40 protein-coding genes and 3 tRNA genes (2 of these 43 cut by a window edge) are annotated in these 57,671 nt (G+C 73.2%); 30 read left to right on the top strand and 13 right to left on the bottom strand.

Annotated features, from left to right (window positions below; genetic code table 11):
* Window positions 1-3,024: the 3' portion of a serine hydrolase gene (locus tag C2L59_RS38150; protein ID WP_103354457.1), read on the top strand. Its footprint begins 294 nt before the window's first position; only the last 3,024 of its 3,318 coding nucleotides appear in the window; its start codon lies beyond the left edge, outside the window; its stop codon occupies window positions 3,022-3,024.
* Window positions 3,025-3,625: 601 nt separating this feature from the next.
* Here the strand turns inward: C2L59_RS38150 and C2L59_RS38145 are convergent.
* Complete coding sequence (locus C2L59_RS38145; protein WP_103354567.1) at window positions 3,626-5,065, bottom strand: DHA2 family efflux MFS transporter permease subunit; 1,440 nt, start codon at window positions 5,063-5,065, stop codon at window positions 3,626-3,628.
* Between the two features lie 168 nt (window positions 5,066-5,233).
* On the opposite strand from C2L59_RS38145, the gene C2L59_RS38140 reads away from it, so the two are divergent.
* Together C2L59_RS38140 and C2L59_RS38135 are read left to right on the top strand one after the other, a co-directional pair.
* A tRNA-Val gene (locus tag C2L59_RS38140) sits at window positions 5,234-5,308 on the top strand.
* A gap of 36 nt (window positions 5,309-5,344) precedes the next feature.
* Window positions 5,345-5,416 (top strand) — tRNA-Val (locus tag C2L59_RS38135).
* A 68-nt stretch (window positions 5,417-5,484) separates the two neighbouring features.
* On the opposite strand, the gene C2L59_RS38130 is transcribed toward C2L59_RS38135, so the two are convergent.
* A complete protein-coding gene (locus tag C2L59_RS38130) occupies window positions 5,485-6,084 on the bottom strand; it encodes a TetR/AcrR family transcriptional regulator (RefSeq protein ID WP_103354456.1) in 600 nt (199 codons plus the stop codon).
* A gap of 93 nt (window positions 6,085-6,177) precedes the next feature.
* Here C2L59_RS38130 and C2L59_RS38125 point away from each other — a divergent pair, with 93 nt between their 5' ends.
* Both C2L59_RS38125 and C2L59_RS38120 read left to right on the top strand, forming a co-directional pair.
* Window positions 6,178-6,930 carry a bifunctional 2-polyprenyl-6-hydroxyphenol methylase/3-demethylubiquinol 3-O-methyltransferase UbiG gene (locus C2L59_RS38125; RefSeq protein ID WP_103354455.1) on the top strand — a complete coding sequence of 251 codons (753 nt, stop codon included), beginning with the start codon at window positions 6,178-6,180 and terminating at the stop codon, window positions 6,928-6,930.
* Between the two features lie 77 nt (window positions 6,931-7,007).
* Complete coding sequence (locus C2L59_RS38120; RefSeq protein WP_103354454.1) at window positions 7,008-7,259, top strand: DUF4287 domain-containing protein; 252 nt, start codon at window positions 7,008-7,010, stop codon at window positions 7,257-7,259.
* Between the two features lie 100 nt (window positions 7,260-7,359).
* Here the strand turns inward: C2L59_RS38120 and C2L59_RS38115 are convergent, their stop codons facing one another.
* Window positions 7,360-8,118, bottom strand: coding sequence for an SDR family NAD(P)-dependent oxidoreductase (locus C2L59_RS38115; protein ID WP_103354453.1), 759 nt, complete (start codon window positions 8,116-8,118; stop codon window positions 7,360-7,362).
* A gap of 122 nt (window positions 8,119-8,240) precedes the next feature.
* Window positions 8,241-9,692, bottom strand: a complete 1,452-nt coding sequence (locus tag C2L59_RS38110) for an MFS transporter (RefSeq protein ID WP_103354452.1) — start codon at window positions 9,690-9,692, stop codon at window positions 8,241-8,243.
* A 109-nt stretch (window positions 9,693-9,801) separates the two neighbouring features.
* On the opposite strand from C2L59_RS38110, the gene C2L59_RS38105 reads away from it, so the two are divergent.
* Window positions 9,802-11,007: a cytochrome P450 gene (locus C2L59_RS38105; RefSeq protein ID WP_103354451.1), complete on the top strand. Its 1,206-nt coding sequence runs from the start codon at window positions 9,802-9,804 to the stop codon at window positions 11,005-11,007.
* Between the two features lies 1 nt (window position 11,008).
* On the opposite strand, the gene lexA is transcribed toward C2L59_RS38105, so the two are convergent.
* The gene (lexA, locus tag C2L59_RS38100) at window positions 11,009-11,662 is read right to left on the bottom strand and encodes a transcriptional repressor LexA (RefSeq protein ID WP_103354450.1); all 654 of its coding nucleotides are present in this window, start codon (window positions 11,660-11,662) and stop codon (window positions 11,009-11,011) included.
* 264 nt (window positions 11,663-11,926) lie between these two features.
* Here lexA and C2L59_RS38095 point away from each other — a divergent pair, with 264 nt between their 5' ends.
* Window positions 11,927-12,439, top strand: a complete 513-nt coding sequence (locus C2L59_RS38095; protein WP_103354449.1) for a lytic polysaccharide monooxygenase auxiliary activity family 9 protein — start codon at window positions 11,927-11,929, stop codon at window positions 12,437-12,439.
* Between the two features lie 58 nt (window positions 12,440-12,497).
* Here the strand turns inward: C2L59_RS38095 and C2L59_RS38090 are convergent, their stop codons facing one another.
* Window positions 12,498-15,134 (bottom strand): hypothetical protein, encoded by a 2,637-nt coding sequence (locus tag C2L59_RS38090; RefSeq protein ID WP_103354448.1) that lies wholly within the window; start codon window positions 15,132-15,134, stop codon window positions 12,498-12,500.
* 279 nt (window positions 15,135-15,413) lie between these two features.
* Here C2L59_RS38090 and C2L59_RS38085 point away from each other — a divergent pair, with 279 nt between their 5' ends.
* Together C2L59_RS38085 and C2L59_RS47225 are read left to right on the top strand one after the other, a co-directional pair.
* Window positions 15,414-17,594, top strand: coding sequence for a tetratricopeptide repeat protein (locus tag C2L59_RS38085; RefSeq protein ID WP_233223913.1), 2,181 nt, complete (start codon window positions 15,414-15,416; stop codon window positions 17,592-17,594).
* Between the two features lie 205 nt (window positions 17,595-17,799).
* On the top strand, window positions 17,800-18,768 hold the full coding sequence (locus C2L59_RS47225) for a hypothetical protein (protein ID WP_146060484.1): 969 nt from the start codon (window positions 17,800-17,802) through the stop codon (window positions 18,766-18,768).
* Between the two features lie 84 nt (window positions 18,769-18,852).
* Here the strand turns inward: C2L59_RS47225 and C2L59_RS50500 are convergent, their stop codons facing one another.
* The gene (locus tag C2L59_RS50500; RefSeq protein WP_370444814.1) at window positions 18,853-19,158 is read right to left on the bottom strand and encodes a hypothetical protein; all 306 of its coding nucleotides are present in this window, start codon (window positions 19,156-19,158) and stop codon (window positions 18,853-18,855) included.
* Window positions 19,159-19,192: 34 nt separating this feature from the next.
* Window positions 19,193-19,555, bottom strand: a complete 363-nt coding sequence (locus C2L59_RS38070) for a nuclear transport factor 2 family protein (RefSeq protein ID WP_233223912.1) — start codon at window positions 19,553-19,555, stop codon at window positions 19,193-19,195.
* Window positions 19,556-19,580: 25 nt separating this feature from the next.
* Between C2L59_RS38070 and C2L59_RS38065 the strand changes: the two genes are divergently transcribed.
* On the top strand, window positions 19,581-20,222 hold the full coding sequence (locus tag C2L59_RS38065) for a TetR/AcrR family transcriptional regulator (protein ID WP_233223911.1): 642 nt from the start codon (window positions 19,581-19,583) through the stop codon (window positions 20,220-20,222).
* Between the two features lie 75 nt (window positions 20,223-20,297).
* The gene (locus C2L59_RS38060; RefSeq protein WP_103354445.1) at window positions 20,298-20,816 is read left to right on the top strand and encodes a VOC family protein; all 519 of its coding nucleotides are present in this window, start codon (window positions 20,298-20,300) and stop codon (window positions 20,814-20,816) included.
* Here C2L59_RS38060 and C2L59_RS38055 read toward each other — a convergent pair.
* Entirely contained in the window at window positions 20,813-21,238 is a 426-nt protein-coding gene (locus C2L59_RS38055) for a DoxX family protein (RefSeq protein WP_103354444.1), read from the bottom strand. The two genes, C2L59_RS38060 and C2L59_RS38055, sit on opposite strands and share 4 nt — an antisense overlap.
* A 426-nt stretch (window positions 21,239-21,664) precedes the next feature.
* On the opposite strand from C2L59_RS38055, the gene C2L59_RS38050 reads away from it, so the two are divergent.
* The 14 genes from C2L59_RS38050 (at window position 21,665) to C2L59_RS37985 (ending at window position 50,850) form a co-directional block, all read left to right on the top strand.
* A complete protein-coding gene (locus C2L59_RS38050) occupies window positions 21,665-22,354 on the top strand; it encodes a TetR/AcrR family transcriptional regulator C-terminal domain-containing protein (protein ID WP_103354443.1) in 690 nt (229 codons plus the stop codon).
* On the top strand, window positions 22,351-23,448 hold the full coding sequence (locus tag C2L59_RS38045; RefSeq protein ID WP_103354442.1) for an NAD(P)/FAD-dependent oxidoreductase: 1,098 nt from the start codon (window positions 22,351-22,353) through the stop codon (window positions 23,446-23,448). Before C2L59_RS38050 ends, C2L59_RS38045 begins: the two co-directional genes overlap by 4 nt.
* Window positions 23,449-23,462: 14 nt before the next feature.
* Window positions 23,463-24,125, top strand: a complete 663-nt coding sequence (locus C2L59_RS38040) for an alpha/beta fold hydrolase (protein ID WP_103354441.1) — start codon at window positions 23,463-23,465, stop codon at window positions 24,123-24,125.
* A gap of 29 nt (window positions 24,126-24,154) precedes the next feature.
* Window positions 24,155-25,420: a CdaR family transcriptional regulator gene (locus tag C2L59_RS38035; RefSeq protein WP_103354440.1), complete on the top strand. Its 1,266-nt coding sequence runs from the start codon at window positions 24,155-24,157 to the stop codon at window positions 25,418-25,420.
* A gap of 103 nt (window positions 25,421-25,523) precedes the next feature.
* Window positions 25,524-25,754, top strand: coding sequence for a hypothetical protein (locus tag C2L59_RS38030; protein WP_199199492.1), 231 nt, complete (start codon window positions 25,524-25,526; stop codon window positions 25,752-25,754).
* 414 nt (window positions 25,755-26,168) lie between these two features.
* On the top strand, window positions 26,169-29,606 hold the full coding sequence (locus tag C2L59_RS38025) for a beta-ketoacyl synthase N-terminal-like domain-containing protein (protein ID WP_103354439.1): 3,438 nt from the start codon (window positions 26,169-26,171) through the stop codon (window positions 29,604-29,606).
* A 57-nt stretch (window positions 29,607-29,663) separates the two neighbouring features.
* Window positions 29,664-33,101, top strand: coding sequence for a non-ribosomal peptide synthetase (locus C2L59_RS38020; protein WP_103354438.1), 3,438 nt, complete (start codon window positions 29,664-29,666; stop codon window positions 33,099-33,101).
* Complete coding sequence (locus tag C2L59_RS38015) at window positions 33,098-38,395, top strand: type I polyketide synthase (protein ID WP_103354437.1); 5,298 nt, start codon at window positions 33,098-33,100, stop codon at window positions 38,393-38,395. Before C2L59_RS38020 ends, C2L59_RS38015 begins: the two co-directional genes overlap by 4 nt.
* Before the next feature lie 10 nt (window positions 38,396-38,405).
* A complete protein-coding gene (locus C2L59_RS38010) occupies window positions 38,406-41,390 on the top strand; it encodes a non-ribosomal peptide synthetase (RefSeq protein ID WP_103354436.1) in 2,985 nt (994 codons plus the stop codon).
* On the top strand, window positions 41,387-46,792 hold the full coding sequence (locus C2L59_RS38005) for a non-ribosomal peptide synthetase/MFS transporter (RefSeq protein WP_103354435.1): 5,406 nt from the start codon (window positions 41,387-41,389) through the stop codon (window positions 46,790-46,792). The genes C2L59_RS38010 and C2L59_RS38005 overlap by 4 nt, the downstream gene beginning before the upstream one ends.
* Window positions 46,789-48,036, top strand: a complete 1,248-nt coding sequence (locus C2L59_RS38000) for an ATP-grasp domain-containing protein (RefSeq protein WP_103354434.1) — start codon at window positions 46,789-46,791, stop codon at window positions 48,034-48,036. The genes C2L59_RS38005 and C2L59_RS38000 overlap by 4 nt, the downstream gene beginning before the upstream one ends.
* Window positions 48,033-49,295 carry an ATP-grasp domain-containing protein gene (locus C2L59_RS37995; RefSeq protein ID WP_103354433.1) on the top strand — a complete coding sequence of 421 codons (1,263 nt, stop codon included), beginning with the start codon at window positions 48,033-48,035 and terminating at the stop codon, window positions 49,293-49,295. The genes C2L59_RS38000 and C2L59_RS37995 overlap by 4 nt, the downstream gene beginning before the upstream one ends.
* Window positions 49,292-50,230 (top strand): TauD/TfdA family dioxygenase, encoded by a 939-nt coding sequence (locus C2L59_RS37990; RefSeq protein ID WP_103354432.1) that lies wholly within the window; start codon window positions 49,292-49,294, stop codon window positions 50,228-50,230. The genes C2L59_RS37995 and C2L59_RS37990 overlap by 4 nt, the downstream gene beginning before the upstream one ends.
* Window positions 50,227-50,850: an NAD(P)H-dependent oxidoreductase gene (locus C2L59_RS37985; RefSeq protein ID WP_103354431.1), complete on the top strand. Its 624-nt coding sequence runs from the start codon at window positions 50,227-50,229 to the stop codon at window positions 50,848-50,850. Before C2L59_RS37990 ends, C2L59_RS37985 begins: the two co-directional genes overlap by 4 nt.
* Here the strand turns inward: C2L59_RS37985 and bla are convergent.
* The gene (gene bla, locus C2L59_RS37980; RefSeq protein WP_370444818.1) at window positions 50,838-51,692 is read right to left on the bottom strand and encodes a class A beta-lactamase; all 855 of its coding nucleotides are present in this window, start codon (window positions 51,690-51,692) and stop codon (window positions 50,838-50,840) included. The genes C2L59_RS37985 and bla overlap by 13 nt on opposite strands.
* A gap of 152 nt (window positions 51,693-51,844) precedes the next feature.
* Between bla and C2L59_RS37975 the strand changes: the two genes are divergently transcribed.
* Together C2L59_RS37975 and C2L59_RS37970 are read left to right on the top strand one after the other, a co-directional pair.
* Entirely contained in the window at window positions 51,845-52,714 is an 870-nt protein-coding gene (locus C2L59_RS37975; RefSeq protein WP_103354563.1) for a LysR family transcriptional regulator, read from the top strand.
* 100 nt (window positions 52,715-52,814) lie between these two features.
* Window positions 52,815-53,717, top strand: a complete 903-nt coding sequence (locus C2L59_RS37970) for a serine hydrolase (protein ID WP_103354429.1) — start codon at window positions 52,815-52,817, stop codon at window positions 53,715-53,717.
* 27 nt (window positions 53,718-53,744) lie between these two features.
* Here C2L59_RS37970 and C2L59_RS37965 read toward each other — a convergent pair whose 3' ends face one another.
* From C2L59_RS37965 to selD, 3 genes are read right to left on the bottom strand one after another with little or no spacing between them, the layout of a single operon-like run.
* Complete coding sequence (locus C2L59_RS37965) at window positions 53,745-54,311, bottom strand: cysteine hydrolase family protein (protein ID WP_103354428.1); 567 nt, start codon at window positions 54,309-54,311, stop codon at window positions 53,745-53,747.
* Between the two features lie 44 nt (window positions 54,312-54,355).
* The gene (locus tag C2L59_RS37960; RefSeq protein WP_103354427.1) at window positions 54,356-54,568 is read right to left on the bottom strand and encodes a DUF2795 domain-containing protein; all 213 of its coding nucleotides are present in this window, start codon (window positions 54,566-54,568) and stop codon (window positions 54,356-54,358) included.
* Window positions 54,569-54,627: 59 nt separating this feature from the next.
* Entirely contained in the window at window positions 54,628-55,620 is a 993-nt protein-coding gene (gene selD / locus C2L59_RS37955) for a selenide, water dikinase SelD (protein ID WP_103354426.1), read from the bottom strand.
* 54 nt (window positions 55,621-55,674) lie between these two features.
* Between selD and C2L59_RS37950 the strand changes: the two genes are divergently transcribed.
* From C2L59_RS37950 to C2L59_RS37940, 3 genes are all read left to right on the top strand, one after another.
* Window positions 55,675-55,769 (top strand) — tRNA-Sec (locus C2L59_RS37950).
* Entirely contained in the window at window positions 55,769-57,052 is a 1,284-nt protein-coding gene (gene selA / locus C2L59_RS37945; protein ID WP_103354425.1) for an L-seryl-tRNA(Sec) selenium transferase, read from the top strand. Before C2L59_RS37950 ends, selA begins: the two co-directional genes overlap by 1 nt.
* Window positions 57,043-57,671, top strand: partial view of a SelB C-terminal domain-containing protein gene (locus tag C2L59_RS37940; protein ID WP_103354424.1) — the 5' portion only. The gene runs 1,096 nt beyond the window's last position; 629 of the gene's 1,725 nt are visible here — the first part of the coding sequence; it begins with the start codon at window positions 57,043-57,045; its stop codon lies off the right edge, out of view. The genes selA and C2L59_RS37940 overlap by 10 nt, the downstream gene beginning before the upstream one ends.

Below are 57,671 nucleotides of genomic sequence, written 5' to 3'. Positions count from 1 at the left end.
CCCGAGCAGGTCACCACGCTCCCGCTCGGCGCGGGCACCCCGGTGTGGCGCCCCGACGGCGCCGAGATCGCCTTCGCCGCGCCGATCGACCTCGACGCCGGCGAAGGCGACGACGACGCGGCCCGGGCCCGTCGCGCGAGCGCGCCCGTGGTCGCCGACCGCCTCGACTTCAAGGCCGACGGCGCCGGGCTGCTGCGGACGCTGCGCAAGCACGTCCACGTCCTCGACGTCGCCACCGGCGAGGTCCGCCGGGTGACGTCGGGGAACTGGCACGCCGGCGATCCCGCCTGGTCGCCGGACGGCCGGCTGCTGGCCTTCCCGGCCGGCCCGGACGCCGACGCCGACCTGACCTTCCGGTCCGCCGCGTACGTCGTCGAGCCCGGCGACCGCGCGGCCGAGCCGCGGCGGATCGGTGCCGGCGACGGCATGTGCGGCGCGGTCGCCTGGACCGCCGACGGCACCGCCCTGCTGGCGGTCGGCCGCCGCGACACCGCGCCCGGGCACCTCGGGCTGCTGCGGATTCCGCTGGACGGCGGGGAAACCACCGACCTGGCCGCCTCGCTGGACCGGAACGTCATGCCGGGCGGCCCGGGTTACCCCGGCGCGCTCCCGCAGCTCTCGGGCAGCACCGTGCTGTTCTGCGTCCGCGACCGCGGATACACCCACCTGTACGCGATCGGCGAGGGCGGCGAGCCGCGGCTCGTCACCGGGGCCGCCGGAACCGCCGTGGCCGGCGTGTCCGTCGCCGGGACGACGGCGGCGATCGTGCTCGCGACGACGTCGTCGTACGGCGAAATCGCGACGGTCGACCTCACCGGGGGAGCGGTGGAGGTGCGCACCTCGCACGGGGACGCCGAGCTCGAGCCGTTCCGCCACGAGGAGCGGGAGTTCACCGTCTCCGACGGCACGGCCGTGTCCGGCTGGCTGCTGCGCGACCCCGCCCGCACCGGCCCGCGGCCGCTGCTGCTGGACATCCACGGCGGCCCGCACAACGCCTGGAACGGCACCGCGGACGCCGTGCACCTCTACCACCAGGAGCTCGTCGCGCGTGGCTGGGCGGTGCTGCTGCTCAACCCGCGCGGCAGCGACGGCTACGGCGAAGCGTTCTACACCGCGGCGGTCGGGGCCTGGGGCCTCGCCGACGCCAAGGACTTCCTCGAGCCCCTCGACGACCTCGTCGCCGAGGGCGTGGCCGACCCGCGCCGGCTCGCGGTCGCGGGCTACAGCTACGGCGGCTACATGACCTGCTACCTGACCAGCCGGGACGACCGGTTCGCCGCGGCCGTCGCGGGCGGGGTCGTCAGCGACGTCGTCAGCATGGCCGGCACGTCCGACAGCGCCCACTACCTCGGCGTCGCCGAGCTCGGCGCGATCCCGGCGGAGAACCGGGCGCACTACGCGGCCCTTTCCCCGCTGGCGCAGGTGGAAAAGGTGCGCACGCCGACCCTCGTGGTGCAGGGCGCCGACGACGAGCGCTGCCCGGCCGGCCAGGCCGAGCAGTGGTTCACCGCGCTGCGCGAGCAGGGCGTGCCGACCCGGATGGTGCTCTACCTGGGCGCGTCGCACCTGTTCATCCTGGACGGGAAGCCGTCCCACCGCGCGGACTTCAACCGCCGCATCGTCGACTGGGTCGAGCAGCACGCGGGCGAGCCGGGCAAGCCGGCGCGGGTACCGCTCGACGCCGCGCACTGGCGGCGGCGCCTGGCCGAGCTCGCCCGCAAGCACCGCGTTCCCGGGGCGCAGCTGGGCATCCTGCGCGGCGACGACCAGGTGGTGGCCAGCCACGGCCTGCTGAACACCGCGACCGGGGTCGAGGTGACCGACGACTCGGTGTTCCAGATCGGCTCGATCACCAAGGTCTGGACGGCCACGGTGGCGATGCAGCTGGTCGACGAGGGCCTGCTGGACCTGGACGCGCCGGTCGCCGACGTGCTGCCCGAGCTGCGCCTGGCCGACCCCGACGTGACGAAGCAGGTCACCCTGCGCCACCTGCTCACCCACACGAGCGGCATCGACGGCGACGTCTTCACCGACACCGGCCGCGGCGACGACTGCGTGGAGAAGTTCACCGGCCTGCTCGACCAGGTCGCGCAGAACCACCCGCTCGGGGCGACGCTGTCCTACTGCAACTCCGGGTTCGTGCTGGCCGGCCGCGTGATCGAGAAGCTCACCGGCCAGACGTGGGACGCGGCCCTGCGCGAGCGGCTGTTCACCCCGCTCGGCCTGACCCGCACGGGCACGCTCCCGGAGGAGGCGCTGCTGCACCGCGCGGCGATGGGTCACGTCGCGGCGGGCGACGGTGCTCCGTCGCCGGCTCCGGCGTGGGGCCTCCCGCGCTCGGCGGGCCCGGCGGGCCTGATCACGGCTCCGGCGGCGGACGTGCTGGCCTTCGCCCGGATGCACCTGGCCGGCGGCCGCGACGCGCTGTCCGAGGCGTCGGCGGCGGCGATGACCGAGTGGCAGGCGGACATGCCGGACAAGCACACGCTGGGCGACTCGTGGGGCCTCGGCTGGATCCGCTTCGACTGGGACGGCCACCGGGTGATCGGCCACGACGGCAACACGATCGGCCAGTCGGCGTTCCTCCGGCTGCTGCCCTCGCACGGCCTGGCCGTCACCCTGCTCACCAACGGCGGCAACACGCGCGACCTGTACGAGGAGCTGTACCGCGAGATCTTCGCGGAGCTGGCGGGGGTGGCTCTCCCCGCGCCGATCGCACCGGCCGCCACGCCGCCGCCGGTCGACGCCGCGGAGTTCGTCGGCGTCTACGAGCGCGCGTCGATGCGGATCGAGGTCTTCGAAGGGGAGTCCGGGCTGCGGATGCGGCAGACGATCACGGGCCCGATCGCGGCCCTGGTCCCGGAACCGACGACGGAACACGACCTGATCCCGATGGGCGGCTCCCGGTTCGCCTTCCGCGAGCCGGGCGCCAAGTCGTGGATCTCGGCGACGTTCTACACGCTGCCGACGGGCGAGCGGTACCTGCACAGCGGCGTCCGAGCCACCCCGAAGGTGCCGGCATGAGCCGGGTCACGTCGGGGAACACCGGCGGAGGCGGGGCGTTGTAAGGGGTGTCGGTACGGCGGTGTCCCCGGGCCTCACCCCTCGCCGTCACGGAAAACCAGTCCGGCTGGAGCCGTGTCGAGCCTTCCGCCGCGAGGCGACCCCCGTACCGGCCCCGAACTCCCGCTTCCGCTCGCAGGTCTCCCCCCAGCCTTCGCCGAGCGGAAGCGGGACTTTTTTGCATGCCGGCCGACGTTTGAAGGGTCGGCCCGGCGCGGGGGACTGCCGCAGGAACGGGGGGGATCGGGTGCGCCTCGCGCTCGGTTGTGCTTTGGCTCACCCGGGTTCCGGCGCGCTTTCCCCGGGCGCGGCTTGGCTTGTGCCGGCCCGGAGCGCCGCGGCCCGGCGAGGCTTGGCCGGCCCGGGCCTGGCCCACCCGGGGCGCGGCCGGCGCGGCCTGGCCCGGACCCCACCCGGGCTCGGCCCGGCGCGGCCTGGCTTGGACCCCACCCGGGCTCGGCCCGGCGCGGCCTGGCTTGGCCCAGCCCAGCCCAGCCCAGCCCATAGGCAGCCCTCGCCCCGGCCCGGACCCCGGCTCCCCTGCCCCGGGCGGAGCGGATCCTCAGTGCTCCGAAGTGGACGGTGCCGGCCCCCGGCGGATCAGCCAGCTGCCCGCGAACGCCAGCAGGCCGACGATGCCGGCGACGATGAACGCCGCTCGCAGGCCGGCCGCGTCCGGGCTGCCCGCCGTCGTGTCGTGGCTGCCCAGGGTGGCGATGGTCACGAACATCGCGGTACCCAGGGCGCCCGCGACCTGCTGCAGCGTCGAGAGGATCGCGCTGCCGTGGGAGTACAGGTGGCCCGGCAGCACGCCGAGCGACTCGGTGAACAGCGGCGTCATCATCAGGCCGAGGCCGGCCATCATCAGCACGTGGATGCCGATCACCGCGATCAGCGGCGAGTCCGGGCCCAGTACCGCGAACAGCCACAGCGAAGCGGCCATCGCCGCCGCGCCCGGGATGACCAGCGGGCGGCCGCCGACCTTGTCGAACAGCGCGCCGACCGGGCGGCCGAGCAGGCCGAGCACCAGGCCGCCGGGCAGCATCGCCAGCCCGCTGACGAACGCGCTGGCGTGCAGCACCGTCTGCAGGTACAGCGGCAGCATGATCGCCGCCGCGCCGATCAGGCACACGAACAGCAGCGCCGTCAGCACCAGGGCGACCACGAAACTGCGGTGGGTGAACGGCCGCAGGTCGAGCAGCGCCCGGTCCTGGCGCTGCAGCCGCAGCTGGCGCCAGACGAACACGGCCAGCGCGGCGACTCCGGCCACGACCGGCACCCAGCCCGGCACCAGCGGCTCGGCCCCCGCCTGCTCCCCGCCGGCGGACAGGCCGTACAGCAGCCCGCCGAACCCGATCGCCGACAGCAGGACCGACGGCACGTCCAGCGGCACCCGGCGGCGTTCGCCGTCCAGCCGCAGCAGCAGGGCGCCGGTCACCAGCGCGGCGATCGCCAGCGGCAGCACGATCCAGAACATCCAGCGCCAGCCCAGCGAAAGCACCGCGCCGCCGATGGTCGGCCCGATCGCCGGCGCGACCGCGATCACGATGGTGATCGTGCCCATCGTCGCGCCGCGCCGCTCCGGCAGCACCAGCCGCATCACCGTCGTCATCAGCAACGGCAGCATCACCGCCGTGCCGCACGCCTGCACCACCCGCCCGGTCATCAGCAGCGCGAACCCGGGCGCGAGCGCGCTCACCAGCGTGCCCAGGCTGAACGCCGACAGCGAGAACAGGAACACCTGCCGCGGCGAGAACCGCTCCAGCAGGAACCCGGTGGTCGGGATGACCACGGCCATCGTCAGCAGGAACCCGCTGGTCAGCCACTGCACCGTGGTGGTCGGCACGCGCAGGTCGACGGTCAGGTCGCGCAACCCGACGCTCAGGATGGTCTCGTTGAGGATCATCACGAACGCGGAAAGCACGAGAACCCCGATGAGGAGCCCCGAGCGCGCCGGAGCGCGGTGCAGGCCGGAAGGCGGGGTGGAGACGGTTTCGGTCATCGGGGTGGGACTCTCCTGGTCGGCCGGGACGGCCGCGATGCACACGGGACGTCCTTCGCAGTGTGCCCGTTTCGGACCGGTTCTGTCAGGCGGTTTTCGGTACACCCGACCCCCTGCGAGCCCGCTCCGGACGTCCGATATGCTTCCGCCAGTACGAAGTTCCGCAGCGCGCGATTAGCTCAGCGGGAGAGCGCTTCCCTGACACGGAAGAGGTCACTGGTTCAATCCCAGTATCGCGCACCACGAGTCCACCCCCGGATTTCGTGAAGTTCGTACGCCGGGCGATTAGCTCAGGGGGAGAGCGCTTCGTTCACACCGAAGAGGTCACTGGTTCGATCCCAGTATCGCCCACGCGATTCACCGGAAGCCCCGTCCACGGACGGGGCTTCCGGCGTTTGATCCACTTCGGACCGTGGTGGTCACAGCAGGCGGCGTTGCAGCACGTCGGCCAGCACCGTGCCGGCCAGCTTCGTCAGCTCTTCCGGGGCCGGCCGGGTGTTCCGGCGGCGGCCCGCGAAGAGCAGGTGGGCCGCGCCGATCAGCGACAGGGACAGGGATTCCGCTTCGGCGTCCGCCGCGATGCGGCCCTGTTCGCGCTCGGCCGACAGGTACGTCGTGAGCATCTCCCCGGCTTCCACCAGAAGGGGTAACCCGCCGGCCGTGCGGCGCAGGCGGGCGCGGAGTTCGTCGCGGAAGAAGATCAGGCTCGCCAGGGCCACGGTGACCGGGTCGAAGAACTCGGTGAGGGCGTCGACGATGTTGGCCACCACCGTCCGGGTGCCGGCCGCCGCGTGCAGGAGGGCCGCCTGGTCGGCCAAGCGGGTGATGCGGTCGCGGACCAGGTCGGCCAGGAAGTCGTCGAAGTCGGCGAAGTGGCGGTGCAGGACGCCCTTCGCGACGTCGGCCTCCGTGGTCACCGCGCGGCTGGTCAGCCCGTTCGGGCCGTCGCGGAGGAGGACCCGCCCGGCCGCGTCGAACAGCTGCTTGCGCACGTCGCGCAGGTGGACCCCGGTCGGCATGCGCCCATTCTCCGGTACGGCCGGTGGTTGTCCTAGTGGGCGAGTGCCCATTAGAGTGGGCGCATGCCCACTCAACCGCATGAAGCCCGTTCGATGGCGGAATCCTTCGGGAGCGACGCCGAACGCTACGACCGCGCCCGGCCGGAGTACCCGCGCGAGCTGGTGGACCGGATCGTCGCCGCGAGCCCCGGGGGCGACGTCCTCGACGTCGGCTGCGGGACCGGGATCGAGGCCCGCCAGTTCCGGGCCGCGGGCTGCCGGGTGCTCGGCGTGGACCCCGACGCGCGGATGGCCGCCTTCGCCCGCCGCGGCGGAATCGAGGTGGAGACGGCGAAGTTCGAGGACTGGGAGCCCGCCGGGCGGACCTTCGACGCCGTCGTCGCCGGGCAGGCGTGGCACTGGGTGGACCCGGTCGCGGGTCCGGCGAAGGCCGCCCGGCTGCTGCGGCCCGGCGGGCTGCTCGCCGTGTTCGCCCACGCGTTCCAGCCGCCCGCGGAGGTGGCGGACGCCCTCGCCGCGGCGTGCCGGCGGGTCCTGCCGGGCCTGCCCTTCGCGGCGGAGTCCCGGCCGGCCGGCGACCTCTACGACGTGATGTTCGCCGGCTTCGCCGACGCGCTCGCGAAGGCGGACGGCCTCGGCGACCCGGAGCGCTGGCGGTTCGCCTGGGAGCGGACGTACACGAGCGAAGAGTGGCTGGACTTCCTGCCCACGACCGGCGGCCTGACGCGGGTCCCGCCGGCCGAGCTGGCCGAGGTGCTGGCCGAGGTCGGCGCGGCCATCGACGGGCTCGGCGGGAGTTTCGTGCTGCCGTACACGACGCTGGCCGTCGTTGCGTCGAAGGCTTGACAAAAAAAATTGTCGGTGAGACCTTGGTGGCAGCCGGCCCGAGCCGGACGTCCTCCGGTCCGACCCGGGAGTCACCCATGTCCTTTCAGGCCTACCTCGACAACGCCGAGAAGCAGACCGGCATCACCCCGCGCGGCTTCCTCGACCTGGCGGCCGACAAGAACCTCACGAAGCACGGCGAGCTCGTCGCCTGGCTCAAGACCGAACACGCCCTCGGCCACGGCCACGCGACGGCCATCGCCCGCCTGGTGACGAAGGGCCCCGAGTTCGTCGCCGAGCACCACACCGACGGCACCCTCCACCTCGACGGCCTGGCCGCCCGCCCCTGACCGGGCGGCCCCGCCGAGATGCCCCGCCAATCACGCGAGTTCCGCGCCCGATCACGCGAGTTCCGCGCCCGATCACGCGAGATCCGGGTTTCCGCCGGCCTCAGGCGGGCGCGATCGGCCCGAGGAACGTCCCGCCCGACACGTCGAGCGTGCGCCCGGTGATCCACCGCCCGTCCGGGCCGGCGAGGAATCCCACGACGTCGGCGACGTCCTCCGGCTCGCCGATCCGGCCCAGGGCGGTCATCGCGGTGAGGCCGGCCGCCGCCTCCGGGATGGCCAGCAGGGGCTCCGTCATGTCCGTGCGGATCGGGCCCGGCGCGACCGTGTTCACCGTGATCCCGCGGTGGCCCAGCTCGTTCGCCAGCGTCGGGGCGAGCGCTTCGACCGCGGCTTTGCTGATCGTGTAACCGATCTGGCTCTGCACCGCGATCCGGCCGGCCATCGAGCCGACCGTGACGATCCGGCCGCCGTCGTTCAGCAGGGGCAGCAAGCGCCGGATCAGCAACGCCGGCGTCTTGACGTTGATGGCCAGCAGGCGGTCCAGTTCCTCCTCGGTCAGCTGCCCGATCGTGCTGTGCGAACCGATGCCCGCGTTGTTGACCAGGACGTCCAGGCCGTCGCCGAACTCCGCGGCGACCGCCTCCGCCAGCCGGTCGACGGCGCCGGCTTCGCCGAACCGGGCCGCCACGGGGAACGCGCGACCACCCGCGGCCTCGATCAGCGCGACGGTTTCCTTGGCCGCCACGTCGTTGCCGCCGTGGTGCACGGCGACCACGGCGCCGTCCGCGGCCAGCCGCCGGGCGATCGCCCGGCCGATGCCCCGCGAAGCTCCCGTCACCAAGGCGTTCCTGCTCGTCATGTCCACTCCTGCGGGTCGCGGCCGGACCGTGGTGGCCCGGCGTCGACCCGAAGGTTTCCGCCCGGTGCTGACCGGACGCGCACCGTGCGCGCACCACCGGGCCGGCGGCGGTGCGCGCCCGGTCAGCGGGCCGCGGCAGCGGGCTCCGGACGAGCCGCCGTGGGCACCGCCGGGGACCACCGGGGCAGGAACGCGGCGACGGCCAGGGCGATCAGCGCGGCCGCCGACCCCATCCCGAGCACCAGCCGGAAGCCGTTCTGCGACGGCAGGGTGGCCGGCCCGAACGAGGTGGTCAGCCGGGCCAGGACGAGCCCCGCGGTGGCGCTGGAGACCGACGTCCCGATCGAGCGCATCAGCGTGTTGAGGCTGTTGGCGGCGGCGGTTTCCGACACCGGCACCGCTCCCATGACCAGCGCCGGCATGGCGCCGTAGGCGAGCCCGATCCCCGCGCCGATGACGCACGAAATCAGCACCAGGTGCCAGGTCGCGCTCATCAGGACGACGCCGAGGCCGTACCCCACCGCGACCACCACCGCGCCGAGCATCAGCGTGGTCTTCGGCCCGCGGGTCCGGGTGATCCGCGCGGACACCGGCGCCAGCGCCATCATGACCAGCCCGGACGGCGCCATCACCAGGCCGACGACGAGCATCGACCGGCCCAGGCCGTACCCGGTGGTGGCCGGCAGCTGCAGCAGCTGCGGCAGCACCAGGGACATCGCGAACATCGAGAAGCCGAACACCGCGGACGCGATGTTCGTCAGCAGCACCTGGCGCCGCGCGGTCGTCCGCAGGTCCACCAGCGGCTGCCGGGTCCGCAGCTCCCAGCGGCCCCACAGGAGCAGGACGACGACGGCGGCCGCGAACAGCCCGAGCGTCGCGCCGCTGCCCCAGCCCCAGTCGGCGCCCTTCGAGATGGCCAGCAGCAGGCACACCAGCGCGACCGACAGCCCGGCCGCGCCGGGCACGTCGAACCGGCCGCCGGTGCGGACCGGCGACTCCGGCACGAGCGCGACGACCAGCGCGGTCACGACGACGCCGAGCCCGGCCGCGGTCCAGAAGAGTGCGTGCCAGTCGGCGTTTTCGGCCAGCAGCGCCGCCGCGGGCAGGCCCAGTGCGCCGCCGACACCGAGCGACGCGCTCATCAGCGCGGTGGCCGAGCCGAGCCGTTCGGCGGGCAGTTCGTCGCGCATGATGCTGATGCCGAGCGGGATGACGCCGGCGGCGAGGCCCTGCAGGGTCCGCCCGGCGACCATCGGCACCAGGGTGTCGGAGAGCGCGCCGATCGCCGAGCCCACGACCAGCGCGCCGAGGCTGATCAGCAGCATCCGCCGCTTGCCGTACATGTCCCCGAGCCGGCCCATGGTCGGTGTCGCCACCGCGCCGGCGAGCAGGGTGGCGGTGATGGCCCAGGTGGCGTCGGCGGGGGAGGCGTGCAGCAGCCCGGGCAGCGCCGGGATCAGCGGGATGACCAGCGTCTGCATCAGCGAGACGGTGATGCCCGCGAGGGCGAGGACCGCGACGACGAGGTTCGCCCGCGGCGACGCCTCCCCGGCGGCTCTGGATGGTCCGGGCACGTGCGGTCCTCCGGTGTCGGATGGCCAGGTCAAATTAAATCAGTTGCTTGACTCAGCGTAGCAGTCTTCGGTTGACTGATCACGAACTGACGGCCACCGCGGAGGACCGATGACGACTACCGCCGAGATCCCCGAGTTCCCGATGCCGCGGGCCGAGGGCTGCCCGTTCGACCCGCCGCCCCGGGCCCGTGCCTTGCAGGCGGAAACCCCGCTCGCGCGCGTCCGGCTGTGGGACGGCAGCACGCCGTGGCTGGTGACCCGCTACGCCGAGCAGCGCGCGCTGCTGGCGGATCCGCGCGTCAGCGCCGACGTCACCCGGCCCGGCTACCCGAGCCCGGCGCCGCTGCCGAAGGGCGGCACCGGCATCAGCTTCATCCTGATGGACAACCCCGAACACGCGCGGCTGCGCAAGATGGTGACCGCGCCGTTCACGATCCGCCGGGTCGCCGCGATGCGCCCGGCGGTGCAGAAGATCGTCGACGACCTGGTCGACGAGCTGCTGGCCGGCCCGAAACCGGTCGACCTCGTCGAGGCGTTCGCGCTCCCGGTGCCGTCACTGGTGATCTGCGAGCTGCTCGGCGTCCCGTACGCCGACCACGGCTTCTTCCAGGAGAACAGCAAGGTCATCATCCGGCGCGACGCGAAGCCGGAGGAGCGGGCGGCCGGCCACCAGGCGCTCGTCGGCTACCTCGACCGGCTGGTGGGGGAGAAGCTGGCGGCGCCGTCCGGCGACCTGCTCTCCGGGCTCGCCGCCCGCGTCCACGCCGGGGAGCTGTCCCGCACGGAGGCGGCGCAGATGGGCGTGCTGCTGCTCATCGCCGGGCACGAGACGACGGCGAACATGATCGCGCTCGGCACCCTCGCGCTGCTGGAGCACCCGGACCAGCTGGCGCTGCTGCGGGAGTCGGAAGACCCGGCGCTGGTCGCGTCGGCGGTCGAAGAACTGCTGCGGTACCTGAACATCACGCACAACGGCCGCCGCCGCGTCGCGCTGGAGGACATCGAGGTCGGCGGCGGGACGATCCGCGCGGGCGAGGGCCTGATCCTGGCCAACGACGTCGCCAACCGCGACCCGGAGGCGTTCCCCGGCGGCGACCGGCTGGACCTCACCCGCGACTCGCACCGGCACGTGGCCTTCGGCTTCGGCGTCCACCAGTGCCTCGGCCAGCCGCTGGCCCGGCTGGAGCTGCAGGTCGTCTACAGCACGCTCTACCGGCGGATCCCGACGATGGCCCTGGCCACCGACGTCGGGCGGATCCCGTTCAAGCACGACGGCTCGGTGTACGGCGTCTACGAGCTGCCGGTCACCTGGTAGCTCAGACGCTCCGCAGCACCGACACGACCGCGCCGAGGATGACGGCGCGGTCGCCGTCGATGACGTCGTAGGCCGGGTTGCGCGGCTCGAGGTAGACGTGCCCGTTGCGGCGGCGGTACACCTTGACGGTCGCCTCTTCGTCGATCATCGCGGCGACGATCTGCCCCGAGTGGGCCTCGGACTGCTGCTTCACCACGACGATGTCGCCGTCGCAGATGGCCGCGTCGATCATCGAGTCCCCGCGGACGCGCAGCCCGAAGACGGTGCCGCGCCCGGTGAGGTCGCGCGGCAGCTTGAGGACGTCGTCGGTGTGCTCGATGGCCGAAATCGGCGTGCCGGCGGCGATGTCGCCGACGACCGGCACGGGCACCGAATCGCCGTCTTCGGGGGCGGCGGTACCCTGCAGGAACGCACGCACGTCCATCGGCCGCGAAACGCCGGCGCCGCGGCGCAGGTACCCCTTGTCTTCGAGGCTCGCCAGGTGCTTCGACACCGACGACGTCGACTGCAGGCCGACGGCCTCGCCGATCTCCGTGGTGCTGGGGGAGTAGCCGTACCGGACCACCCAGTCCCGGATCGCCACCAGGATCTTCTGCTGCCGCTCCGGCAGGGCCGAGGGGTCGAGGTGCTCGAACGTGTCGTCGTAGGTGGTCACGGCCGTGATCCTAGGGCCAGCGGCCCGCCGCGCGCCGCCCGGTCCCCGGCACGCAGTCCCGCTGACCGGAACACCGGGTGACAGTTGGCGCCTTACCAACCACTCTCGGGACTTTGCCAGCCGTTGACCTTCGTAACGAATCGACGTATGGTCTAGACCACAATTTTCCTTCGCTCGTAACCCTTCCGGTGCGGCGGCCCACCCCGGCCGCAGCTCCGCCGTGCGCGGCGGCGGGAGGCGAGCCTGTCCCCGAAGGAGCTTGGTATGAACCGCAAGATGGTCGCGGCCGCGGTGGGCGCGCTACTGGCCCCGGTGCTGGTGGTGCTGAACCCGGCGGGCATCGCGAGCGCGCACGGCTACGTCAGCTCGCCGGCCAGCCGCCAGGCGCAGTGCGCCCAGCACACGGTGCAGTGCGGGCAGATCCAGTACGAACCCCAGAGCGTGGAGGGGCCGAAGGGCCTCCGTTCGTGCAACGGCGGCGTGTCCCAGTTCGCCGAGCTGAACGACAACAGCAAGGGCTGGCGCGCGGCCCCGGTGGGCCGGACGGTGACGTTCACGTGGACGTTCACGGCCCGCCACCGCACGTCGAACTACCAGTACTACATCGGAAGCCAGAAGATCGCGGAGGTGAGCGGCAACAACCAGCAACCGCCGGCCACGGTGGCCCACCAGGTGAACCTGGGCAGCCACACGGGCCGCCAGACGGTCCTGGCGGTGTGGAACATCGCGGACACGTCGAACGCGTTTTACGCGTGCATCGATCTGCAGGTGAGCTGAGCGGATGCGGCCCGGGAGCGGCGCGGCTCCCGGGTCGCACCGTCCTCTGTGGAGGAGTTCAGGCGCGGCCGTGCGTGGACAGTCCCCGCTCGAGCAGCCGCGCGGAATCGGGCAGACCCGCTTGGTGCGCCGCGGCGAGCAGCGCGCGGGCCGCGTACCGGCTGCCGTTCGTCGCGCGGGTGATCAGCTGGTCCCACAGCCGGGATTCCGCCATGAGGTTCGCGAGTTCACGGTCGGACCAGTCCATTCCCGCGCGGGCGGATCCGCTGAGCAGGTCGAAAGCCTCGCGGAAACGCCGGTTTGCGGTGAGATGATCGAGCAGTTCGGCGCCCGCGTATTCGTTTCCCATCTCGGCGAGCCGTCTCACCTGCGCGATGTTGCCGGCGGCCGCCAGGCGTTGCGCAACCCAGCGGCGAGCCCACTCCGAGTCCCGGCGGGCGATTTTGAGGGCCTCGTCCCAGCAGCCGGCGTCGGCCAGCAGGTCGGCGACCGCTTCCGGGATCTCCTCGCCGTAGCCGAAGAAGGCGACCGACGGCTCGGTGAGCTCCTTCAGCAAGGTGATCAGGCGGTCCCGGTGGTCGTGCGTCAGCAGGGCCGCGGCCAGCGCGCGCAACAACTCCGCGGACCGAGGCCAGTTCCGGGGGACGCCGGTGCTGATGGCGAGTTCGTGCCGGTCGTGCCGGACGAGCAGTTCCAGCAGGCGGCCGCTCGGGTTTCCCCGGTCGGCTTCGGCCACCAGCCGGACGGCCTCCGGCACCTCACCGTCTTCGAGGAGCTTTTCGGCCAGGATGAGCGAAACGTCGGCGTCACCGACTGCTGCGAGAGCTTTCAGCCGGTCCACTTTCCCGTGGTCCGCGAACTTCCGGGCGAGCCAGGCGCGGGACCAGCCCGTGGCGCCGGCCTGCACGACCGCCAGCGCCTCGTCCCAGCGTCCGGCGCCGGCCAGCAGTTCGGCCAGCCGTTCTTCGATGGAACCCGCGTCCAGCACCAGGTACCGGGTCGCGGTGATCGCCGGCAGCCGTACGGTGGATTCCTCGTCCGCAAAGGAGTCCACCATCGTCCGGCCTCGCGCGCCGAGCTCCCGGAGCAGATCGATGGCCTCATCGGTCCTTCCCGCCCGGACGAGCAGATCGGTCAGCGCCCGCCACGCCCATCGGGTGTCGGGCCCGAAGGTGACAAGCGTTCTGAGGAGAAGCTCGGCTTCCGCAGTTCGGCCGGTGTCGATGAGCGTGGTGGTCACGGCTTCGTGGGACCGGCGGAACACCCGGAGAAGTGGACGGGGGTCGTCGGATTCGCCGGCGGCCCGGAGAACGGCCGTGGCCCGTTCCACCCGGCCGTACTCGACGAGGACATCGATCAGGTGACTCCGGTAGCCGGCGTCGGCCAGCTCGAGGGCTCTGTCCATCAGTGGATCCGCGTAGCGGTACAACAGGCGCTGGTAAGCGTTCTCCGTCAGGCGGACCAGATCTTCGGGGTGCGCCGTGTGGGTGACGCAAGCCGCCCACAGCTCGGTGGCGGCCGGAGTCCACCGGCGGGCCGCGCGGCCGTGCTGGTCGAGGTAGTCGTGCAGTTCGTAGCCGTCGGGCGGCCCGGTGCCCGGCTGCCTGCGCCGGGCGACGAGGGCGGTCACGCCCAGCAGCGCTTCGTCCGCGGCGCGCGTGAGTCCGCGGGAGAACCAGTCCTCCGGTGGATTCACCCGATCGCGTTCATCGAGGTAACCGCCGGCGGCGTCTTCGAGGAGGGCTCCCGGGAGGGGCTGGAGGTGACCCAGGCGCCGGGCGTCGACCGCGGCCGTGAGAATCGCGGTGGCGTAGCGGCCGGCTTCGTCGTCGGGGTGCTCGAAGAGCTCGACGAGCATCGGGCCGCCGGCCATCGTCTGGATGACCCGGCGGCCGTCGCCGGAGGCCGAAGCCGCCGCGGCGAGGCGGGGGTCGACGGCGGAAGTGGTGCGGACCCGGGCCACCTCCGCCCGGCTCAGCTGCTCGGCGATCCGGATGCGGCGCGCCCGGTGCTGCAGCAGGGCCCGGGCGTTGGCGTGTTCGTCCCGTTGCCCGCTTCGCGGCTGCGCGACGAACTCGGCCCAGAACTGCGGCCATAGCGTGCCGACGATGGCGAAAGGGCCGCCGTGCGAGCCGTCCAGCAGGTCGCGGAGGGCGGCCGCGGCGAGGTCGCCGGTCGGTCCGGACAGGTGGTTGTGGGTCTCGTTGAGCCACAGCACCGTCCCGGCGGAGAGCCGGCCCGAGTGCAGCAGCTGCAGCAGGTCGTCGGCGGTGCGGGGGTACCACAGCGGCCAGTCGCGCAGCGTTTTGCTCGCCAGCACCGATTCGTAGAGGGCCCGCGTCTTGCCCGTCGACGATTCCCCGCTGAGCACCACCATCACGTTCGCCGAGACGTCGTCGAGAAGACCGGCCAGCTCGTCGTCGTGCGGGCGGCGCAGGTAGCCGGGCAGGTCCGGCAACCGGTCTTCGGCCGAGCCGCCCACGGTGATGGCGCGGTGCACCCCGAGGTCGAACGGGTTCCACCCATCGATCGCACGCGCCGGGACACGAGCCGGATCCGGCGACGGCGCGGGATGCAGGTGGACGTCGCCGTGGACCGCCCCCGCCTGCAGGATCGGGCCGGTCGAGCCGTGGACCCGGTTGCGGGCCGAAATCCGTTCGTCCAGAATTCCGCCTCCTCGCTGCGTTCCCACCATAACCGCGAGGGCACCGGGTCAGCAGGACACCGCGGTGGTGTGGCTCGGCTTGGCAGGGACCTTCACGCGCAGCGTGAGCACGTTGTTCGCCTCGTTGCGTTCGGCGGCCGGCCATCCCCGGCGTCGAGCCGAGCGATCAGTGCAGCGCCTCGGTCGTCATGGGGTGAGGTCAGCCGGAGTGGGCGGCGGAAGGAAACCGATCGGTTTCGCCCGGGGTGGACCTGCTCCGAGCGGGTGGACCTGGGCATCGGCGGTCCGCGGAAGCGACACACTGCTTTCGTGACGGATGTTCGCAATGACGTCGGCGGCGGGGTGACCGGCCCGGTGGTGCAGGCCGGGTCGATCCGGCACGTGTCGCTGACGGGGCCGCCGGACCGGGGCCCCCTCCCGGGGGTGCCGCGGCAACTGCCCCTGGCGATCAAGGACTTCACCGGCCGGGCCGACCACGTCGCGGCGTTGGACGCCCTGTTGCCGGCGGCGGACGGAGGTGCGCCGGGCCCGGTGGTCATCTCGGCGGTGGACGGCACCGCGGGCATCGGGAAGACCACGTTGGCCGTGTGGTGGGCGCACCGCGTGCAGAGCCGGTTCCCGGACGGCACGTTGCACGTGAACCTGCGTGGCTACGGGGCCGGCGACCCGGCCACCCCCGGCGAGGTGCTGGAGGGGTTCCTGCGGGCGCTGGGCCTGCGGGCCGACCAGATCCCGGTGGGGGTGGAGGCTCAGGCGGGCTTGTTCCGGTCGCTGGTGGCGGGCCGGCGGCTGCTGCTCGTGCTGGACAATGCCAACGACACCGGCCAGGTGCGGCCGTTGCTGCCGGGCACCCCGGGCTGCGTCGTGGTGGTGACCAGCCGCGACAGCCTGACCGGGCTGGTGGTCACCGAGGCGGCGACCCGCCTGACCCTGGACCTGCTGCCACACGACGAAGCCGTGGCGCTGGTGACCGGCATCCTCGGCCCGGCCCGGGCGGCCGCCGAACCGGACGCGGTCCGGGAGCTGGTGCGGTATTGCGGCCGGCTGCCGCTGGCGTTGCGGATCGCCGCCAGCCAGGTGACGGCCCCGCACGTCACGGTGGGCGACGTGGTCGCCGAGCTGGCCGACGAACGGGTCCGCCTGGACGCGTTGAGCCAGGACGGCGACGACCGCGCCGCGGTGCGGGCGGTGTTCGACTGGTCATATCAGCGCCTGCCCGCCGAGCACGCGCGGGTGTTCCGGCGGCTCGGGCTGCATCCGGGAGAGGAGTTCGGGGTGGCGGCGGCCGCGGCGGTGACCGGGCTGGAGCTGCCCGAGGCGCGCCGGGTGCTCACGGCGTTGGCGCGGGCGCACGTGATCGAGTCCGCGGCCGGGCGGCAGCGGTACCGCTTCCACGACCTGCTGCGCGCGTATGCCGCCGAGCGCGCCGAGCGTGATGACCCTCCGGCTGAGGTGAAGCAGGCCCGGCGTGCGTTGCTGATGTGGTACGCCCACCACGCCAAGATCGCGCTGGAGATCCTGTTCCCGGCGCATCGCGACTGGGATCCCGCCATGCGGCTGGACACCCGGACGCGTCCGGAGATCCGGCTGTCCGGGCGCGAGGAGACGTGGGCGTGGACGGTGCTCGAGGTGGACAACCTGGTCGCGGCGACCCGGGCTGCCGATCTCCACGAGGAAACGCCCCTGACCCTTCTCCTGGTGAAAACGACCGCGATGATCCTGCACCGGCGAGGACGCTGGGACGACCTGGTGGACCTGCGCTCGCGGGCGCTGGCGGCAGCTCGCCGCACTGGTGACCCTCGCGAGGAAATGCAGGTACTGATCGGTCTGGGCGAGACGTACCAGGTGCTCGACCGGTGGCAGGACGCCGAGAGCGCGCTGCGAACCGCCTTGGGGATGGCCCACGACCTCGAGGAACCTTGGTGCGAAGCCACGGCATTACTACAACTCGGTGATGGGTGCTGGGTGCAGGGGCAGTACGCCCAGGCGCGCAACTATCTGCAGGCGGCGGTGCCGCTGGCTCCGGGCGCGCAGCACGGACGCATAGAAGCCCAGATCGAGTCGGTCCTGGCGGCCATCGCTCTCCGGCTGGGCGAGTACGCGGAGGCTCTCGACCACGCCCACCGAAGCTTCGTGCTCAGCGAGCGGGCCGGCGACTGCGAAGGGCAAGTCGGCAACCTGCGGTGCATGGCAACGATCCACCACAGCTCCGGGGACCATGATCGGGCAATCGAGCTGTGCGAACAGGCCCTCCGCATCGTTTCTCCCGAATTCTTCCCCACCTTCTTCGCCGACACCTTGGACACGCTCGGCGCCGTGCTGCGGGACACCGGCGATACCGCGCGGGCCCTGGAGTGCTGGCGCGAAGCCTTGCGCATCTACGACGACTGCCGCTCCGCGGAAAGCGTGCACCTGCGTGAGCGGATCCGCGCCCTCGAAGCAAAGGTGAGCCAAGAGGTCCGTTCAGAACGAGTTTCACGAGACGGGTGATCGGGCGGGTCTCCACGTAACGGCAAGATCATCTGGTTTCTGTTATCTTCTACCAGTGTTCAGTCGGAGGCAAGACGTCCAGAACGAGGCAGTCGCCCGCCGGATGAGGTCGTTTTTCGACACTCTTTCGCCGGGTGACAGAACATGCCCGGTCGACGTAGCCAGTAGCTATGTCAAACATCTCTGGAACCAGTATGGGAACGACATGATCAAAGGAAAGCGAAAGCTGACGAAGTCGCGTTTTCATGTGGCCATAGCACTGGGAAACAGCAGTAAAGGCCTGGCGGACCTGACAAAACGCGCCGTGTTGGTGTCCGATACTCTGCTGCTGTCGCACGACTGGGCCGGAAAATTCCACCCATTGGACGGTTCGTTTGACGAGACCGACTTCGCGGCCGGTGGCATGGAAGGCGCATTCGCCGGGTCCGCACTGAGACGGATCCGAGACGGACGAGAACTATGCGGCGGGTTCCGTTGCCCGGATCTCGACGCCACCGGACGCTGGATTCTCGACGCCGAACCGCTGCTCAGGTCCGGGCTTGCCTGGTATCTGCCCAGCTACAGTAAAGCCACCTATCCCACTCATTATGGAGAAAGATATGGGAGTCCCAGTGGCATCAAGCGGGACCTCGGCAGCTATGACTTCTTGATTCGCAACGGACGAGCCGTCGACTGCTCGGGTGTCGAACCGATCAAGAGCCGAGTCGTCCGTCCTGTTCTGCACACTGAACTGCCCTTCTTGGAAGGGGTTGATCTCAGTAATTTCGGAAAAATCACTGTAGGAGAGTTCGATGCCTACGCCGCCTTTCGCGACTTTCTCCGATTACGCTTGCTGGAACTCGACGATGCGATCGACGATACCCAGTCCGAGCGTGCCCTTGTGAAGATCGGCCTTGAGATCAACGAAGGAATCCGGTCCATCGGGATCGATTTGGGCAAAGCCACCCGAAAACGCGCGGTAGCGTCCACCGGCGCGGTGCTCGGCACCGTCGGTGCGGTCCTTGTCGCGGTCTACGGCCCCGCCCTTGCCGGCGCTGTCGCTGCACTCGGTGCTTCCGGTGGAATTTGGGGTGTCGTCAACGCCGCGACGGAATACAACAAACGGGCTTTCCGTCACAACAAATGGTACTACGTGTGGATGCTGACCAAATCCCGCCGATCGGACTATCTCTAGGAGATCGGTTCGAATGAGTTCCTGAATCCGCAGCAGGCTCCCCAGTCGCCGGCCGGCACTGCGCCCGCACCGGCATCGCGGCGATCACCCCGTCCTCGCGCGCCCGCTCCCGACGAGCGGCCCGAGTGCGTACTCCTCGGTCAGCTCGCGCTCCAGTCCCTCCGCCACCGCGCGGAACAGGCCCTGCTTGCCGGCGTAGTGGTGGCACAGCGCGCCGCGGGTGACGCCCGCCGGTGCGGCCTGGTGGCCGCGTGACGCCCGGCCTTGGCGAGGCCGGGGTCGATGTCGGCGATGCGGCGCATGGCCAGGCCCGGGCAGGTAGCCACCTGCCGTCCGGCGACGCGCAGCCGCGACCGGCACCGCACCGGTCGTGCCCGGCTGGTCGACCACGACCACAAGCTTCTGTGCGCGGCGCTGAGACCACCTACTGCGAAGGCCGGCAGGGCGGCTGCTTGATGCGGTGGTGCCCCGGGACTTGGCTTCGGGGACGGGAGTGGGTCTCCGGCGCCGGTTCGTCCGGGTGCCGGTCGGCGTGGCGGTGGCCGGTCTTCCGTTCGCCGTCTTCGCGGCGGTACACGTGCGTGGCGCGCAGGGTGTACGTCGTCTCCCGGCCGTTGACCGACACCGGGTTGTGCTCGAAGCCGATGGTGTAGGCGAGGTCGCCGGCGGCGACGACCTCGAGGCGGTAGTCCCGGCAGCCGCGGAACTGGGCGGCGACGCGGTGGAAGGCGGCACCGACGTCCGTCCAGCCGGTCCGGGCCGGCAGCCAGGCGCCGAACAGGCTCACCGGGTCCGCCTTCGACCACAGGGTGATGCGGGGTTCCGGGTCGCCGTCGTGGATGGCCCGGCTCGAGCCGGCGCCAGGAGCAGGCGAAGAGAACCGGCGGCGGATCCTGGGCGCCGCGCACGGCCTGTTCGTCACGCACGGTCACGGCCGGACGACCATCGCGGACATCGCCGCCGAGGCCGGAGTCGCGCCCGAGACGGTCTACGCAGCCTTCAAGAACAAGCCGGCGCTGCTGTACCGCGCGTGGGACGTCGCCGTCGGCGGGGACGACCGGGACGTGCCGGTGCTCGAGCGGCCGGAGCCGCGGGCCCTGTTCGCCGAGCCCGATCTGCGGACCCGGCTCGCCGGGCCGGCGGTCGTCAACACCGCGATCATGCGGCGGACCGCGCCGCTGCACCTCGCCGTGCGCGGGGCCGCGGCGAGCGATCCCGCGGCGGCGGCGATGCTCGCCGAGATCGACCGGCAGCGGCTGGAGACCATGGGGGAGCACGCCCGCGCGGCCGTGGCCACCGGGCAGCTCGCGGTCGCCGAGGGGGAGTGCCGGGACGTGCTGTGGCCGACGACGGACGGGACCCTGTGGCACCGGCTCGTCGAGGAGCGCTCGTGGTCCGACGAGCGGTACGCGGCCTGGCTCGGCCGGCTGTGGGTGGCGTCGCTGGTCGCTTGACCGGTCCGGGGTTCGCGCCTAGCCTTAAGTTGAAACTTCAACCGATTTGCGCGCCGCGCCGACTGTGGAGCCTCGATGTCGATCTTCCGCCTGAACCACGCCGTGCTGTACGTCCGGAGCCTGGCCGAAAGCGTCGCGTTCTACCGGGACGTGCTGGGCTTCGGCTACATCGACGGCGGTGATCTCCACCGCGGCGCGGCCTTCCTGCGGGCGCCCGGCTCGGCCAACGACCACGACCTCGGTCTCTTCGAGATCGGCCCCGACGCCGCGGATTCGGGCGCCGGGCGGACGTCGGTGGGGCTGTACCACCTCGCGTGGGAGGTCGACACCCTTGGCGACCTCGAGCGGCTCGCCGCCCGGCTCACCGAGGCCGGCGCGCTCGTCGGCTCGTCCGACCACGGCACCACGAAGTCGTTGTACGCGAAGGACCCCAGCGGCATCGAGTTCGAGGTCGTCTGGATCATCCCCCGCGAGCTGCTGACCGACGAGGACCGGGCGAAGAGCGCGTCGATCGGCCGGCTGGACCTCGCGGCGGAGCTGGTGAAGTACGGTCCCGACGCGCGCAGCGGCGTCGGGATCTCGCGTACCTCTTAGACCGTCGCCCGGGCCCGCGCGGGCTCCGAAGACCGCTGCAGGACGGGGATGTTGCCGAGCGCGAACCGGCCGGGGCCGACGAACGCGACCAGCAGCAGGCCCCAGCAGAACAGGGTGGCCGCTTCGCCGCCGTTCTGGATCGGCAGGAGCCCCTGCGGCAGGTGCACGGTGAAGTAGGCGAAGGCCATCGAGCCGGAGCCGATCACGGCGGCGGCCCGGGTGGCGAGGCCGACGCAGATCAGCGTGCCGCAGACCAGCTGGATGAGCGCGGCCCAGCCGCCCGGCCAGGCGGTGACGGCGGTGGTGCTCTTCGCGCCGAAGAGGCCGAACAGCGTCTTGAGGCCGTGGCAGGTGAAGAGGAAGCCGATGACGATCCGGTAGAGCCCGATGACGTGTTCGCGGGCCGGTTCAAGGCGGTGCATGGTGCCTCCGGGGACGGGAGCGGGCGGCATCGAACCGGCCGGTGGCGCGACCGGCCGCTGCGAATTTCGGCTCTCAGATATACCGCCCGTGGGGAGTTGCCACAAGAGCCGGGCGTCGGGTAAGGCGCTTTCGAAAATTGCGAGCCGCCGTGGACGGTGGCTCAGCGTTGTTGTCGTGCAAGGGAAAGCCGCCGTTTGGGTGATCTTGACCTTGTGGTCCAGACCAGTACGGGAAAGCGGTCCACTCTTTCGAGATTGTTTCGAGCCTTTCGACGTCGCAACTTAACGCCCGAACTTAACAAAATCGTGGATCCGATTGCCGTATTCGGTGCGCCCGAATGGTGCGTTATCCCGCCGTGATGAACGTCGCACGAACATGTTCGACCCGAACGTGCTCGTGACGAACATGTTCGCTACACTGAGGCCATGGCTTCGGGAAGCACTTACAACCGCCGGGAGCGCCCGGCGAAACCGGCGTTGACGCGCGGGGGGATCGTGGCGGCCGCCGTCGCGGTGCTGCGCGCCGAAGGCGTGGAGCGCGTCACCATGCGCCGGCTCGCCAGTGCGCTCGACACCGGCGCGGCCTCGCTCTACGTCTACGTCAAGGACACCGAGGAATTGCACGCGGCGGTACTCGACGAGCTGCTCGCCGAGGTGGACCTGACCGGCGCCGGTGACTGGCGCGAACGTCTCTGGGCGGTGCTGGACTCCTATCGAGCGGTGCTCTTCGCGCACCCGAGCCTGGCCAGGGTCGCGCTGGTGACCCGGTTGAGCGGCCGGCACTACCTGGCGCTCGTCGAGGCGGTGCTGGCGCTGCTCGACGAGGGCGGCATGGCCCCCGGCCAGGCCGCGTGGGCGGTCGACGTGCTCCTGCTGACGGCCACCGCCACGGCCGTCGAGCACGGCACCCGCCGGGAGAAGCCCGGAGCCGCCCGCGAGCACGAGGTCATGGTCGAGTCGGTGGCGACGGTGTCCCCGCGCACCCACCCGCACATCGCGGCCCTGGCCACCGACCTGGTGTCCGGCCCCGGCCCGGCCCGCGCGCGGTGGGCGTTCGACGCGCTGCTCAACGGCGCGCTCGCGACCCCGCGCCCGGAACCCGGGGAGTCCCGATGACCCCGTCCGTGGCGATCGTCGGCGGCGGCCTCGGCGGCCTGACGCTGGCCCGGGTCCTGCACACGCGCGGGATCCCGTCGGCGGTCTACGAGCTCGACCCGACGCCGGCCGCCCGTGACCAGGGCGGCACGCTGGACCTGCACGAGGAGTCCGGCCAGCGCGCGCTGGCCGAAGCCGGGCTGCTCGGCGAATTCCGCGCCGCCGCCCGCGAAGAGGGTGAAGCCCTGCGCATCCTCGACCGCCACGGCGTGGTCCGCTTCGAGGAGACGGCCGACGCGAGCGGGGGCACCCGGCCCGAGATCGACCGCGGTGTCCTGAAGCGGATCCTCGTCGACGCCCTGCCCGGCGGTGTCGTGCGGTGGGGCGCGAAGGTGACCGCGGTGGCGCCGGGGAAGCTCACCCTGGCCGGCGGCGACGTCGTCGAGGCGGACCTGGTGGTCGGCGCGGACGGCGCCTGGTCGAAGGTCCGGCCGCTGCTTTCCCCGGCCGAGCCGGCCTACTCCGGGATGGCCTTCGCGGAAACCAAACTGTCCGATGTGGACGAACGCCATCGCGGGCCGGCGGCGCTGGTCGGTGCCGGCTCGATGTTCGCGCTCGCCGAAGGCCGGGGACTGATCGCCCAGCGCACCGGCGGCGGGTGGATCCGGGTGTACGCCGCCGTCGGGACGCCGGACCCCGCCGGCCTCGCCGACCGCAGCCGGCTGCTCGAGGTCTTCGCGGACTTCGACCCCCGGCTGCGGGCGCTCGTCGCGGAAAGCGACAGCGCCCTGATCCCGCGGCCGATCCACGCCCTGCCGGTCGGGCACCGCTGGGCGCGGGTCCCGGGTGTGACACTCCTGGGCGACGCCGCACACGTCATGTCGCCCTTCGCCGGTGAGGGCGCGAACCTCGCCATGCTCGACGCCGCCGAGCTCGCCCTCGCGCTGGCCGGCCACGACGACGTCGAAAACGCTCTCGCGGCCTACGAAACAGCCATGTTCCCCCGCGCGGAAGAAGCCGCCCGGAGTTCCGCGGACAACCTCGAAGCCTCCTTCGCCGCCGGCGCACCCGCCGCGATGGCCGAACAGATGCTGCGGTTCGCCGCCGGGCACTGACGAAAGGACATCCCGTGCCCTTCGACCTCCTCGACACCGGCACCGGTGACCCCGCCGTGCTGGTCCTGCACGGCGGCGCCGGCCCCCGCAGCGTCCTCCCGGTCGTCGAGCACTTCGCGCCCCGAGCCCGCGTGCTGGCGCCGACGCACCCGGGCTGGTCCGGCACGCCGCGTCCGGACTGGTGCACCGGCGTCGACGACCTCGCGCTGGCCTACCTCGACCTCCTCGACGACGAAGACCTCGCGGACGTCGTGGTGGTGGGCAGCTCCTTCGGCGGCTGGGTGGCGGCGGAGCTGGCGGTCCGGGATCGCGGGCGGCGCCTCGGCAAGCTCGTGCTGCTCGACGCCATCGGCCCGGAGATCGAGGGCCACCCGGTGCGGCTGCCACAGCCGCCGCCCGGCGCCCCGGGACCGGATCCGGCCGATCTGGCCGCGATGCTCGCCTACACCGGGGAGGGCCTGGCCGATCCGAAGCTGCTGCGCCGGCTGGCCCGGGTCCGGACCCCGGCGCTGCTGATCTGGGGCGAGGACGACACCGTCGTCCCGCCGGCGTTCGGCAAGGCGTACGCGGCCGCGTACGCCGACGCGCGGTTCGCGCTGGTCCCGGGCGCCGGGCACCAGCCGGCGCTGCAGGCTCCGGATGCGACATTCGACATGATCGACGACTTCCTCGGCTAGCTTGAGGCAGCACCCCCTAAGGTGGCTCCATGGTGGACGAAGAAGTCGTCTCGGAGCGCATCCGGCAGATCGCCGCCACCCTCGCGGACCGCGCGGGCGAGCTCACCGGGGAACTGGTCCAGCTGTACGCCGCCGACCTGCCGCAGCTGGTCAACGACGACGAGCGCATGGTGAGCCTGCTGTCGGCGAGCGTCTACCAGAACATCGAGACCGCGCTGCAGATCTTCCGGCACGGCATCGACCCGGCGACCGTCGAGCCACCGGCCGCGGCGATGGAGTACGCGCGGCGGCTGGCGCAGCGCGGCACGCCGGTGTTCGACCTGATCCGCGCCTACGACCTCGGGCAGGCCGCGATGCTCGACTTCGGCTTCCAGGAGTGCACCCGGCTGGTCGACGACGCGGCCCTGCTCGGGGCCATGATGCGCCGGCTGCTGCGGGTCGCCTACGAGTTCATCACCCGGGTGGTCCGCCAGCTCGTCGGCGTCTACCAGGACGAACGCGACCGCTGGCTGCTCAACCGCAGTGCCGCGCGGGCGGCGAAGGTCGCGGACCTGCTCGACGGCGGCGGTGGCCCGCCCGACGTCGACGCGGCCGAGGCGGTGATCGGCTACCGGCTGCGCGGGACGCACGTGGGGATGATCGTCTGGCACGCGCCGGAGGCGTTCGTCGACGACGCGCTGTCGTTGCTGGAGTCGGTCGCGGGGTCGGTGTTCGAGCGCGTCCGCGGGCAGGGGCGGCCGCTGTTCGTGCCCCGGGACGAGGCCAGTGCCTGGGTGTGGCTGCCGCTCACCGCGGGCGCGTCGGTCGGCCGCGAGCACCTCGACGCGGCGCTCGCCGAAGGCGCACCCGGGGTGCGGGTCACCGTCGGCGAGCCGGGCACCGGCGTCGGCGGCTTCCGCGACACCCACCAGCAGGCCCGCCGGGTGCACGCGCTGGCGCTGGCCGCCGGCGAGCACTGCGACCGCGTGCTGACCTTCCGGGAGGTCGGCACGGTGGCGCTGCTGAGCAGCGACCTGAACGCGGCCCGGCTGTGGGTCGCGAGCACGCTCGGGCCGCTGGCCGCCGACGACGAGAACTGCGGCCGGCTGCGCGAGACGCTGCGGGTCTTCCTGGCCTCCGGCGGCAGCTACACCGCGTCGGCCGCCGAACTGACCATGCACAAGAACTCGGTGCAGTACCGCGTCCGCAAGGCGCAGGAGCTGCTGCCGCGCGGGCTCGGCGAGGGACGGCTGGACGTCGAGCTGGCGCTCACCCTGTGCCGGCGGCTGGGCGGGGCGGTGCTGTCCCCGGTGTGAGTTTGGTGTCCCGGACCACCGGGGCCCAAGATCGTTGGGTCCCGGACACGAAGTCCGCGCGGCGATCTTCGCTTACCGTGCTCACATGGGTGAGAACGGTGGGATGCTCGCGCTGGTGCGGCTACGCCGAGGCGTCGTGGGCGAGAGCAGACGCGTCTGCCACCTGATCCCCGTCCCGGAGGCCCCGGTCCCGGAGCACCTGACGGCGCTGTGCGGCGAGCCGATCTTCCCCGCCGACGCCGAGGTGCTGGACGGGCTGCGCGGGATGCCGTGCCACCAGTGCCTGCTGCGGAGCGCGCCGTCGGGGCCGGGCCTGCTCGCCAACGCCGGCTGAGCGCCGCCCGCGGGACGCGATCGAGTCCGAAGTGGATTTCGCGGTCCGCGGCTGAATCGATTTCGTGGAACCGTCACCCTCGTAAGTGCGGAAACAAAGCGGCCGAAACGGTGGTCGGTGAATATCCGACCGGCAGGACGGGCAATTCCGGCAGGGTGACAACCGGTAGCCGACCGAGTGTCCACAGTGGCGGGCGACCGCGGTTCGGCAGTGGATGGCGTGGGAAACTGGTGCCACTGGTCCAGGTTCGATAGGTCATTCGGCTGAACTCTGCGGATTACGTATCCCCAGATGCTGTCTTGCCCCTTAGCCTTGCGTGATTCTTCGTCATATCGCACTGGGGAGTGAGATGAAGTCCACGTCACCGCCTTGGTTTCCGCGCGCCCATTCGCCGTCGGGGGCCGACTCCGGGCGATGACGCACGCCGGAATTCTCAGACGTTTCGCGGATCTCGCCCGGCGCTCACCCGACCGGATCGCGGTCCTCGAGGCGGGCACCGCGGTGAGCTACGGCCGGCTGGCCGCGCTGGCCGGCGGGCATGCCGCCCGGCTGCTCGACGCCGGGGTGCGGCCGGGTGAGTTCGTCGGCCTGGTCACCGGGCACGGCACGCCCGCCATCGCGGCGATCCTCGGCACCCTGGCCGCGGGCTGCGCCTACGTCCCGCTCGACCCGACGTTCCCGCGGGACCGGCTCGCCCACCAGGTCGCGGCGGCCCGCGTGTCGGCCGTGCTCGCCGGTCCTGGGCACGTCGAGCTGGCGGAAGCGCTGTGCCGCAACGGGTCCGCCCGGCTCGTGCGGTCCGGAAAGGACACCGCGCCGCTGCCGGTGCCCGACCCGGACCCCGGCACCCCGGCCTACGTGCTGTTCACCTCCGGCTCCACCGGGACGCCGAAGGCGGTCGCGCAGACCCACCGCAACCTCCGGCACGTCGTGGACAACCAGATCGCGACGCTCGGCATCACCGCCGCGGACCGGGTCAGCCTGCTGGCCTCCTTCGGCTTCGACGCGGCGATCCCCGACCTCTACCCGGCGCTGCTGACCGGCGCCGCCGTGGTGCCGGTCGACGTCCGCGCCCACGGCGTGGCCCACGCGGCCCGCGAGCTCGCGCGGCACGAGGTGACCGTCTACCACTCGACGCCCACGGTCTACCGCTACCTGCTCGACGCGCTCGACGGCGACCTGCCCTCGGTGCGGACCGTCCTGCTGGGCGGCGAGCAGGCCACCTACGCCGACGTCCGCCGCGGCCGGTTCGCGCCCGATTGTGTCTACGTCAACGGGTACGGCGCGACCGAGGTGACCTTCGCCGCGCAGTACCGGCTGACCGCCGCGGACGTCGGCGACGACGCCACCGGCCCGCTGCCCATCGGGACCGCGCTGCCGGGTTACACGCTCACCGTGCTCGACGGCGGCGAGCTGGAAGTCAGCGGCGAATACCTGGTCGACGGCTACTTCGACCAGCCGAGCCCGGCGTTCGGCACGTCCGCCGCCGGCGTCCGCAGCTACCGCACCGGCGACCTCGGCCGGGTCCGGTCCGACGGCACCCTCGTCTGCCTCGGCCGGCTGGACCGGCAGGTCAAGGTGCGTGGCTTCCGGATCGAGCTGACCGAGGTCGAGGCGCGGCTCGGCGAACAGCCCGAAGTGGCCGAAGCGCGGGCCGTCGTGCGCGACGGCGACTTGCTCGCCTACGTCGTCCCGGTGCCGGGGTCCCGGCCGGACGGAACCGCGCTGCGGGGCGCCCTGGCCGAGGTGCTGCCCGGGCACTCGGTGCCCGGCGCGGTGACCGTGGTGGCGGCGTTCCCGCTCACCGTCAGCGGCAAGCTCGACGAGGAAGCGCTTCCGGACCCGCGGCCGCCCGCGCCCGTGCCGGCCGCGCCGATGACCCCGGCGCAGCGCCGGGTGCACGCGATCTGGTGCGCGGTGCTCGGGCACGACCGGATCGCCACCACCGACGCGTTCTTCGACGTCGGCGGGCATTCCCTGCTGCTGGGCCGGGTCCAGCAGCGGCTGGCGGCCGAGTTCGGGGCCGACGTCCTGCTGCTGGGCCTGCTGGAGCACCCGACCATCGCCGCGCAGGCCGCGTACCTGGAACAGTCCACTTCGGACGAACCCCGGCCCGGGGCGGACCCGCCGGGCGAGGACGAACCCGGCAGCGACCTGATCGCCGTCGTCGGGCTCGCCTGCCGGTTCCCCGGCGCGCCGGACGTGGACGCGTTCTGGTGGAACCTCTGCGCGGGAACGGATTCGATCCACGACTACACCGACGACGAGCTGGCCGCCCTCGGCATCGGCCCCGGCCTGCGCGCGGACCCGGCGCACGTGCGCGCCGGGGGCCGGCTCGACGGTGTCGAGGACTTCGACGCGGGGTTCTTCGGGTTCACCGCCGAGGAGGCCGCCCGCACCGACCCGCAGCACCGGCTGTTCCTGGAAACGGCCTGGCAGGCCCTGGAGGACGCGGGCCGCGACCCGGCGCGGGAGGACGGCCCGGTCGGCGTGTTCACCTCGGCCGGGGTGAACCGGTACTTCCTGTTCCACCTGTTCGGGAACCCGGCGGTGAGCGGCGACGTCGACCCGGACGACTGGGAGGGCCGGCTGCTCGGCCGCCAGCTCACCGACCACCTGCCCGGCCAGCTCGCCTACCGGTTCGGCCTGACCGGGCCCGCGGTGGCCGTCCAAAGTGCCTGTTCGAGCTCGCTCGCCGCGGTCGGGCTGGCCGCGCAGAGCCTCGCCGAATACCGCTGCGACCTGGCGATCGCCGGGGGAGTGAGCGTCACGTGGCCGCGCTACCGCGCCGGCGGCATGGCGTCACCGGACGGCCGGTGCCGGTCGTTCGACGCGGCGGCCGCCGGCGCGGGGTTCGGTTCGGGTGCCGGGGTCGTGGTGCTGCGGCGGTTGTCCGACGCCCTGGCCGACGCCGACCACATCCACGCCGTGCTGCCCGGCTGGGCGATGACCAACGACGGCGGCGACCGCGCCGGGTACGCGGTGCCGAGCCCGGCCGGGCAGGCGGCGGCGGTGGCCGAAGCACTGGCGGTGGCCGAGGTCGACCCGGCGGAGGTCCGGCTGATCGAGGCGCACGGCAGCGGCACCCCGCTGGGCGACGCGATCGAGGTGGCGGCGCTCAACCGGGTGTACCGGGACGTGCCGCCGGGCACCTGCGCGCTGGGCTCGGTCAAGACGAACATCGGCCACCTCGACGCGGCCGCCGGCGTGGCCGGGCTGATCAAGGCGGTGCTGGCGGTGCGCCACGGCGTGATCCCGCCGAACCTGCACTTCACGGCCCCGCACCCGGAGGTCGACCTGGCGGGCGGGCCGTGTTACGTGCCGGTCAAGGCCACGGACTGGCCGGAGGCCCCGCGCCGGGTGGCCGGGGTCAGCGCGTTCGGCATGGGCGGGACCAACGTCCACGTGATCGTCGAGGAGGCCCCCGCGCCGGGACCGCGGGTGACGGCCGACGGCCCGTACGTCCTGCCGGTGTCCGCACAGGACGGCAACGCCTTGCGACAGGCGCTTTCGGCGTTGCGGGACCGGCTCGCGGCGGACCCGCCGGACCTGGCGGACGTGGCGTACACCCTCGCGGTCGGACGCCGGGAGCTCCCGGTCCGCGCGGCCGTGGTCGCGACGACGGCGGCCGAGGCGGTCGAGGCGCTGGAGACGGTGCTGGCCGGGCCGCTCGAGGTGGCCGGGCCGCCGGGTGCGGCCCGGGAACTGGCCGCCCGCTGGATCGGCGGCGCGAATGTCGACTGGGCCAATCGTCACGACGGCGCCCGCCCCGGCCGGGTGCCGCTGCCCGGCCACCCGTTCCGGCGCACCCGCTGCTGGATCGACCCGCCCGTCCCGGGACACCACCCGTGACCGGCACGCACGACCACCCGGCCGCCACCGCGGCCGTACCGAACTGGGGAGTTCACGTTGACCGACACGTTGCCCGGCACCGGCATCGACGGCCCGGCACTGTCCTATCCGGACACGACGGTCGCCGGGCTGGTGCTCGCGCAGGCGCGGCGGACGCCGGGTGCGCCCGCCGTGCGGCAGGGCGCCACCGAGCTCACCTACGCTGAGCTCGCCGCCGCCGCCTGGGGGGTCGCCGCCGCCCTGCGGGAGCGCGGGGCCGGCCCGGAAACCCGGGTCGGGGTGTGTGCCCACCGGACGCCCGCCCTGGTGAGCACGGTGCTCGGGGTCCTGCTCTCCGGCGCCTGTTACGTCCCGCTCGAACCCGGCGGCCCGCGGGCCCGGCTGGCCGACATCGCCGCCGATGCGGGGGTGACCCTGATCGTCGGCGACGCCGCCGTCGCGGAATTCGGGCCCGCACAGGGGATCGACGTGCCGCCACCCGGCGTGCCGGGCCTCTGCCCCGCGACCGCGGACCACACCGCGCACGTGCTCTACACCTCCGGCTCGACCGGCCGGCCGAAGGGCGTGCTCACCCGGCACCGCAACATCGTCGCCTTCGTGAGCGGGTTCGCCACGCGGCTCGGCGCCGGTCCCGGCACCCGGACGCTCGGCATCTCTTCGCTCGGCTTCGACGCCTTCACCATGGACGTCTTCGTGCCGCTCGCCGTCGGCGGCTCGGTGCAGCTGGCCGGGTCGGCCGACCGCGCCGACCCGGAACGGCTGCGCCGGTTCGTCGTCGAGCACGACGTGAACTTCGGCTTCATCACGCCGACGCTGCTGTCCCTGCTCGACCCCGCGGACGTGCCCGGCTGGCGGACCGTGGCCTGCGGCGGCGAGCCGGTGCCGGCCGAGCTGGCCGCCCGCTGGCTGCCCGGCCGCCGGTTCTTCCACGTCTACGGCCCGACCGAAACGACCGTCGTCGTGGTCACCGACGAGGTCACCGGCATCCCGGCCGACCCGCTGCCGCTGGGCACGCCGACGCCGAACCACCGCGCGTGCGTCGTCGACGCCGACCTGCGGCCCGTCCTGCCGGGCGAGGTGGGCGAGCTGGTCATCGGCGGCCCCGGCGTGGCCGCGGGGTACCTGGGCCGCCCCGGGCTGACCGCGCGGAAGTTCGTCGGCGACCCGGGCACGCCGGGGGAGCGGCTCTACCGCACCGGCGACCTGGCCCGGCTGCGCCCCGACGGCCGGCTCGAGTTCGCCGGCCGCGCCGACCGCCAGGTGAAGGTCCGCGGCCAGCGGATCGAGCTCGGCGAGGTCGAGGCCGCGCTCGGCGCCCACCCGGACGTCGCCGCCGTCGCGGTCGAGGCCGTCCCCGGTCCCGGCGGCACCCGGCTGGTCGCGTTCCTCACGCCGACGTCGGCGCCGCCCGACGAGGACATCCACGCGTACGCGGGGGACCGGCTGACCAAGGCGATGCGCCCGGCCGCCATCCGGCGGCTCGATGCCCTGCCCGTGAACGCCGTCACCGGGAAGATCGACCGGCCCGCCCTGCGCGCCCTCGCCGGGAGTGAGCCCGAGGCCGCCCGCGAGCCCGGTTCGCCGGTGGAAGCGGTGTGGCGCAAGGTCCTCGGCCCGGGCGCCGGTCCGGACTTCCTGCTCTCCGGCGGCGATTCGATCGCCGCGATGCGGCTGGTCGCGGCCCTGCGCGCGGACCTCGCCGCCGACGTGTCCGTCGAGGACGTCTTCGCCGGGCGGACCCTGGACGAGCTCACCCGGCGGGTGGCCGCGGCCGCCCCGCTCACCGGGCCGGGCCTGACGACCGGGCACGCGCCCGCGTTGTCCCCGCCGCAGCGGCGGCTGTGGTTCCTCGACCAGCTCGCCCCGGACGCGGCGCCGTACAACATCGCGATGGCGTTCCGGCTGACCGGGCCCCTCGACGTCGAGACGCTGCGGGCCGCGTTGCGGGCCGTCGCCGAGCGCCACGACGTGCTGCGCTGGCGCATCCGGCCGGTCGACGGCGTCCCGCGGGCCGAGTGCCTGCCCCCGGGCGACGTGGCCCTGCCGGTCATCCCGGTGGCCGCGGACGCCGTGCGCGCCCGGCTGGCCGCCGACGCGGCGACCCCGGTGCGGCTCGACCGCGAACCGCCGTGGCGCGTGCGGCTCTACGAGCTGGGCCCGGACGAGCACGTCCTCGGCTTCACCCTGCACCACGCGGTGTTCGACGGCTGGTCCCAGGAGCTCCTCTGCGCGGACCTCAGCGCGGCATACCGGGGGAAGGCGCTGCCCCCGCTCGGAGTGTCCTATGCGGACTACGCGGTCTGGCGCGCCGACCGCGACCGCCGCCGCGAGGCCGTCGACCTGGACTGGTGGACCGGCCACCTGGCCGGTGCGCCGTCCACTCTGGACCTGCCGCGGGACCGGCCGCGCCCGGCCGTGCAGACCTACCGCGGCGCGAGCCACCACCAGGCGTTCCCCGCCGGCGTCGCCGACGCGGTCGGGGACCTGGCCCGGCGCACCGGAACCACCCGCGCCGGCGTGGTGCTGGCCGCGTTCGGGCAGCTGCTGCGGCGGCTCACCGGCGGGGACGATCACCTGGTCGCCACCGTCGTCGCCGACCGGCAGCTGGCCGAAACCCAGGACGTCGCCGGGTTCTTCGTGGACATCGTCCCGGTGCGGCTGCGCGCGCGAGACACGGACTTCGGCACGCTCGTGCGGGCCGGCGGCGAGGAACTGCTGGCCGCCACCGCCCACCCGGCCGCACCGATCGACCGGCTGGTGGACGCCCTCGGCGTGCCGCGCGACCCGTCGCGGGCGCCGCTCGTGCAGGTGATGGTCAACGTCCTGACTTTCACCGAACCCCGGCTGGACCTGCCCGGGGCCGGCGGGGCGTGGCTGCCGGTCGAAAAGCCCGGCTCGCCGTTCGACCTGACCGTCTACGTCCTCGAACACGGCGTCGAGCTGCTCTACAATCCGGACCTCTTCGACGCCGTCCGGATGACCGCGCTGGCCGAGGACTTCACGGCGCTGCTCGCCGCCCTGGTCGCCGAGCCGGACCGGCCGGCCGCGGCGTGCGCACCGGAGCTCCCGCGGGCCGCCGTCCGGACCGCCGCGCCGAAGGCGGCCGCACGGTCACGGCCGGAACCGCCGCCCGTCGCCGACGTCGCCGCGCCGGCCGCGACCGAGGCGGTCATCGCGGCCACCTGGCGGGAGGTCCTCGGCCTCGACGCCGTCGGTGTGACCGACAACTTCTTCGACCTCGGCGGGCATTCGCTCGCCCTGGCCCGCGTCCACGCCGAGGTCACCGCCCGGCTCGGCCGCACCATCCCGATGGTGGACCTGTTCACCCACCCCACCGTCCGCGCCCTCGCCACCCACCTGCACGCGGGGGCCGCACCCAGCCCGGAGCTCGCCCGCGCCGCCGAGCGGGTCGCCGCCCGCCGGGGGCGCACCCCGTCCAGAAGACCCCGCCGCAGTGCCGGCACGACCGGCCAGGAACAGGAGCGACCGCTGTGACCCACGACCTCGAACCCGACGCGAGCGCCGACCCGATCGCGATCGTCGGCATGGCGGCCCGCGTCCCCGGCGCCGGCGACCTGCGCCAGTTCTGGCGCAACCTCGTCGACGGCGTCGAGTCCGTCAAGCCCGCCACCCGCGAGGAACTGCTCGCCCGCGGCGCGGATCCGGCCACTTTGGACGATCCCAGCTGGGTCAACGCCACCACCGTGGTCGACGGCTTCGACGAGTTCGACGCCGACCTGTTCGGCATGACCAGCCGCGAAGCCGAGATCACCGATCCGCAGCACCGCGTGTTCCTCGAAGCATGCCACTCGGCGCTGACCGACGGCGGCTACGACCCGGCTCGCTACCGCGGGGCGATCGGCGTCTACGGCGGCACCGGCCGGACCGGCTACCTGATCGAGAACCTGCTGCGCAACGAGCGCGTGATGGCGTCGCAGCACGGCGGCATCGGGATGTCGACCGGCAACCAGCCGAGCTACCTGACGACGTCGGTGTCCTACAAGCTGAACCTGCGCGGCCCGAGCCTGGCGATCCACACGGCGTGCTCGACGTCGCTGGTCGCGGTGCACCTGGCCTGCGAGGCCCTGCGCAACGGCGAATGCGACATGGCGCTGGCCGGCGGCGTGAACCTGGAGATGCCGCACGGCATCGGGTACATGGGCGTCGAGGGCTTCACCTCGCCGGACGGGCACGTCCGGGCGTTCGACGCCGGCGCCAACGGCACGGTCTGGAGCAGCGGCGTCGGCGTCGTGCTGGTCAAGCGGCTGTCGCAGGCCCTGGAGGACGGCGACCACATCCGGGCGGTCGTGCTCGGCAACGCGATCAACAACGACGGCGCCACGAAGGTCGGCTTCTCCGCGCCGAGCGTCGCGGGGCAGACCGAGGCGATCGCGCAGGCGGTCGGCATGGCCGGGGTGAACCCGCGTACCATCGGCTACGTCGAGGCGCACGGCACCGGAACCGCGCTGGGCGACCCGATCGAGATCACTTCGCTGTCCACTGTGTACGGACACGGCGTGCCGGACACCGGCTGGTGCGCCATCGGTTCGGTGAAGTCGAACATCGGCCACCTGTCCCAGGCGGCCGGCGTCGTGGCGCTGATCAAGACCGTGCTCGCCATGGAGCACGGGCTGATCCCGCCGACCATCAACTACGACGAGCCCAACCCGGGCATCGACTTCCCGCGCAGCCCGTTCTACCCGGCGCGGACCGTGACCAAGTGGGAGGCGGCCGACACCCCGCGCCGGGCCGGCGTCAGCTCGTTCGGCGTCGGCGGCACCAACGCCCACCTGGTGCTGGAGGAGGCCCCGGCCCCGCAACGGCACCGGCGTCCGCACCCGGCGCACCTGCTGCGGCTCTCCGCGAAGTCGCCGGAAACCCTCGCCACGGCCGTCGGGCGGCTCGCCGACCGGCTGGCCGGGGACGTCGACCTCGACCTCGCCGACGTCGCCCACACCCTCGCCGCCGGACGCACCGAATACCCGCACCGCGCGGTCGTCGTCGCCCGGGACTCCGAAGACGCGGTCGACGGCCTGCGCGACCCGCGGCGCCTGCTCACGGCCGAGGCCGGCGAGCTCAAGGTGGCGTTCCTGTTTCCGGGCCAGGGTTCGCAGTACGCCGGGATGGGCTCGGAGCTGTACCGCAGCGAGCCTGTGTTCGCCGCGGCCGTCGACGAATGCTGCGAGCTGGCCGGGCTTCCGGGCCTGAAGGAGCTGATCTTCGACCGCGGCGGCGACGCGCAGCTGCGGGAGACCCGCTACACCCAGCCCGCGCTGTTCGTCGTCGAGTACGCGCTGGCCATGCTGTGGCGCAGCTGGGGCGTGCGGCCCGGGGCGATGATCGGCCACTCGGTCGGCGAGTACGTCGCCGCGACCGTCGCCGGGGTGTTCACCCTGGCCGACGCGCTGCGGCTGGTCGTCCGGCGCGGCGAGCTGATGCAGGCCATGCCGGCGGGCGCGATGCTCGCCGTCCAGCTCGACGAAGAGGCCGTGACGCAACGGCTGCCCGAGGGCCTGGCGATCGCCGGCGTCAACGGCCCGGGCACGTGTGTCGTCGCCGGGCCGTCCGACGCCGTCGCCGGCTTCGCCGCGCTGCTGAAGTCCAGTGACGTGCAGTGCCGCGAGCTGGTGACTTCGCACGCCTTCCACTCGCCGATGATGGACCCGATCCTGGCCGGATTCACCGAGGCCGTCGCCGCGGTGCCGCGGTCGGCGCCGTCGCTGCCGTTCCTGTCGAACCTGACCGGCGGCTGGATCACCGACGCCCAGGCCACCGACCCCGCGTACTGGGCCGCGCACCTGCGGCAGGCGGTCCGGTTCGGCGACTGCGTCCGGACGCTGTTCGCCGGCGGCGACCGCTGGGCGCTCGTCGAATGCGGCCCGGGGCACCAGCTGGCCGGGCTCGCCCGAGGGCAGGTGCCCAAGGGCCTGCCCGCGCCGCAGCCGAGCCTGCCCGGCCGCACCGACCGCGAAGGCGACGTCGAAACGCTCCACACCGCGGCCGGTCTGTTGTGGACACACGGAGTTTCCGTGGAATCCCCGGTTTCCGGGCACCGCGTACCGCTCCCGGGCTATCCGTACGCGCGCAGGCGGTACTGGGTCGACCCCGACCCGGCCGGGACGGTCGCCGAACCGGCGCGGCCGAGCGGCCCGTTGCCCCTCGACGAGTGGTTCGCCGTGCCGTCCTGGCGACAGGCCGGGCCCGAGCTGCGACGCGAGCCCTTCGCGTCCTGCCTCGCGTTCGTCGGCGACGACGTCCTGCCGGGCCTGCTGCGGGCGGCCGGGGTCGCGGTCACCGAGGTCCGCCCGGGCGATCGGTTCGCCCGCACCTCGACCGGATTCACCGTCCGGCCCGGGGTTCGCGAGGACTACGACGAACTCGTCGCCGCCCTCGGCGACCGCCCGGAACGGGTCGTCCACGCGTGGGCGCTCGGCGGGACCGAGACCGGGATGGCCGCCCAGGACCGCGGGTTCTTCAGCGTCCTCAACCTGGTCCAGGCGTGGGGCGAGCCGGTGCGGCTCGACGTGCTGAGCAGCGGCACCGCCGACGTCGCCGGCACCGACCTGATCCGGCCCGAGCACGCGACCCTCGCGGGCATCGCGCGGGTCGTCCCCCTGGAAGTCCCCGGCACGGTCGTCCGGCGGATCGACGTCGAGACGGTGTCCGGCGAGGTCGTCGCCGAGCTGTTCGGACCGGCGGACGTGCCGGAGGTGGCGTTGCGGCGCGGCCGCCGCTGGGTCATGGAGCACACGCAGCTCACGGTGCCCGAGGTGACGCCGCCGGTGCTGCGCGAGGGGGGCCGATACCTGATCACCGGCGGGACCGGCGGCATCGGCATCACCCTCGCCGAGGACTTCGCCCTGCGGGTCCGGGCGAACCTGATCCTGGTGACCCGGTCCGGCCTGCCGGCCCGCGGGGAATGGGCGGCGTACGCCGAGGACGACCGGACGGGCCGCGCGATCCGCGCGATCCGGCGGATGGAAGCGGCCGGCGCGGTGGTGCACGTGGTGGCCGCCGACGTCACCGACCCGGCCCGGCTGCGGGAGGTCCGCGAGCTGGCCGAACGCGAGTTCGGCGGCCTGGACGGGATCGTGCACGCGGCCGGGCTGCCCGGCGGCGGCGTCGCCGAGGTCAAGGAGCGGGCGGCCGCGGAAGCGGTCCTCGGCCCGAAGATCGGCGGCACCCTGGCGCTCGCCGAGGCGTTCGCCGACCTGCCGATGGCCTTCGTCGCGCTGTGCTCGTCGGTCACCGCCGTCTCGGGTGACTTCGGGCAGGTCGACTACTGCGCGGCCAACAACTTCCTCGACGCCTACGCCCGCGGCGACCACGGCTGGCAGGCCCGCGTCGTCTCGCACGGCTGGGGCGGCTGGGACGAGGTCGGGATGGCCGCCGAGGTGGCCGCGCCGGCGACCATCCGGTCCACCCGCACGAAGGCGGACGGCCCGGTCGAGCACCCGGTGCTCACCACCCGCACCGGCGAGAGCTGCCACGGCCTGGTTTCGGCCAACGGGCACTGGCTGCTGGCCGAGCACCGGATCTCCGGCATCCCGGTCGTTCCCGGCACCGGGCACCTGGAGACCGTGCGGGCGGCGGTCGAGGCGGCCCGGCCGCGCCCCGGCGACGGGCACGTCGTCGAGCTGCAGGACGTCGCTTTCCTGGAGCCGTTCTCGGTGCCCGAAGGCACCGTCGCGGAGTACCGGGTGAGCTTCGACGGCGACGGCTTCACGGTGACCAGCCGCGCGGCCGGCGTGACGAAGGTGCACGTCCGCGGCTCGGCGGGCTGGGTGCCCGCACCGACGACGTCCACTGTGGACCTGGACGCGGTCCGGGGCCGGACCGGCGTGCTCGACGACGGCAACGCCTTCGGCACCGGCCGGACCAGCATGGTCACCTTCGGCCCGCGCTGGGCCGCGCTGCGCACCCACCACGTCGGTGAGCACGAGGAACTGGCGTCGATCGTCGCCCCGGAGGCGGCGGCCGGGGACACCGGCTGGGGCCTGCACCCGGCGCTGCTCGACGTCGCGACCGCGTTCGGCCGCGGCCGGGGGAGCGGCACCTACCTGCCGATGAGCTACGGGCGGGTGGTCGTGCACGCCCCGCTCCCGGCGAGCTTCCACAGCCACCTGCGCTACCGGGATTCCGGTGGCGATCAGGTGATCGCCGCCGACCTGACGCTGTGCGACGACACCGGCCGCGTGCTGGCCGAGATCGAGGACTTCGTGCTGCGGCAGGTCGACGAAAACGCGGTCAGCAGCAAACTGGGCGCCGCGCCGAAGTCCACTGTGGACTCGGCGGGGATCCGGCCGGTCGACGGCGCCGAGGCGTTCCTGCGGGCGCTGACGCCCGGCCTCGGCGGGCAGGTGGTGATCAGCACCCGCCCGGTGGCCGACCTGTTCGCCCGCCGGGTGACCGCGGAAGGCCTCGAAGAGTCCGAAGAGGTCACCGAGACACCTGCGGCGCAGGTGCAGGACGACTACCTCGCCCCGCGCACCGGCCTCGAAACCGAGATCGCCCGCCAGTGGGCCGAGGTGCTCGGCGTCGAGCGCGTCGGCGTCCACGACGACTTCTTCGCCCTCGGCGGCAACTCCCTGGTCGCCATCCAGCTGATCGCCCAGGTCCGCAAGACCACCGGCGCCCGGCTGGCCATGAAGACACTGTTCGAATCCTCCACGGTGGCCGCGCTGGCCGAGCGGATCGAGGAACTGCGCAGCGCGGCACTTTCACGGGAAAGTGCCGCGCCGGCGGCGCCGGAACCGGCCGCGACCACCATCCCCAAGCTCGAGCGCTGAAGCAGGAGACATGACCGACACGAAGGAATGGACGTTCCCGGCCTCGTTCGGGCAGGAGCGGATCTGGCTGTCCAACCAGCTCGACCCGGCGTCCCCGGTGTACAACCTCCCCTGCCAGGTGCGGCAGGACCTCCCGCTCACCGAAGGCCAGTGGCGGGCCGCGCTCGGCGTGGTCGTCGGCCGCCACGAAGCCCTGCGGACCACGTTCCGGATGGACGGCGGCGACCTCGTCCAGGTGGTGCACGAGGACGTCCCGATCGGCTTCGAAGTGCACGACCTGCGTGACGCCCCGGATCGGGAAGCCCGCGCCGTCGAGCGGTCGGAAGCGATCGCCCGCCGTCCGATCCCGCTGGACACCGCCCCGCCGTGGCGGGCCCAGCTGTGCCGGCTCGCCGACACCGGTTGGCTGCTGACCTTCGTCGTGCACCACACGGTGTTCGACGCCGGATCGGCGGTGGTCCTGGCCGCGGAGCTCGACGAGGCGTGCAACGCGGCCGCCGAAGGGCGGCTGCCGAAGCTGCCGGAGCTGGCCATCCAGTACCCCGACTATTCGGCCTGGCAGCGCGGGCAGCTGCCGGCCGTCCGCGCCCAGCTGGACTACTGGCGCGAGCGGCTCGCCGGGCTCCCGCCGGTGCACAGCCTGCCCACCGACCGGCCGCGGCCGGCGGAGTTCGGGTTCGGCGGCGACCAGGTCGACTTCGCCCTGCCCGACGACCTGCTCGGCCGGGTCGGCGAGGTCGGCCGGAGCCTGTCGGCGTCACCGTTCATGGTGCTGCTGACCGCCTACACGGCGTTGCTGTCGCGACTGTCCGGTTCGGCCGACATCGTGGTGGGCGTGCCGGTCGCCGGCCGGGACCTGCCGGAGCTGGCCCCGCTGATCGGGATGTTCGTCAACCAGCTCGCCATCCGCGTCGACGTCGGAGGATCGCCGTCGTTCGCCGACGTGGTGGGCCGGGTCCGCACCGCGGTGCTGGACGCGATCGAGCACGGCCGGGTGCCGTTCCAGCTGGTCGCCGACGAGGTCCGCCCCGAGCGTGACCCGGCGGTGCAGGCGGTCTACCAGGTCGGCTTCAACTTCATCCCCGATTCGGGCATCGAGCCGGTCCGCTACGCCACGGCCAAGGACGACGTCGCCATCGACCTCACCGCGACCGGCGGCCGGCTGCTCTACCGCACGGACCTGTTCGACCGGGCCACCGCGGAGTCCATGGTGGAGCGGTACCTGCGGCTGCTGACGGCCGCGGTCGAGGCCCCGGCCGTCGCGGTGGCGGACCTGCCGCTGCTGTCGGACGCCGAGCGCGCCCAGGTCCTGGCGTGGAGCGGCTCGTCCACGGAGGACGCCCCGCTGGTCGTCGCCCGCTTCGAAGACCAGGTGCGGGCGGCGCCCGACGCCGTCGCCGTCGACCTCGGCGGGGTGCGGCTGACCTACGCCGAGCTCAACGCGCGGGCCAACCGCGTCGCGCACCGCCTGGGCGGTGGTGGCGTGGCCGGGATCTGCGCGCCGAACTCGGCCGACCTCGTCGTCGGCATCCTCGGCGCCCTCAAGAGCGGCGCCGCCTACGTCCCCCTGGACCCGGCGAACCCGGCGCAGCGGCAGGCGCTGATCCTCGCCGACGCCGGGGCGCGCGTCGTGCTCACCGCCGAGGAGGTGAGCCTTGACGGGGACACCCTCGCGCTCGACGACCCGGCGGTCTGGGCGGAGGCGTCCGACGAGAACCCCGCGCAGCCGGACCCGGACGGCATCGCCTACGTCATCTACACGTCCGGCTCGACCGGGCGGCCGAAGGGTGTCCGGATCGGACACCGCGCGCTCGCCGCCTACCTGGGCTGGGCGCGCGAAGCGTACCCGAGCCTGGCGGGCCGCGCGCTGCTGCACACGTCGGCGTCGTTCGACCTCACCGTGACGACGTTGCTCGGCCCGCTCACCGCCGGCGGCTCCGTTGTGGACTCCGGACGACCCGACTTCGTCAAGGCGACGCCGACCCACCTCGCCGTGCTGCCGGAGGAGTCCTACCCGGCCGGCGACCTGGTCCTCGGCGGCGAGGCGCTGATGGGCGAAGCCGTGCGGCCGTTCACCGGGATCGCCGTCACCAACGAGTACGGCCCCACCGAGGCCACCGTCGGCTGCGTCGCCCACCGGCTCGACGGGCCGGTCACCGGGCCGGTCCCGATCGGCCGCCCGATCCCCGGCACCCGCGCCTACGTCCTCGACGACCGGCTGCGGCCGGTGCCGCCCGGCGTCGCCGGTCAGCTGTTCCTCGCCGGCGCCCAGCTCGCCCACGGCTACCTCGGGCGGCCCGAGCTCACCGCCGAACGGTTCCCCGACGGCCCGTTCGGCCGGATGTACGCCACCGGCGACCTCGCGCGCTGGCGTCGCGACGGCACCCTCGACTACCTCGGCCGGACCGACGACCAGGTCAAGCTGCGCGGATTCCGAATCGAGCCGGGAGAGGTGGAAGGCGCCCTGCGGGAGCTCCCGGAGATCCGGGACGCGGCGGTCGCGGTCCGCGAGGGGACGCTCGTCGGGTACGTCGTCGGCCATGCCGACGGCGCGGCCGACGCTCTGCGGGCCGGCCTGCCGGAGTACCTGGTGCCCACGGTGTTCGTCACCCTCGACGCGCTGCCGGTCGCGGCGAGCGGCAAGCTCGACCGGGCCGCCCTGCCGGACCCGCAGCTCGGCGGCGGCACGGAGTACGTGGCCCCGGGCACCGCGGCCGAAGAGCTGGTCGCCGAGGTCCTCGGCGAGCTGCTGGGTGTCGAAAAGCTCGGTGTGCACGACGACTTCTTCGCCCACGGCGGCAACTCGTTGCTGGCGATCCGCGCGATGGTCCGGATCCGCAAGCAGGTCGGCGTCGACCTGCCGGTCCGCGGGCTGTTCTCGTTCACCACGGTGGCCGAGCTGGCCGCGGAGGTCGAACGGCGGCTGGCCGACGACCTCGACCAGCTCAGCGACGAAGAGGTCCAGGCCCAGCTGGCCGAAGGCGGGCCGGCGTGACGACGATCGACGAAACCGGCGCGGCCGCCCGCCGCGCGCTGCTGGAACGGCGGCTGCGGCGGCGCGCGGAGCCGGCCGCGACCATCACCCGGCGCCCGGACGGCGACCCCGTCCCGCTGTCCTACCAGCAGGAACGCGTCTGGTTCATGGAGCAGTTCGCGCCCGGCACGACGTCGTACCACATCCCGGTGCCGATCCGGCTCAGCGGCCGGCTCGACCTCGGCGTGCTGCAGGCGGCGCTCGACGCCCTCCCCGCGCGGCACGAGGCCCTGCGGATGCGGTTCCCGGCGAACGAGGACGGGCAGCCGTCCGTCCACTTCGAACCCGTCGTCACGGTGCCACTGTCCATCGTGGACGCGGGGAGCGGGGAAGCGGCCCGGGCCGCGGTGGACGCCGCCGCAGCCGAGCCGTTCGACCTGGTCACCGGACCACTGCTGCGCGCCACCCTGGCCCGGATCTCCGACGACGAGCACCTCCTGGCCGTGTGCACGCACCACATCGTCGGTGACGGCTGGTCGGTCGACCTGCTGCTGCGCGACCTCGCGGCGCACTACCACGGCACGGCGGCCGCGCTGCCCGCGCTGTCCATCGGCTACGGCGACTTCGCGCACTGGCAGCGCCGGACGCTGACCGGCGCCGAGCTCGACCGGCAGCTCGATCACTGGCGAGCCGCGCTCGACGGCGTCGAACCCCTGGAACTGCCGGCCGACCACCCGCGGCCGGCGACCCAGACGTTCTACGGCGCGATCCACGAGTTCTTCGTCGAGCGGGACCTCGCCCAGGCTCTCGGTGCGCTGAGCCGCGAGCACGGCGTCACGCTGTTCATGACGTTGCTGGCCGCGTATCAGGTCCTGCTGGCCCGCTACTCGGGGCAGGACGACTTCGCCGTCGGGTCGTCGTCGGCCGGACGCGGGCTGCCCGAGCTCGAAGGCGTCGTCGGCATGTTCGTCAACATGCTGCCGCTGCGCGCCCAGCTGGCCGGCGACCCGACGTTCGCCGAGCTGCTGGCCCGGACCCGCCGGCACGTGCTCGACGCGTTCGAGCACGCCGACGTCCCGTTCGAGCGGCTGGTCAACGCCCTCGGCGTGCCGCGGGACGTCAGCCGCTCGCCGGTGTTCCAGGCCATGTTCGTGCTGCAGAACTATGAGATGGGCCGGATGGGCGCGGCCGGTGAGTCCGCGGTGGACTTCCGCTGGCTGCCGATGGACCTGCCCGCGACCCGGTTCGACTTCGAGTTCCACGCGATCGAGGTCGAATCCGGGCTGATCGGCAAGTTCGTGCACAACACCGCGCTGTTCGGCCCGGAGTCCGTGGCGGGCATGGCCGAGCGCCTGGTGACGCTGCTGCGCTCGATCGTCGCCGACCCCGGCCGGCCACTGTCCGAACTGGACCTGCTGGGCGACCAGCGCGACCTGGTCGTGAACCGGTGGAACGACACCGCGGGCGAGATCCCGGCGGGCACGCTGCACGCGCTCGTCGAGGCGCAGATCGCGCGCACGCCGGACGCCCTGGCGCTGACGTTCCGCGGGAAGTCACTGTCCTACCGGGACTTGGACGAGCGGGCCAACCGGCTCGCCCACCGCCTGCGCGACCTCGGCGTCGGCCCGGGCACCCTGGTCGGCGTCTTCGCGCAGCGGTCGTTCGAGCTGGTCGTCGCGCTGCTCGGCGTGCTCAAGGCCGGGGGCGCGTATGTGCCGCTCGACCCGGAGTACCCGGCCGACCGGCTCGCGTTCATGCTCGAAGACGCGGCCGCGCCGGTCGTCCTGACCCAGACTGCCCTGCGCGAGACCCTCCCGGCGGGTGACGCCACGGTGGTCGTCCTCGACGACCTGACCGGGCCGGCCACCGCGCTGGAACCCCTGGCGAGCGCGGACGATCCCGCGTACGTCATTTACACCTCCGGCTCGACCGGGCGGCCGAAGGGCGTGCCGAACGGCCACCGCGGCATCGTCAACCGCCTCGACTGGATGCAACGCGAGTACGGCCTCGACGGCTCGGACGCGGTGCTGCAGAAGACGCCGGCGAGCTTCGACGTCTCGGTGTGGGAGTTCTTCTGGCCGCTGATCACCGGCGCCCGGCTGGTGCTCGCCGAGCCCGGCGGCCACAAGGACGCCGCCTACCTGCGGGAACTCCTGGACACCGAGGGCATCACGACCGCGCACTTCGTCCCGTCGATGCTCAGCCTGTTCCTCGCGGAGCCGGGCATCGAGTCGGTGACGGCGCTGCGGCGGGTCGTCTGCAGCGGTGAGGAACTGCCCCTGGACACCGCCCGCGAGTTCGTCCGGCGGCTGCCGCACTGCGAGCTGCACAACCTCTACGGGCCGACCGAAGCGGCGATCGACGTCACCGCCTGGCCCTGCACGCCCGAGGCGCTGGCCGAGGTCGCGTCCGTGCCGATCGGGGCGCCGATCCGCAACCTGCGGATCCACATCCTCGACCGGCGCGGCCACCCGTGCCCGGTGGGCGTACCCGGCGAACTCCACATCGCCGGCGTCGGACTGGCCCTCGGCTACCACAACCGGCCGGAGCTGACCGCGGAACGGTTCGTCACCGACCCCTTCGGCGCTTCTGCCGGCGGCCGGATGTACCGCACCGGCGACCTCGCGCACTGGCGACCCGACGGCACGATCGCGTTCCTCGGCCGGCTCGACCACCAGGTCAAGCTGCGCGGCCTGCGCATCGAGCTCGGCGAGATCGAGGCCCGCCTGCGGGAGCAGCCCGGGGTGGCCGATGCGGTCGTGCTCGTCCGCGAGGACACGCCGGGGGACAAGCGCCTGGTCGGGTACGTCGTCGGCGACGCGGACGCGGGCGTGCTGCGGACCGCGTTGAAGGAGACGCTGCCGGACTACATGGTCCCGCCCTCGTTCGTGGCCCTCGACGCCCTGCCGCTGACACCCAACGGGAAGCTCGACCGCAAGGCGCTGCCCGCCCCGGTCGCGGCCCGCGACGCGAGCACGGCCCTGGTCGAGCCGTCGACCCCCCTGGAAGTGCTGCTCGCCGAGATCTGGCGGGACGTCCTCAAGGTCGAGGAACTCGGCGTCGACGACGACTTCTTCGACCTCGGCGGCCACTCGATGCTCGCCACCCAGGTCGTCGCGCGGATCGCTAAGGCCGGGCACCAGGCCGGCGTGATGGACCTGTTCCAGCACCGCACGATCCGCGAGCTGGCGGTGTTCCTGGCCGGCGACCGCGACGACTCCGGGCACCTGCTCTACGAGCTGACCAAGCCGGTCGCGAAGCCGGCGCTCACCTACGTCTGCTTCCCCTACGGCGGCGGCAGCGCGATCGTCTACCAACCCCTCGCCGACGCCCTGCCCGGCGGGTATTCGCTGTTCTCGGTGGCCATCCCCGGCCACGACGTCGGGCTCTCCGAAGAGGCCGTGCCGTTCGACGAGCTGGTCGAGCGGCTGGCGGACGAGGTCCTCGAGCGCATCGACGGCCCCCTCGCCATCTACGGCCACTGCGGCGTCGGCAACGCCCTTGCCGTCGGCGTCGCCCGGCGTCTGGAGGAACGCGGCCGGGAGCTGGAAGTCGTCCACATCGGCGCGATCTTCCCGTTCGCGCGGATCAAGGGCGCGGTCGGCACGCTGCGCACCCGGCTGGAAAAGCTGCGCAGCAACCGGTACTACGCGAACTGGCTCAAGGGCATGGGCGTCGACACCGACGACCTCGACCCGGCGCAGGCCGACCGGATCATCAGCAACATGCGGGCCGACAGCCGCGCCGCCGAGGAGTACTTCAGCGGCCTGCTCGACGCCCGCGTGGCCAAGCTGCGCGCGCCGATCGTCTCGGTCGTCGGCTCGGAGGACCCGGTCACCGACTACTACACCGAGCGCTACCGCGAGTGGGAGTTCCTCACCGACCACACCGGCCTGGTCGTCCTGGACCAGGCCGGGCACTTCTTCCTCCGCTACCGCGCGGAGGAACTGGCGGAGATCCTGACCCGGGTGTACCCGGCGCTCGACGAGCCCGGTGACCTGCATGTTTCGGCCCGCGGCGAGGACGCCGGCTGGGCCGTGCACGACACCCACCGGGCAGAAGTGGCCGCAACGCCCGCGGTGAAGCCGAGCATGGCACGGTTCGTCACGGTCACCGTCGGCCAGCTGGTCTCTTCGACCGGCTCCGCGCTGACGTCGTTCGCGGTGCCGATCTGGCTCTACACGAAAACCGGCTCGGTCACCGACCTCGGCCTGCTCTGGGCCCTCGCGCTGCTCTGCGGGGTGCTGGTCCTGCCGGTGGCGGGCGCGCTCGTCGACCGCGGCGACCGCCGTCGCATCATGATCGCGGCCAGCGTGGTCGCGGGGGTCATCCAGCTCGCCCTGGCGCTGTTGCTGACGGCGGGGAACCTGCAGCTGTGGTTCCTCTACGTGCTGATCCCGCTCGGGTCGGTCGCCGGGTCGATCCAGCGGATCGCCTACCAGTCGTCGGTGGCGCAGCTGGTGCCGAAGCAGTACCTCGGCCACGCGATGGGGCTGGCGCAGCTGTCCAATGGCTTCGCGCAGCTGCTGATGCCGGTGATCGCGGCCGGGCTCCTCGCGGCGATCCAGCTGTCCGGGATCCTGGTCCTCGACATGGCGAGCTACGTGTTCGCCGTCGTCAGCCTGCTGTTCGTCCGGTTCCCCGACCTGCTCGGCTGGCGCCCGCGCGAACCGCTGCTGACGGCGATCGCGGGCGGGCTCAAGTACTCGTGGAACCACCGCGGCTTCCGCACCATGCTGCTGTACTTCGCGCTGGCCAACGTCTTCCTGGCCCCCGCGCTGGTGCTCGTCTCGCCGCTGGTGCTGTCCTTCGGCACGGTCACCGACGTCGCCCAGGTGGCGCTGGCCGAGGCGATCGGCGCGGTCGCCGGCGGCATCGGCATGGCGCTGTGGGGCGGCCCGCGCAAGCGGCGAATGGTCGGCGTCCTGTTCGGCAACGTCGGCATTGCGCTCGGCAGCCTGGTGATGGGCCTGCGGCCGTCGCTCATCGTCGTTGCGGCCGGGGTGTTCCTGCTGGCCGCCGCGATGGCGGTGTCCCAGGGCATCTACGCGACGCTGGTGCAGGTCAAGGTGCCGCAGCGCTACCACGGCCGGGTGTTCGCGATCAACCAGACGATCACCTGGTCCACCCTGCCGATCGGGTTCGCGGTGCTGGCCCCGCTGGCCGTCGGCTGGTTTTCGCCGCTGCTCGCCCCCGGCGGGCCGCTGTCCGGGTCGATCGGCGCGGTGCTCGGCACCGGCGAAGGCCGCGGAGTCGGTCTCGCCTACGTCGTCTACGCGCTGATCCTGCTGCTCATCAACGTCGGCGGGTTCGGCATCCGGCTGCTGCGCCGGTTCGACACCGAAGTTCCCGATTCACTGCCGGACGACCTCGTCGGCGCGCAGGAACGGGAGCGCAAGCTCGCCGGGAAGGAGGCCGCGTGAGTGTCGTGGTGCTGATCAGGGAGGCCCGCGGGCACTGGGTCGGCGAGGTCGCCGCCGCGGTGCACGCGGCCGGCCACCGCGCGGTGCTGTTCGCCCCGCCGGCCGACGCGGCCGAACGCATCTCGCTGGCCGCCGTGGTGGACGAGGTCGTGGCCGTCGACGACGTCTACGACGCTTCGGCGGTCGCGGCGAAGATCCGGTCGGAGTACGGGACGCCTGCCGCCGTGCTCACCGGGTCGGACGGGGCCATCGTGAGCGCCGCCCGGGTCGCCGAGCTGCTCGGTGTCGCGCGGTGCCCGGCGTCGGTCTTCGCCCGGTGCGCGAACAAGTTCGCGGTCCGGGAGGTGCTGGGCGGGCCCGCGTTCGCGTTGATCTCCTCGGCGGCGGAAGCCGCGGAGGTGGCGGCGCGGGTCGGCCTGCCCGCGATCGTCAAGCCGGTCAACGGCGCCGGGAGCAACCTGGTGCGCACGGTGTCCACCGTGGACGAGCTGGCCGCCGCGTACGAGCTGCTGGCGGCGCGGCTGCCCGAGTCCGCGGACCCGCGCTACCACCGCCCGCTCGGGACACTCGACCCGGCCACGACCTTCCTCGTCGAAGGGTTCCTCGACGGGCCCGAGTATGCGGTGGACGTCCTCGTCCGCGACGGCGTCGTCGAGCCGATCGAGGTCCTCGACAAGCCGTTGATCGACGAGCGCAAGTTCGAGCTGGCCCTGTCCTGCCCGCCGGCCGGGCTCACCGGAGAGCGCATTGCGCTGATCACCTCCGCGGCCGCGGAAGCGGTGCTCGCGCTGGGGCTGGACAACACGGTCGCGCACGTCGAGGTGATCGACGACGTGCGGCGCGGCCCGACGATCGTCGAGGTCAACGCGGGCCGCCCGGCGGGCTCGATCATGCCGCTGCTGGGCAAGCTGCGCACCGGCATCGACGTGTTCGCCGAGCTGACCGCCCTCGCCCTGGGCGCACCGCCGCCCGCGCGGGAACCGGCGAAACTGCCGATCCCCCTGGCCATGTTGATCCTGTACGCCTCCGGATCGGGCACCCTGACCGGCATCGGCGGCCTCGACGAGGTCGCCGCGCTGCCGGAGGTCGTCGACGTTGTCACGACGGTATCGCCCGGCCAGGTGCTCACCGACGAGCAGGAGGTCTACGCGGTGAACCTCGTCGTCGCCGGGTTCGCCGGCCACGACGACCTCGCCGCGCTGCACGCCGAGGCGAGCAAGCTGATCCGCCTGGAGGTCGGGTGAGCACCGCGTTCCTCGTGCGGGAGACGCACGGGCACTGGATCGGGGACTACGCGGCCGCCGTCCGGGCGTCCGGGTGGCGGGCCGAACTCGTCACCGAGCCGCTCGACGACGCCGAACGGGCCGCGCTGGGGCCCCTGGTGGACGGGTTCGTCGTCGTCGAGGACGTCCGTGACGTTCTCGCCGTCACCAGCGCGCTCCGCGACCGGGAACCCGCGGCGGTGCTGACCGCGGCGGAGGGGATCATCGCGAGCACTGGCCAGGTGGCCGAGCTGCTCGGCATCGCGCGCTGCCCGGCGTCGGTGTTCACGCTGGCGCACAACAAGTTCGCGGTCCGGGAAAAGCTTGCCGAAGCGGGACTGCCGGGGCCGCGGGCCGCGTTGTTCGCCGACCCGGCCGAGGCCGCGGCGATCGCGGAGCGGGTCGGGCTGCCGGCCATCGTCAAGCCGGTCAACGGCGCCGCCAGCACCCTGGTCCGCACAGTGTCCACTGTGGACGAGTTGGTGGCGGCTCACGAGGTGTTGGCCACCCGGCTCCCGGAGAACGCCGACGCGCGCTACCACCGCCCGTTGCCCGGCGGCCTCGAACCGCTGCGCGTGTTCCTCGTCGAGGGCCTGCTCGACGGGCCCGAGTACGCGGTGGACGTGCTGGTTCGTGACGGCGCCGCGGAGACCGTCACCGTGGTCGGCAAGCCGCTGATCGACGAGCGGAAGTTCGAACTCGGCATGGTCTGCCCGCCCTTCGGGCTGTCCCCGGCGCGCGCGGCGGCGATCCGAGCGGCCGCGGCCGATGCGGTGCTCGCCCTCGGGCTCGACCAGACCTGCGCGCACGTCGAGGTGATCGACGACGCGCGGCTCGGGCCGGTGGTCGTCGAGGTCAACGCCGGCCGGCCCGCCGGGGGAGCGCAGCCCGCGTTGCTGAAGCTCGCCACCGGCATCGACGTCACCGCCGAAGCCGTTTCGCTCGCCCTCGGCACGCCGCCGCCCGCGCGGGGCACCGGGCTGCCGGTGCCGGTCGGATACCTGATCGTCTACGCCGAGGGCACCGGACGGCTGGTGCGCGTCGAAGGCACCGGCGACGTCGCGGACCTGCCCGAGGTCCTCGACGTCGTCACCATCGTCACCCCCGGCCAGCTGCTCGGCGACGACCAGGAGATCTACGCCGTGAACGTCCTCGTCGCCGGCTTCGCCGATCTCGACGACCTGGCCGCGCTGCACGCCGAGGCCACCAAACTCGTCCGTTTCGAACTGGAGGAAGCATGACCGCCGATCTCGCGGCACTCTCGGGGCAGCTGCAGGGCAACAAGCACACCAAGATCGCCGTCTTCCCGGCCGAGGGCTTCGCGGCTGTCGAAGCGCACCTGCCGCAGCTGCAGGAGCACCTGCGCGACCACGGCGCGGTCCTGCTGCGCGGCCTGCCCGCCGACCTGGAGCTGTTCAACACTGTCACCGAGACGATCGGCGGCGCGCTGCTCACCTACACCGAGCGGTCGACGCCGCGGTCGAACGTCGCGGGCAACATCTACACCTCGACCGAGTACCCGCCCACCGAGTCGATCCCGATGCACAACGAGAACTCCTACTCGGCGAGCTGGCCCGCCCGGCTGTTCTTCCTGTGCGACACCGCCGCGGAAACCGGCGGCGCGACGCCGATCGCGGACAGCCGGGCGATGTTTCGCCTGCTGCCCGAAGACCTGCGGGAGCGGTTCGCCGGCGGCGTCACCTACACGCGCGCGTTCCGCGAAGGGCTGGGGCTGACCTGGCAGGAGGCGTTCCAGACCGAGGATCGCGCGAGTGTCGAGGACTACTGCGCGAGCCATGGCCAAACCTTCGAGTGGACCGAAGAGGGGCTGCGCACCCGGCACGTCCGGCCGTCCTTTGCGGACGAGCCGCACACCGGGGACACCGTGTGGTTCAACCAGGCCAACCTCTTCCACGTGTCCGGCCTCGGCGAAGAGGTGAGCGAGGCGCTGCTGGAGCTGTACCCGGAGGAAGACCTGCCGCGCAACGCCTACTTCGCCGACGGCAGCCCGATCCCGGTCGCCGACCTGGAAAAGATCCGTGAGGTCTACGACGAAGTCAGCTACGCGTTCCCGTGGCAGACCGGCGACATCATGGTGATCAACAACATGCTGATGGCCCACGGCCGGGAGCCGTTCACCGGCAAGCGGCGCATCCTGGTGGCGATGACGGGATGACCGCACCGGTGGTCGTGCTGCTCGCGCACCCGCGGCCGGGCAGCTTCAACCACGCGCTGGCCGCGCGCGTGGCGGACGCGCTCACCCGGGCCGAGGTGCCGGTGCGGTTCCACGACCTGTACGCCGAAGGCTTCGACCCGGTCCTGACCGCGGAAGAGGCCTACACCAGCGGGTCCCGGGCGGAGGAGTTCCTCGCCGCCGAACCGGACCCGCTGGTGCGGCAGCACCGCGCGGAACTGCGCGAGGCCGGCGGGCTCGTCGCGATCCACCCCAACTGGTGGGGCAAGCCCCCGGCGATCCTCAGCGGCTGGCTCGACCGGATCCTCGTCCCCGGCGTCGCCTACCGCCTCGACGACGCCGGCGGCGCGCCCGAGTCCCTGCTGTCCCTGCGGCGGCTGCTGGTGGTGAACACCTCCGACACGCCCGAGGAGCGCGAGCGGACGTTGTTCGGCGACCCCCTGGACGCGATCTGGCGGCGCTGCCTCGCGCCCTACCTCGGGGAGCCGGAGGTGAGCCGGCTGGTGCTGCGGGTATTGGCCGACGCCGGCGCGGCGCAGCGGGCCGCGTGGCTCGACGAGGTCTCGGCGGAGGTCGGGCGGCTGTTCGGTCAGGCTTTCTGAAGGGCGTCGAGGACCAGCTTCGCCGCCTGGGCGATCAGCCGGTCGTCGTGATCGGCGTCCTTCGCCGGGCGGCTGGACATGACGACCAGCACGATCGGCGCCCGCCCGGGCGGCCAGACCACGGCGATGTCGTTGCGCGTGGCGTAGCTGCCGGTGCCGGTCTTGTCGGCGACGGCCCAGCCCGCCGGCGCGCCCGCCCGGATCAGCGCGGCGCCGGTGGTGTTGGCGCGCATCATGTCCGTCAGCACGGTCCGCTTTTCCGGCGGCAGCGCGGCGCCGAGGGTGAAGGCCCGCAGGCTGCCGGCCATCGCGCGCGGCGTGCTCGTGTCCCGGACGTCGCCCGGCGCGAGGTCGTTGAGCCCGGGTTCGATCCGGTCGACGTAGGTGGTCGTGTCGCCGATCCCGCGCAGCGCCTGGGCGAGCCCGGCGGGGCCGCCGAGTTCGCGGAACAGCAGGTTGGCGGCGGTGTTGTCGCTGTAGCGCAGGGCCGCGTCGATCGCGTCGCGCAACGGGATGCCGGTGGCGACGTGCTTTTCGGTGACGGGGGAGTTGGGCTGCAGGTCGGCGCGGGTGTAGGTGAGGTTCTTGGCGAGCCCGTCGAGGCCGGTGCGCTGGAGGACGGCGGCGGCGGAGAACACCTTGTGCGTCGAGGCGTAGCCGAAGCGTTCGTCGGCGCGGTGGGTGAGCTCGCGGCCGGAGCCGGTGTCGAGGGCGTAGACGCCGAGGCGGGCGTCGAAGTCGCGTTCGAGCGGGGCGAAGTCCGGCTGGGGCGCGGTGATGGCCTTCGTCGACGGTGCCGGTAGCGGAGCTGGCGCCGGCGTTTCGGCCGAGCAGGCGGTCAGCGGGACGAGGACCAGCGCGGCGAGCGCGGCCCACTGGGGGAACGGCACGAGTCTTCCTTCCTTTTTGATCTTCCGGCAGTCTCACCGGCCGCCGTCATGCTGTCCAAGACGGAACCGTGCGGTTCGATGCCGAAAGCGCATAAAGTGCGGTGGTGGACCTGGTCGGCGGCTGCAGGGCGTTCGTAAGCGTGAGCGAGACGGGGAGTTTCACGGCGGGCGCGGCTCTGGCGCGCATCCCGCAGCCGGTGGCGAGCCGCCGCATCGCGGCCCTCGAGCGGCACTTCGGCGAGCGACTCTTCGACCGGTCGACCCGCCGGGCCGCGTTGACCCCGTTCGGCCGCGAGATGCTGCCCGCGGCCCGACGGCTGGTCGAGCTGGCGGAGTCGATGGAGCACGACGCGAAGCGCGCCCGCCTGCGCCCGGTGCGGGTGGCGGTGCCGGCGACGTGCGGGGTCCGCGAGCTGGCCGAGCTGGCGGCGGAGGCCCGGGCCCTGGAGGTCCACCTGGAGTTCCGCGCGGCGGGCCCGGGCGAGCGGGCGGAGCTGGTCCGCACGAGCGAGGTGCGGGTGGCGCTGACGGCGGTCCCGGCGGAGGAGGGCGTGTGGTCGGTGCCGCTGGGCGTGGCCGCGGCGGAGCTGCCCCCGGGCCGCGCGGTGTTCCTGGAGACGTTGCGCACGGGCCGGTCGGCCGGGCCGAGAAGGAGGGTCTGGATCCAGCCGGAAGACGACGTACCGCACGTCCGCGACCGGTTGCTGCGGATCCGGGACGCGGTGGGCTTGTCCCCATCCCAGGTGTCGGTGGCCCCCTCGCTGACCGCGGCAGTGGCCGAGGCGTACGCGACGCCGGACTTGCTGCTGTGTTCGGCGGCGCAGGCGGAGGAGCTGGGCTTGCCCTGGCGGCGGACGGGCGAGCTGGTCCTGGCCCGCGGCTTCGGCGTGGCGGCGGCATCGGGCGAGGACACGGACCGCCTGCGGACAACGTTGCGGGAGGCGGTCGGCCGGTGTTTGGGGGCGGAACGGTGACGGGTGGACGGTGTTGTGCTTCGGCGGCGCGCGCGGGCTTGCGGCGGCCGGCCGCGGGGCCGAGTCTCGCCAGCCGATCCGGCCTCCCGGCGGCGGGCCGATGAGCGCCGAAGCACTGATCCGGGACCTCCGGGCCGAGCTGGACGAAGGTGGGCTGCGTGGCTCCTTCCTCGTCCGTGACCTGCGGTCCGGCGCCGAACTCGGGATCGATCCCGGCCGTGAGTACCCGATCGCCTCGCTGGTCAAGGTTCCGCTGGCCCTCGCCACGCTGGAGCGCATCCGTCGCGGGGAGCTCGATGGGACGGCCCAGCTCGAGGTTGCTCCCGGCGGGGTCCGCACGCCCGGGCCGATCGGGCTGACCCGGTTCCGGCATCCGGCGCGGGTGGCCGTCGAGGACCTGCTCTACCTGAGCACGTCGCTGAGCGATGGGACGGCCGCCGACGTCCTTTTCGGCCTTACGCCGCCGGCCGACGTGACGCGGATGCTCGGGGAGTGGGGGCTCGGCGGGATCGCCGTGCGGCACCTGATGCGGGACCTCGTCGAGACCCCGGCCGAGCGGTTCGACGCCGGCGAAGCCGACCTCGCCCAGTCCCTCGCCATCGGCGCGGCGACGGCCGGCCGCGGGCACCGCCTCCCGCAGCTCGACGTCACCCGTGCGAACTCCGCATCCGCGCGGGCGCTGCTGGACCTGCTGCAGGCCCTGTGGACGCCGTCGCGGATCGACCCGTCGGTGGCCGCGGGGGTGCGCGAACTGATGGCCACCAACGTGATCCGCCACCGGTTGACGCCGGACTTCGCGTCCGACGCGGCCCGGTGGTCGTCGAAGACGGGAACGTTGCTCAACTTGCGCCACGAAGCAGGCGTGGTCGAGCACGCGGACGGCGGCGTCTTCGCGGTGGTGGCACTGACGGAGTCGCGCGTCCCGGCGGTCATCCAGCCGGAAGCCGAGGTCCTGGCGGCCCGGGTCGCCCGTGCCCTGCGCGACCACCTGCGCGGCCGGTGACAAAACCGGCAGGCCGCAGACCACCCCTCAAGCCGGCGCCTTCACCCCGAACTCCACCTCAGCCGTCTCCACCGTCCCCGCCGTCCGCCCCGGCGCGGTCTGGTACTTCCAGTACATGTTCGTGTGCGCGATGACCTGCCCCGGCGACGGCGCCCCATACGCCGACAGGTCCTCCGTCGTGTGCGCGTCCGACACCAGCGTCACGTCGTACCCGCGCACCAGCGCGCCGTGGAGGGTCGAGCGGATGCACGCGTCCGTCTGGGCGCCCGCCACCACCAGCCCGCCGATCCCCCGGGCCGACAGGACCTCCTCGAGGTCCGTGTCCTCGAACGAATCCCCGTACAGCTTGTGCACCAAGGGCTCTTTCTCGCGGCGTACCAGCTCCGGCACGTACTCCCACGGCGAACTGCCGCGCGGCAGCTCGTCGCTCGCGTGCTGCACCCACACCACCTCGGTACCCGCCGCGCGGGCGCGCTCCACCAACGCGATGATGTTCGCGAGGACTCCGGAACGGTCGTGGGCCGTCTCCATCACCCCGTTCTGCACGTCGACGACGAGCAGGGCGGTGTTCGGGCGGCCGGTCAAAGTCGTCATGGCGCCACCCTAACGACCGGCACCGACAATTCCCGGCGTCGCACTCAGGGCGCCCCGCCGATGTGCTTGGCCGACACCGCCTCCCACACGGCGTCGAAGTTCTCGTACCGGTCGCCGCCGGGCAGGCCGCCCAGCGAACCGAGCACCCCGTCGCCGCCGCCCGCCGCCGCCGCGCGGCGCAGGAGCTCGTCGCGGCCGCACGGGTACTCGGTCTCGGACAGGTGCTGTTCGAGGCTGTCCCGTTCCGGAGCTGGCATGGCACACCTCCTGATCGTTCTTCTCCCCGGCGCGTACCCGGCCCGTCCGGCCGGGAAACTCAGCCGACGACGATCGTGTGCTCCGACCGCGGCTCCAGGGACCCGATTACCGGGTGCCCCGGCAGCTCCCCGGCCACCAGCAGGCCGCCGGAGGTCTGCGCGTCCGCCAGCAGCAGGGCCTCGTCCGGCGAAATCCGCGACAGGTCCGCGTGCGGGCGGACCCAGTCGAGGTTGCGCCGGCTGCCACCGCTGACGTACCCGTCGCGCAGCGCTTCCCGCGCGCCCTCCAGGTACGGCACCGCCGCCGGGTCCACCCGCGCGGTGACGCCACTCGCGCGAGCCAGCTTGTGCAGGTGCCCCAGCAGGCCGAACCCGGTCACGTCGGTGGCGCACGAAACCCCGGCGGCCAGCGCGGCCCGGGACGCGGGCGCGTTCAGCGTCGTCATCGCGTCGATGGCCTGCTCGAACCGTTCGCCGGTGGCCTTGTGGCGCGCATTGAGCACGCCGATGCCGAGCGGCTTGGTCAACGTCAGCGGCACGCCCGCCCGGCCCGCGTCGTTGCGCAGCAGCCGCGCCGGATCCGCGACGCCGGTCACCGCGAGCCCGTACTTCGGCTCCGGGTCGTCGATGCTGTGCCCGCCCGCCAGGTGGCACCCCGCCTCGGCGCAGACGTCGAGGCCACCGCGCAGGACCTCGGCGGCGAGCTCGAACGGCAGCGTCTCGCGCGGCCAGCCGAGCAGGTTGACCGCGACCACCGGCGTGCCGCCCATGGCGTAGACGTCGGACAGCGCGTTGGCCGCGGCGATCCGGCCCCAGTCGTAGGCGTCGTCGACGACCGGGGTGAAGAAGTCCGTGGTGGCGATCAGCGCGGTGTCCCCGGAGATCCGGACGGCGGCCGCGTCGTCGCCGGTGTCGAGGCCCACAAGCAGCTCGCCCGGCGGCGAAACGGGCGAGGCGCCGGTGAGGCCGGCCACGGCCGCTTCGAGCTCGCCGGGCGGGATCTTGCACGCGCAGCCGCCGCCGTGCGCGTACTGCGTCAGTCGGTAACCCACCGGTTCATCGTGCCCGCCGGGCGCGAACTTGGCAGGATGGCTGCCATGGTGCAGGGAGGCGTATCCGGCCTGGTGACCGGCGCGGTCTTCAAAACCGTCGAACGGCAGGTTCTGCCGCTGGCGGGTTCGATTCCCGTCCGCCTCCGCCATGCCTGACCCGCGCCGCGCGATCCCGCGGACCGACGCGGTCCTGGGCGAGCCCCGGATCGCCAAGGCCGCCGGGTCGCTCGGCCGGGACCTGGTGAAAGCCGTGGTCACCGACGTCCAGCGGGCGGCACGGGCCGGGGAGGTCGCCCCGGCCGACGTCGTCGACACGGTGCTGGCCCGGCTGCCGGCGAGCGCGTCCTCGCTGCGGCCGGTGATCAACGCGACCGGCGTCGTCGTGCACACCAACCTCGGCCGGGCGCCGCTCTCGGCGGCCGCGCTGGACGCCCTCGTCGCGGCCGGCGGCGCCACCGACGTCGAATTCGACCTGGCGACCGGCAGCCGGGCGCGCCGCGGCCGGGGTGCCCTCGCCGCGCTGGCCGCGGCCGTGCCGGACGCCGGCGGGGTGCACGTGGTCAACAACAACGCGGCCGCGCTGCTGCTCTGCGCCCTCGCGCTGGCGCCGGGCCGCGAGATCGTCGTCAGCCGCGGCGAGCTGGTCGAGATCGGTGACGGGTTCCGCCTGCCCGACCTGCTGGAATCCGCCGGGTCCCGGCTGCGCGAGGTCGGCACGACGAACCGGACGTCGGTCCGGGACTACGCCGCCGCGCTCGGCCCGGACACCGGGTTCGTGCTCAAGGTCCACCCGTCGAACTACCGCGTCACCGGGTTCACCTCCGAAGCCACCCTCGGCGAGCTGGCCGGGCTCGGCGTGCCGCTGGTCGCCGACATCGGCTCCGGCCTGCTCGCCCCGCACCCGCTGCTGCCGGCCGAACCCGACGCGGCGAGCGCGCTGCGGGCGGGCGCCACGCTCGTCACCGCCAGCGGCGACAAGCTGCTCGGCGGCCCGCAGGCCGGGCTGCTGCTCGGCGACGCGGATGTCGTCGAACGGCTCCGGCGGCACCCCGCCGCGCGGGCCCTGCGGGTCGACAAGCTCACCCTCGCCGCCCTCGAAGCGACGCTGCGGGGGCCCGAACCGCCCGTGCAGGAGGCCCTCGGCGCGGCGGTCGAGCACCTCCGCGACCGCGCCGAAACGCTGGTCAAGGCGCTCGGGACCGTCGACGTCCGGGTGGTCGGGTCGGTGTCGGCCGTCGGCGGTGGCGGGGCACCCGGCGTCGAACTGCCCAGCGTCGCGCTGAGCCTGCCGGCCCGGTACGCGGCCGCGCTGCGGACCGGGCACCCCGCGGTGGCCGGCCGGGTCGTCAAGGACCGCTGCCTGCTGGACCTCCGGACCGTGCGGCCGGAAGAGGACGCGAAGCTGCTGGAAGCCGTCCGCCGATGCGGGTGATCGTCACCGCCGGGCACGTCGACCACGGGAAGTCCACGCTGGTGCGGCGGCTGACCGGGATGGAGCCGGACCGGTGGGCCGAGGAACGCCGCCGCGGTCTCACCATCGACCTCGGCTTTGCGTGGACCCGGATCGGCGACGAGGACGTCGCCTTCGTGGACGTGCCGGGTCACGAGCGGTTCGTGCCGAACATGCTCGCCGGCGCCGGGCCGGCCCCGGCCGTGTTGTTCGTCGTGGCCGCGGACGAGGGCTGGATGCCGCAGTCGGCCGAGCACCTCGCCGCCCTGGACGCGTTCGGTGTCCGCCGTGGCCTGCTGGTTGTCACCAAGGCCGACCGGGCCGACCCGGCCGCCGCGACGGCCTCCGCGCGGGCGGAGATCGCGAAGACGTCGCTGGGGACGGTGCCGAGCGTCGCCGTCAGCGGCACCACCGGCGCGGGCCTGGGCGGACTGCGCACGGCGATCGGCGACCTGACCGCCGGCTTGCCGGAGCCCGCTCCGGACGCCGACGTCCGGCTGTGGATCGACCGCGCCTTCACGGTGTCCGGAGCGGGCACGGTCGTCACCGGCACGCTGGCCGCCGGCACCATCGCCGTGGGGGACGAGCTGCGGCTGGGGCC

Origin of the sequence: Amycolatopsis sp. CA-128772, from assembly GCF_002904295.1 — a bacterium.
Lineage (GTDB): Bacteria > Actinomycetota > Actinomycetes > Mycobacteriales > Pseudonocardiaceae > Amycolatopsis.
The sequence above is the reverse complement of the archived record's forward strand: the minus strand, read 5'-3'. Positions and strand labels throughout refer to the sequence as shown.

What these genes read in the sequence shown, in the direction of transcription:
- C2L59_RS37985 (WP_103354431.1), top strand. Translation starts at nt 50,227, where the DNA reads ATGACCGCACCGGTGGTCGTGCTGCTCGCGCACCCGCGGCCGGGCAGC.
- C2L59_RS38035 (WP_103354440.1), top strand. Translation starts at nt 24,155, where the DNA reads ATGGTGGACGAAGAAGTCGTCTCGGAGCGCATCCGGCAGATCGCCGCC.
- C2L59_RS38115 (WP_103354453.1), bottom strand. Translation starts at nt 8,118, where the DNA reads ATGACGAGCAGGAACGCCTTGGTGACGGGAGCTTCGCGGGGCATCGGC.
- selA (WP_103354425.1), top strand. Translation starts at nt 55,769, where the DNA reads ATGCCTGACCCGCGCCGCGCGATCCCGCGGACCGACGCGGTCCTGGGC.
- C2L59_RS47225 (WP_146060484.1), top strand. Translation starts at nt 17,800, where the DNA reads ATGATCAAAGGAAAGCGAAAGCTGACGAAGTCGCGTTTTCATGTGGCC.
- C2L59_RS38060 (WP_103354445.1), top strand. Translation starts at nt 20,298, where the DNA reads ATGTCGATCTTCCGCCTGAACCACGCCGTGCTGTACGTCCGGAGCCTG.
- C2L59_RS38130 (WP_103354456.1), bottom strand. Translation starts at nt 6,084, where the DNA reads ATGCCGACCGGGGTCCACCTGCGCGACGTGCGCAAGCAGCTGTTCGAC.
- C2L59_RS38055 (WP_103354444.1), bottom strand. Translation starts at nt 21,238, where the DNA reads ATGCACCGCCTTGAACCGGCCCGCGAACACGTCATCGGGCTCTACCGG.
- C2L59_RS38045 (WP_103354442.1), top strand. Translation starts at nt 22,351, where the DNA reads ATGACCCCGTCCGTGGCGATCGTCGGCGGCGGCCTCGGCGGCCTGACG.
- C2L59_RS38030 (WP_199199492.1), top strand. Translation starts at nt 25,524, where the DNA reads ATGCTCGCGCTGGTGCGGCTACGCCGAGGCGTCGTGGGCGAGAGCAGA.
- C2L59_RS38065 (WP_233223911.1), top strand. Translation starts at nt 19,581, where the DNA reads ATGCGGGGTTCCGGGTCGCCGTCGTGGATGGCCCGGCTCGAGCCGGCG.
- C2L59_RS38050 (WP_103354443.1), top strand. Translation starts at nt 21,665, where the DNA reads ATGGCTTCGGGAAGCACTTACAACCGCCGGGAGCGCCCGGCGAAACCG.
- C2L59_RS38120 (WP_103354454.1), top strand. Translation starts at nt 7,008, where the DNA reads ATGTCCTTTCAGGCCTACCTCGACAACGCCGAGAAGCAGACCGGCATC.
- C2L59_RS37990 (WP_103354432.1), top strand. Translation starts at nt 49,292, where the DNA reads ATGACCGCCGATCTCGCGGCACTCTCGGGGCAGCTGCAGGGCAACAAG.
- C2L59_RS38025 (WP_103354439.1), top strand. Translation starts at nt 26,169, where the DNA reads ATGACGCACGCCGGAATTCTCAGACGTTTCGCGGATCTCGCCCGGCGC.
- C2L59_RS37965 (WP_103354428.1), bottom strand. Translation starts at nt 54,311, where the DNA reads ATGACGACTTTGACCGGCCGCCCGAACACCGCCCTGCTCGTCGTCGAC.
- C2L59_RS37960 (WP_103354427.1), bottom strand. Translation starts at nt 54,568, where the DNA reads ATGCCAGCTCCGGAACGGGACAGCCTCGAACAGCACCTGTCCGAGACC.
- C2L59_RS38105 (WP_103354451.1), top strand. Translation starts at nt 9,802, where the DNA reads ATGACGACTACCGCCGAGATCCCCGAGTTCCCGATGCCGCGGGCCGAG.
- C2L59_RS38090 (WP_103354448.1), bottom strand. Translation starts at nt 15,134, where the DNA reads ATGGTGGGAACGCAGCGAGGAGGCGGAATTCTGGACGAACGGATTTCG.
- C2L59_RS37970 (WP_103354429.1), top strand. Translation starts at nt 52,815, where the DNA reads ATGAGCGCCGAAGCACTGATCCGGGACCTCCGGGCCGAGCTGGACGAA.
- C2L59_RS38010 (WP_103354436.1), top strand. Translation starts at nt 38,406, where the DNA reads ATGACCGACACGAAGGAATGGACGTTCCCGGCCTCGTTCGGGCAGGAG.
- C2L59_RS38095 (WP_103354449.1), top strand. Translation starts at nt 11,927, where the DNA reads ATGAACCGCAAGATGGTCGCGGCCGCGGTGGGCGCGCTACTGGCCCCG.
- C2L59_RS38145 (WP_103354567.1), bottom strand. Translation starts at nt 5,065, where the DNA reads ATGACCGAAACCGTCTCCACCCCGCCTTCCGGCCTGCACCGCGCTCCG.
- C2L59_RS38125 (WP_103354455.1), top strand. Translation starts at nt 6,178, where the DNA reads ATGGCGGAATCCTTCGGGAGCGACGCCGAACGCTACGACCGCGCCCGG.